The sequence below is a fragment of the Flavivirga aquatica genome (assembly GCF_001747085.1).
Lineage (GTDB): Bacteria > Bacteroidota > Bacteroidia > Flavobacteriales > Flavobacteriaceae > Algibacter_C > Algibacter_C aquatica.
The window spans coordinates 57,672-115,342 of sequence record NZ_MDJD01000048.1 but is presented as its reverse complement, the minus strand read 5'-3'; the positions used below and the strand labels follow the sequence as shown (position 1 = coordinate 115,342).

Below are 57,671 nucleotides of genomic sequence, written 5' to 3'. Positions count from 1 at the left end.
AAAATTAGCCATTAGAGAGATTTTAGACAAAAAGCCAGACCTTTGCGTTTCTGGAATAAATCATGGTTCTAATTCGTCAATAAATGTTATTTATTCTGGCACCATGAGTGCAGCAATTGAAGCTGGAATTGAAGGTATTCCTGCTATTGGGTTTTCTTTACTTGATTATGAATGGCATGCTAATTTTGAAAATTCAATACCTTTTATTAAAACTATCACAGAAAAAGCATTAAAGCATAATATACCTAATGATGTTGTTTTAAATGTTAATATACCAAATATATCAAAAGAAGACATAAAGGGTATTAAAGTCTGTAGACAAGCTAAAGCTAATTGGGTTGAAGAATTTGATAAACGAAAAACGCCACAAGGCAAAGACTACTACTGGCTTACTGGAAAATTTGTTAATTTAGATGGTGGAGAAGACACAGACGAATGGGCTCTTGAACACCATTACGTTTCTGTTGTACCTGTACAGTTTGACTTAACAGCTCATTTACATATTAAAACATTAAATACTTGGAACTTTAAATGATTAAAAAAGATATTTTTATAGGCATGTTTGTTGGCTTAATTGCTAATATTATTGGCTTATTTTTTGCTACTAGTTTACTAGGTCAAGGAGATGATTTTACAACAGTAATTAAAGCTGCATCTAATGAAGGTTTTTTAGGAAAACTAATTAGCTTAGGTGCTGTTTTAAATTTAGTAGCATTTTTTATTTTTATAAAAAAAAGACAAGATTATAGAGCAAGAGGCGTACTATTAATTACTGTTTTTATAGCTGTTTTTACATTTATATTTAAACTCTTCTAAACATAAAAATGAAATATTACATTATAGCAGGAGAAGCGTCCGGAGACTTACATGGCTCTAATTTAATGAAAGCATTGCAAAAAGTGGATATTAATGCAAATTTCAGATTTTGGGGCGGTGATCTTATGCAAGCTGTTGGAGGTACACTAGTAAAACACTATAAAGAGCGTGCTTTCATGGGATTCATTGAAGTTATTAAGAATCTTAGTAAGATCTTCAAAGATATTTCATCATGCAAAACAGATATTGAAACATTCAATCCTGATGCTATTATTTTTATTGACAACTCTGGTTTTAACTTACGTATTGCCAAATGGGCTAAACAAAAAGGGTTTAAAACTAATTACTACATCTCTCCACAAGTTTGGGCATCTAGAGCCAATAGAGTAAAAGCTATAAAGCATGATATTGATGCCATGTTTGTTATTTTGCCTTTTGTAAAGCCTTTTTATAAAGAACACGGCTATGATGTTACATTTGTTGGGCATCCTTTAATTGATGCTATTGCTGACAGGAAGCAAGTTGACGATTTTAAATTTAGAGAAACTCACAAACTGGGTTCTAATCCTATAATTGCATTATTACCTGGAAGCAGAAAACAAGAAATAAAAAAAATGCTTTCTGTTATGCTAAATCTATTAGAACATTACCCAAACTATCAGTTTGTAATTGCTGGTGCTCCTAGTCAAGATTATAGTTTTTATGAGCCTTTTATAAAATCTTATAATGTTAAATTTATCCCTAATAAAACATATGACTTACTAAGTATTTCTTCTGCTGCTTTAGTTACATCTGGAACTGCTACTTTAGAAACTGCTCTTTTCAAAGTACCTCAAGTGGTTTGTTATAAAGGTAGTAATATTTCATATCAAATTGCGAAACGCATCATAACCCTAAAATTTATTTCACTTGTAAACCTAGTTATGGATAGAGAGGTTGTTACCGAACTTATTCAAAGTGATTTCAATAAAAAAAGACTCAAAAAAGAACTTGACCATATTTTAAACCCTGAAACTCGTAAAAAACTATTTATAGATTACTATGAATTAGAAAAAGCTTTAGGAGGAAAAGGCGCAAGTGAAAAAACAGCAAGCCTAATTTATAAATCTACCCAACCTTAATTTTAAATGAAAAAAATACTTTTTGTAATTATTCTAATAGCTAGTTTTAATAGCTGTAAATCCTCAAAACATACTAGACGCAAAAGAGCAGCATCTTCTAAAATCATTACTAAAAAAAACAAAAAGGAAGCTACTGCTTATAAAAGTAAAACATCTAAAAAAGCAACTATTACAAAATCTAAAGCCAATACTATTGTAGATTACGCTGTACAATTTAAAGGTATTCGCTATAAATGGGGTGGCACGACAAAAGCTGGAATGGATTGTTCTGGTTTAGTTTATCAATCTTTTAAATCTCATGATATTATACTCCCTAGAACCTCTAGAGACATGGCTAAACGCGGCAATAAAATTTCTTTAAAAAATGCTAAAGTTGGAGACTTACTTTTTTTTAAAACACAAAACAGAAGAAATTCCATCAATCATGTTGGTCTTGTTGTAAAATCTAAATCTGGAAGCGTTCAATTTATACATGCTACATCAAGTAAAGGTGTTATTGTTTCTAATCTTTCGGAACGTTATTGGAATTCTGCATTTTCAGAAGCTCGTAGAATTTTATAGGATATTCTATCTTGCCTTAATATGCAGTTACTCAATTTTACAATAATTAAGCTAACACTTTGTTTAATTACAGGAATTACTATTGGTTATTTAACTAATATTTCACTAAACGTATCTTTTTGCCTAACTGCATCTTTACTTGCTATTTTATTTGTCATCTTTTTAATTGCAAGAAATCAATTTATTAAATCAAATTGGTTTGGAACTACGGCTTTTGGTTTAATGATTGCTATTGGTGTACTAACTATTAATCTTCATAATCAAAAAAACTTTTCAAGCCATTACACGCATCAGGTTTCAAAACAAAAAGACACTCCAAAAACCATTACTTTTAGAATTAGAGAGGTGTTAAAATCTGGTAATTTCTATGATAAATATATTATCGATGTTTTAAAAATAAATGACAAGGTATCTAAAGGAAAATCACTTTTAAATATTCAAAAAGATACGCTACAAAAAACTTTAAAAGTTGATGCTACTTTTATAAGTAAAACCGTATTTAAAAATTTAGCTTCTCCACTAAATCCAAATCAATTTGATTACAAAAGCTATTTAGACAAAAAATATATTTACCACCAACTCTTTATTAATAATCAATCATTATTAAATGGTAAATCTGATACTCATACTTTATTTGGTTTAGCTAGCACTATAAGGCAATATATCAATAAAAAACTAAAATTATATCGTTTTAAACCTAATGAACTAGCTATTATTAACGCACTTTTACTAGGGCAGAAACAAGATATTAGTAAAAAGGTTTATACAAGTTACACAAACGCTGGTGCTGTACACATTTTAGCTGTATCTGGTTTACATGTAGGTATTATTTTAATAATCTTAAGTTTAATTTTTAAGCCTATAGAAGGTTTAAAATATGGTAAATTTATTAAAACAACCTTACTTGTTGTCTTCTTATGGTGTTTTGCTTTGATTGCAGGGTTTTCACCATCTGTTACTCGTTCTGTTACTATGTTTAGCATTATAACTATAGCATTGAATCTTAAAAGGCCTACTAATATTTACAATACTTTAGCTATAAGCATGTTTGTTATATTACTTTTTAAACCTTTATTTTTATTTGATGTTGGTTTTCAATTAAGCTACTTGGCAGTTTTTGCTATTATAACTGTGGATCCCTTTTTATACAAAAAATGGAAACCAAAATATTGGATTACAGATAAACTCTGGCACACTTTTACAATAACTATTTCTGCGCAACTTGGAATTATTCCTATTAGTTTATTCTATTTTCATCAATTTCCAAGTTTGTTTTTTATCTCCAATCTCGTTATTATTCCTTTTTTAGGTATTATTTTAGGGCTAGGAATACTTATTATTCTTTTATCTATATTTAATATTCTACCTGAATTTATAGCCAATATATACGGAGGTATTATTAGCTTAATGAATGCTTTTGTTAACTGGGTTTCTAACCAAGAATTTTTCCTATTTAAAGATATTTCGTTTAGCCTAGTTCATGTTCTTGTTTCCTATTTATTAATTATTTCATTTTTCAGGCTTTTAATTAAAAGAAACTACTCAACTTTAAAACTTTTTTTAGTTGCAATACTAATTACTCAAATAGCTTTTGTTTTCAAAAATTACAGTAAGCATTCAAATGAATTTATTGTTTTTCATAAAAGTAGATATAGTCTTTTAGGAAACACATCCCATAATAAAATTACAGTTGCTAATGATTTTGATAGTTTAACTAAAGTTAAAGACAATATCATTAAAAATTATACTATTGAAAATCACATCACACATATTAAAGATGGTTTATTTCAATCTGTTTATCAAATTAACGATAAGAGACTCTTAGTTATTGATTCTTTAGGTATTTATAATATAAAATCATTCAAACCAGATTATGTTTTGTTAAGACAATCTCCAAAAATAAACTTGAATCGTTTAATAGACTCTATAAAACCAAAGTATATTATTGCAGATGGAAGCAATTACAAATCTTATATTGAACGATGGTTAACTATTTGTAAAAAAAGAAAGCTCCCTTTTCACCAAACTAGTAAAAAAGGAGCTTTTATTATTAAATATTAGTATGTAATATTTTATTTTTTTATGATGTTATTTGCTACTGCTAGCCATTTCTCAGCCCCTCCTCGAACAAAGCCCGTACTACCTAGACTATTTAAGTTCTTTTTACCTTCAGCCATGTTTTGTGGATTAGCAAAGAAAACTGTAGGATACCCTCTAACGTTAAACATCCTTTGTAATTCATAATTTTGAGTTTTAAGTTCTTGTGCTTGAGGTGTTCTTTTTGGGTAATCTAATTCTACCAAAACCACATTGTCTTTTGCCCATTTTTTAAAATCAGCAGTTTTAAAAACTTCATTTTGCAATTTAATACACCAACCACACCAATCTGAGCCTGTAAAGAATAACATTAATGGTTTCTCTTCTTTAGCTGCAATATCGAATGCTTCATCCATGTTTGTATGCCAAGTTAACCCTTGGGCAATACCATTTATTGATGTGAATACTGTAAATAGTAATATAAATAATATCTTTTTCATCTTTCGTTTTTATTTTTTAATCATCTAATATGCAACTCACTAATAACCATATTCATTGTTATAAACTTCATTATTATAGCTCATTTCATACTTCATTAAGTAGCAAAAGTTGTTCCGAACTTACAAAAAATGCTCCAAATTTGGAGCATTTTGAAATTATTTTAATTATTTTTTCGATTAACGTACACCGTGCATTAGCTTTTTTAAGATAGGATTTAGCAACATTGAAATAACACCTATACTTAGAGGTACGAGAGTAAAGATTAAGAAAAAAGTACTTAACGAATATTCTTCTGTTATTTTATCAATCATTCCTCCCATAGATCCAGCTGCTTTATTCCCTATAGCTATTGCTAAATACCAAATACCGAACATAAATCCAATCATTCTACCAGGAACTAACTTACTCAAATAAGATAAACCTACTGGAGAAATACATAATTCTCCCATAGTATGGAACAGGTAAGCCAATATTAAGAATATCATACTAACTGAGGCTGTTTTTGCTCCTTGAGGTATCCCTAGAGTTCCAAATACCAAAATTCCAAAACCTAACCCAAGTAGAACCATACCTATGCCATATTTCATAGCTACACTAGGGTTATACTTGCTTTCCCACCATTTAGAAAATAAAGGAGCTAGTGTTATTATAAAGAAAGAATTTAAAATCCCAAACCAAGAAGCTCCTACTTCGGTAGTTTCTTTGCTAAATTCATTGTTAATTTTATAAAAAACAACACACCATAAAAAGACAAATGTTATTCCAAGGACAATATTCGAATATGGTATTTTTGAATATGTTTTTTTAAATAACAGATACAGTACCCATGTTATAATAGCTAAAGGCACAACCGTAAGAGTTGTATCAATGATTTTAAAAATTAAAGCTGAATTTCCACTTAACGCACGTGCTGTATAGTCTCTAGCAAAAAGCGTCATAGATCCCAATGATTGCTCAAAAGCACCAAAGAAAAATACTGTAAATATTCCAAAAATTGAAACTGCTATTATTTTATCTCTTAACACTGCTTCATACCTAAGCATTCTAGAAATAATTAAAAACAAAAATAACACTAAACCTATTAAAACTGTAGCATTAGAACCATCCAATCCTCCTATGCTAAATGGCAATAAATTAATGTTTCCTATTTTTGACATTGGGTCATTAAATAAATATAAAACCCCACATAAAGATGATAAAACGATTAATACCTTATCCACTGAGGTAAATGGATTCAATTTTTCAGAGGTAGAAGATGTATCATGTTTTTTTGGACTTTCCTCATTAATATTTTGAGCTAATTCAACTTCATATATTATAGAAGGTCTTTCTCCTACTTTTCCAAATAAGTCTTTAGCTAACCAAAATTGTATTAAACCTCCCAACATAAAAATACCAGCAAGCCCAAATCCATAACTCCAGCCAATATTTTCAGCTAAATAACCACACAACATCATTCCAAAAAATGCTCCTGCATTTACGCCCATATAATAAATAGTATACGCGCCATCTTTTTTAGCCTCTTTACCTTTATACATTTCAGAAATCATTGAGGTCATATTTGGTTTAAAAAAACCTGTACCTATTATTAATAAGGCTAGACCTATATATAAAGATGCTGTTGTCTCAAATACCATTGACAAATGTCCTAGCATCATAATAAAACAACCTATAATTACTGCCCATTTATATCCTGTAATTTTATCTGCAACATACCCTCCTATTATTGGTGTTAAATATAAGAGAGAGGAATAAGTTCCTATTAAAGCTAGTGCATTTTCTCGTGACCATTCCCAACCAGGGTTATTACTTAAAAAAGGAGCCGTTAAAAATAAAACTAAAAGAATTTTCATTCCATAAAACGAAAATCGCTCCCACATTTCAGTAAAGAATATTACAAATAGTCCTGCTGGATGACCAATAACTTTGTCTTTAAATAGATTTTCAATATCTGTATTCATATAAAACTTATTAAATAATTTTAAAATATTAATGTACTTTACCCATTAGTCTTTTCATTAATGGAGAAAATATAAGAACAGCTATACCTGCTCCTATAGAATACTTAGCAATTAAACTAAACCCATCAATATAGATTTGAAGCGTATCTAAACCTCCAACATTTACATCGGTACTCTCTACGGCTAATTGCTTAGAAATGAACCCTACAATTTGAAATGCGTATGCTGATGATAAAAACCAAATACCCATCATAAAAGCTACAATTCGTTTTGGTGATAAATCTGTTATTTTAGATAATCCAACTGGAGACATAAATAACTCTCCTATAGAAATAATGAAATACATAACAAACAAATACGCCATTGGCACCATACCATTTTCATTTGCACTGCCCTCACTAATTGCTAATACATAAAAACTCAATCCAGCTAATATTAAGCCTAACCCAAACTTATAAGGTGTTCTAGGGTTTAAATTTTTCTTGGATAAATATGCCCATAATAAAGAAATTGGGATTGCCAAAATAATGATAAACATAGAATTCAAAGCATTTGTTTGACTTGCGTTTATGAATGTTAAATCTACATTTCTAGAAGCAAACAAAGTAATTACACTACCTGACAATTCATGAAAACCCCAAAACAGTGTCATAAAAAATGTAATTAACACTGCCATGAATAGTTTTTTACGTTCGTCAAGTGTTGCTATATACATTATGTATCCTAAATATAAAACAACAATAACACCTACTAATTTAAAGATTAACCCAACAATAGTTTCATCACCTAAAAATGATTCTCCTTTTGCTATGGCTTTATATGAAGATAAAACATAAGCTATTACTGGAGCAGATAAAACAGCTATTATTGGAACCAATGTTTTTTGTGGAATACCTAAAACTTTCTTTTCGTAAATATCTAAACTTGGAGGCAAGCCTTTATCTCCAAAAACATTCTTTTTAATACCGCTCCAAAAGAAAATTAACCCAGCTAACATTCCTATTCCAGCCAATCCAAATCCGTAATGCCACCCATAAGCTGAGGCTAACCAACCGCATAATAATGGTGCCACAAACCCTCCTATATTAATTCCCATATAAAAAATGGTAAATCCAGAATCTTTTCTGGTATCTCCATCTTTATATAAAGCACCGACAAATGTTGATATATTGGGCTTAAAAAAACCGTTACCGACAACTATAAGAGCTAAGGCTAAAAAGAAAGCAATGTCGTTTTGAATAGCTAAAACGAAATGCCCTAAAGACATTAAAATTCCTCCAAGAAAAATAGAACTGCGCATTCCTAGAATCTTATCGGATACTCTACCTCCTATAACTGTTGAAGCGTAAACTAAAGAACCATAGGATGCATAAACAACAGCAGTAGCTGTATCTTTCTCTACAAATGCTTTAAATATTTCTTGAACCATATAGAGCGTTAGTAACGCTCGCATTCCATAAAAACTAAAACGCTCCCATAATTCCGCAAAGAATAAATAAAATAATCCTTTTGGGTGCCCTAAAAGTTGAGGCTCTTTTGAATCTTTCAAAATAGTATTTGGCATAACTTTATTCTTTTATTTTCAATAGCTGATCATTACTTTTATTTATCACCTAGTGTTTCATTAATAAAACGAGTCATTTTTTTATAAAGATGCAACCTTGTATTCCCACCTTTAATCCCATGATTTTTATCTGGATAAATAGCCCAATCAAACTGTTTATCTGCTTGAATTAAAGCTTCTGCTAAACGCATAGTATTCTGTAAATGGACATTATCATCACTTGAACCATGTACCAAAAGAAAATCTCCTTTTAATTTATCTACATGATTTATTGGTGAGTTTTCATCATAACCACTTGCATTTTCTTGAGGTGTAGTCATATAACGTTCTGTATAAATAGAATCGTAAAAACGCCAGCTACTTACTGGTGCTACAGCTATTGCCATTTTAAAAATATCATTTCCTTTAAACAAACAATTACTACTCATAAAACCACCAAAACTCCAACCCCAAATTCCTATTTTAGCAGCATCAATATAAGACAGTTCTCCTAATTGTTTTGCAACTGCAATTTGATCTTCAACCTCATATTTTCCAAGTTCATTTTGTGTAACCTTTTTAAAATCAGATCCTTTAAAACCTGTACCTCGTCCGTCAACACAAGCAATAATATAACCTTGTTGCGCTAAATATTGATACCAATAATCGTTAGCATTATTCCATTTATTGGCTACTTGTTGAGATCCTGGACCAGAATATTGATACATTAATAACGGGTATTGCTTTGATGCATCAAAATTTGCTGGCTTAATTAACCACATGTTTAAATTGTTTCCATTTGCATTGATGGTACTAAACTCTTTTTTGGAGATTTTGAAGTTTGATAACGTTTTAGCTAATCTATCATTATCCTTTATACTTTTAATCAACTTTCCTGAAGAAGTAGCATTCAATGTATATCTAGGAGGTACGTTTGCACTTGAAAATGTATTTATAAAATAAGAAAAATCAGTACTAAAAGATGCGCTATTTGTTCCTTCATCTTTACTAAGTCTCGTTTTACTACGCCCATTTAACTTAATAGAATAGACATCTCTATTTATAGAACCATTTTCAACAGATTGGTAATAAATGGTATTGTTTTTTTTATTGTAACCATAATAACTAGTTACTTCCCAGTTTCCTTTTGTTACTTGATTAATAAGCTTTCCATTTTTATCATAATGATAAATATGATTATATCCATCTTTTTCGCTTGTCCAAATAAAACTATTGTCTTCTAAAAAGGTTAGACTACCTGTAACATTAATATAGGCTTTATCTTTCTCTGCTAAAGCCAAACTAGAAGTATTATTTTTCACATTTACCATCCATAAATCTAATTCATTTTGATGCCTATTTATATACTGCGCACTCAATACATCTGGATTATTAGTCCATTTTATACGTGGAATATAAAAATCTTTATACATTTTATTAACTTTAACTTCTTGTGTTTTCTCTGTTTCTAAATTATAAATATGAAGTGATACATTAGAATTAGCTTCACCTGCTTTAGGATATTTAAACGCCTTCTGTCTTGGGTATAAACTTTGACCATAAATATCCATTGAGAATTCAGGGACATTAATTTCATTAAAACGAATAAAAGCTATTTTGCTATTATCTGCATTCCATTCGAAAGCGCGTACAAAGGCAAATTCTTCTTCATAAACCCAATCTGTTATACCATTAATAACTTCATTTTTTTTACCATCAAAGGTTATTTGAATCGTTTTTTCTGAATTTAAATCTTTCACATATAAATTATTATTCTTTGCAAAAGCTACTTTATTACCATCAGGTGAAAATGTAGGTTCTTGTATTTTTTCTTCAGAAATTAATGTTAATGATTCATTATTTATATTATAAACATAATAGTTCCCTATTGTAGAACGACGGTAAATAGATTCTCTATTAGTCGCTAAGATAACTTTACGTTCATCATCACTAAAGGTATAACTTGTAAAGTAAGCAAGGGCGTCAAGGTTTGCAGAACTCACAAGGGTTTTAACCTTTTTTAAGGTTTTATAATCATAAATATCTACAGAAGTAGATCTTGTACTTCTATCAAAATTTAAAACAGAATATTGCTGACCATTAGCCATAGAATGCAATGCATCCAATCTTTCTGTTCTAAAAGTGCCTTTGCTCCATATATCTTCAAGAGTAATTTCTTGTGTTTGAGCGACTAAAGAAGTCATAAAAAAAAAGGAAACGTAAAAGGAGAATTTTAGGTATTTCATTAAAAACGATGTTTATTTCACAATGCGACGCCAAGTTTACTAAAAATTATGCAAAAAATAGCATTTATTAACACTTAAATAACTTCTATAAAAGTAAGATTTAATATTCACACCAAGAGTAGTATCTTTGTATTGTAAACAAATATTATATGAGTAAATCTATTGCTGGTTTTTCTAAACTATCTAAATCAAAAAAAATTGATTGGATTGTAGATACGTATTTTTCTAATGCTAACGATGCCAAACATGTTTTAAAACAGTATTGGAACACTAACGAAAAACTACAACAGCTTCATGATGAATTTATTGAAAATACGATAACAAACTACTATTTACCTCTTGGTGTTGCACCAAATTTTTTAATTAACGATAAGTTATATACTATTCCAATGGCTATCGAGGAAAGTTCGGTAGTTGCTGCAGCTAGTAAGTCTGCTAAATTTTGGTTAGATCGTGGCGGATTCAAAACAAAAGTTTTATCTACTACTAAAATTGGTCAGGTTCATTTTATATATAAAGGGGATTTTGAAAAGTTAAAACAATTTTTTAATAATGTAAAAGTTAAATTAATTCAAGAGTCTAGTCGTATTACTAAAAACATGGAAAACCGTGGTGGAGGTATCATTGATATTGAACTTCGTAATAAAACGGCAGATATAACTGATTACTACCAACTTCATGCATCGTTTGAAACGCTAGATGCTATGGGGGCTAATTTTATAAACTCATGTTTAGAGCAGTTTGCAAAAACCTTAAAAAATGAAGCATTAAAATTTGATTTGTTTTCTGAGATCGAAAAGCAAATTGAAATTATTATGAGCATATTATCTAACTATGTTCCTGACTGTTTGGTTCGTGCTGAAGTTAGTTGTAAGGTTGATGATTTAAGCGAAAACGACAGCATTTCTGGAGAAGCACTTGCAAATAAATTTGTACAGGCTGTTAATATTGCTAAAGTTGAACCTTATCGTGCGGTTACTCATAATAAAGGCATTATGAATGGTATTGATGCTGTTATTTTAGCTACTGGAAATGATTTTAGAGCTGTTGAAGCTGGAGTTCATGCCTATGCTTCTAGAAATGGACGTTATAGCAGTTTAACACATGCCAAAATTAAAGATGGTATTTTTACATTTTGGATGGAAATCCCTTTAGCCTTAGGAACTGTTGGAGGTCTCACTGGTTTACATCCGCTAGTAAAATTAGCCTTAGAGATGTTAGGCAAACCATCTGCAAAAGATCTTATGCAAATTGTAGCTGTTGCTGGATTAGCCCAAAATTTTGCTGCGTTACGTTCTCTTACAACTACAGGTATTCAGCAAGGACATATGAAAATGCACTTAAAAAATATATTAAATCAATTTGAAGCTAACGATTATGAAAAACAGGCTTTAACGGAGCATTTTAAAACCAATACAGTTACCCATAGCGCGGTAATAGAGGCGATTAACAAGTTAAGAGTTGCAAGTGAAGAATAACACATTTTATAGTAACGGGAAACTACTTATTTCTGGCGAATACGTAGTACTTGATGGTGCTAATGCTTTAGCTGTACCAACAAAACATGGTCAATCTTTAATTATTGAACCTATTGAACATTCAAATCTTATTTGGGAAAGTTTAGATGAAAAAGGAGCTGTTTGGTTTGAAAGTGAATTTCCTATTAAAGAGGTTTCATCATCGTTTACTCCTAGCAATGATATTTTAGATAGATTAATACAGATACTACATATTGCAAAACAATTAAATCCTCTCTTTCTTAGTAAGAATAGTGGGTGTAAGATAACCACTGCTTTAGATTTTCCAAAAAATTGGGGACTTGGAACCTCATCTACATTAATAAACAATATAGCGCAATGGGCAAATATTGATCCTTACAAACTCTTAGAAAACACTTTTGGAGGCAGTGGCTATGACATAGCATGTGCGCAACACCATACACCTATTACTTATAGAATTGAAAACAAAACCCCTATAACTAACAAAGTTCGTTTCAATCCTTTATTTAAAAACCATTTATACTTTATTCATTTAAACAAAAAACAAAATAGTCGTGATGGTATTAAACATTATCATGCTAATAAAGAAAACTCAAAATCTGCGATTCAAGATATTAATAGAATCACTTCTGAAATGATTATTTGTAATACTTTAGATCGTTTTGAAAAATTAATAAATCAGCATGAATCCATCATTTCTAAGATTACAAGACAAACTTCTGCAAAACATCTTTTATTTAAAGACTTTAAGGGGGCTATAAAAAGTCTTGGTGCATGGGGAGGTGATTTTATACTAGCCACTTCTAAAGAAAACCCAACCCAATATTTTAAAGATAAAGGTTTTACTACCGTTATCCCATATAAAGATATGGTACTCTAGCTCTCCACTCTAAACTGGTTTATAATTAAATAACTATACTAATCGATATACTTCATTTTCAAAGCATGCTTAGTCAATCCTGCTAGGTTTCTTACATTAAGTTTCGCTATTAAATTTTTTCGGCAACTTTCTATGGTGTGTTTGCTTAAAAATAACTTATCCGTTATTTCTTGAGTCGTAAATTCTTGTGCTATTAAAGTTATTACATCAATTTTGGTATTAATACCATTCTTTACATAGACAAGAATACGAACTCCAAACATTACTTAAATGTGATCGTTTATTACTTTACTTTTATAACTAAGTGATTATGAATGTATCTTTCAAAAAAGAAAGACGCCTTATATGTATTACAAATCTTTACTTATTAGAAATTTAAAATTTCATTCTCAGTAAAAACTATTAATATATAGAACTCTTGATTCTTTTCAGATCTTTAATCAATCTAACATGCAGGATTTTGGAAATAAAGGATCTGTAATCTTTCTTAAATAGAAAAACAAGAACTAAACCTAATGAAAAAAATTATTATCAGCACAGTAAAAAGTTTAACTACAAAACTTTTACAACTGTTAAGGGAATCTGTTTCTTCTCAAAAAAAACGAAAGAAAAAAAACCGATTAAAACGGACTAAAAAGAAAAAAAAATTGACACCACGTCTTACTCTTAAAAACAAGAAAGAAACAGAATTCTATAAAAAATACTTGGATCGCTTAGCAAAACTTAATGAAGAACTACCGTACTTAGAACAAAAGGCGCCACATAAAGGTAAAACCGTTAAAACACAAGCTATGATAAAAAAAACGCGTAAGAAGGTGCAAAAACAAGGAGCCTACAGTAGAATTGGTATCAATAAACCATACTAAGACCACAGTTTCACCCAACCAAACTCCTAATTTACTTAGCATAAGTGGAATACTAAAAAAATAAAAAGTATTCGAAATTACCTTTCTTACCAATTGTTACCTTAAACACACCATTCATTAATTACCATTCAAGAAAGAATATCGATATGTCTAGATTAGCATTTTTGTAACATAATATGAAGAATTAAAGGTTCAAAAAAACACAAGAAAACTTCAATTAGAAAGGTTATCTAAAATATAAGCATGGTAAAACAAAATACAAAAGACGTACAAGATGATCTTCTTCAAACCCTAGCCGAAGGATATCATGAAACATTTAATCAACTTATTGACCAATTAAAGGATCAACTTGCAGATAAATTAATTAATAAGATACAAGACATACAAAAAGACACAAAAAAACTAATAAAAAATCACCCTCTAAAACCTATAAGTAAGCAAGTAGAACTTTTAATGGACAAGCATCTGGGGCATAATATAGAAATTAACCTGAACACTTTTATTAAAGAAGTAATTGTAAATACACTTACTGCAGAAAAAATGCCCAATAAACTTGAACAAATGTACAAGAATGCTAAAGGGTTTATAGAGCAGCATTATACAACTTATAGTAAAGATGATATTAGAAAATTGTTACAACATGAATATTTAACAGAAGATTTATCTAAACAAGTAAGTCTCTTGATATCTAGAAATCTTGAAAATACAATAGATAACTACTACAATTCTGTTGTAAAAGAAAACACTCATAATATTACGAATATTAGGCAAAACACTTTAGCTAAGAATAACGATTTAAGTAAATTAAAACAGGTTCCCAAAAAAGCAATTAATTCATCAAAAAAAGTAAATACACAATTTACAAATAAACATAAAAGAAAAAAGAAATCACATTAAATATTTAGCTCCAATTTAATATACCCATTCTAGTAAGTTTAACTTCTTTTTAGTATGAACTTATCTTGATTTTTTCTATTTCCTAAAAAATGTCCAAAATTCGCCCATATTTTAGTTATTTTTCATGTGTAGCGCATGCTATGCCTTTTAAGAATAACTTTATCTGAACAAATTTTCACTCATTTTCGGTTAAATCCAAAAAGTCAAGATGAGTTCATTAAAAAAGGCCTAATAAGCATAATAAGTTTCTGTTTCTTTATTATACTAGTTATTCTTTAAAATTAACAGGATTTTTTAATGAAAATTATAGTAGTTTTACGACAAAAATTTTGCTTCTTTTATGAGAAAAGATCATTTATACTTACTCACTTTTATTACTATTTCTATTATTTTTTTAACTGTTGCTTCTTTTAGTGTTAAGCACTTTATTATGGAAAGCTCAGATCAACTAATTGCTATCCAACTCGAATCTAGCAAAAGAGAAGCAGATGGGATATCTCAATTAATAAGCACTCAATTATCTGGTGGAATACCTCTTGATTCTGCAAAGATAAACATACAATCTGCTATTGAAAAAACGCAAGAAATGACTTCTTTTTTATCTGTTATGGATTGGTCTGGTAAACAAATTTGCCATCCAGATATTACTCGAGTAGGCGAAATGGTTAACTCAAACCAAAATCTACTTGATGCTTTAAATGAAAAAGACAAGACAAATGAATTGTATGAGATATTAGTAAGTCAGAAAAAAGAAGGCAATTCTATTGAGCAATCTGAAATTATTTATCTATCTCCAGTTAAAGGGACAGATCTAATAGTAGGAGCTAATTTTAATCTAGATAAAATCACCGCACAGACTAGACTCCTTCAAAATAGATTTTATCGCATCCTTTTTTTAATGGGAGGGTTTATAGTAATCTCTTCTTTTTTTGCTGTAAGAATTTTGGGAAGCCTTTATGAAAAACAATTAGAATCAAAAAATAGTGCTTTAGAAAACGAATTATTTAGTTTATCAAAATTAAACAAAGACCTTATAGAACACCAGCAAAAAGTTATTGAAGAGAATAATAATGCGATTATAGAAGAAAAAACTAAGTCTGAAAAGAAAAGAATCCTTACTTATATTAGAAACGAGCTAGTTCCCATTTCTACAAATCAAATTGCCTATATCCAATCAGAAAATAGTATAACTTATATATTTAATGTTAATGGTAAAAAATCTACCACCAACTTGAGTTTAGATGAATTGTACAACACTACAGATCAATCAATATTCTTTAGGGCTAATAGGCAATATATAATAAGTATTACCGCTATCGAAAAAATAGTTAAATACGGAAACAGTCAGCTTAAAATTTTAATTACAGACAAACCAGATGTTCAAATAATTATTAGCAAAAACAAAGCTGCCGAGTTTAGGCAATGGCTAAGTATTTAATAAAACACATGCTATTTAACTGCTAACATATGCTATAATTTTTATAAGAATAAATAATTACTCCATTTTATAAATAACAGCTTAATACCATTTTAATTATAAAAGTAACAGCTGTTACCTTAAACCCACCAGTTATTACTAGTTAATAGGATACCTGCTTATTCTAGGTTTTATTTGTATATATCAATAATAAAACAAACAATACTTATGAATACATGCTCATTATTTAGTTTAAAAAAATTAAAAAAAAATTTAATTTTTATTAAAGAATTACCATCCGCATCTGCTCCTTAAAATTAAACTATAAATAGTTTTAACATTTTCGAATTTACATGTAAATAACATTGGTTTTAGATGTTTTTGAAAATAAATCTAATACAATAAAAACATATAATTATGAAAGAAATAATAAGAAGACTCCTTGTTTTTTTAAGAATAAAAAAAGGCACTCCAACCGAAAAAGAATTAGAAAAGAAAAAAGCTGGACTAGAATTAGAAAACAAAAGTTTAGATAGAAAAATTAAGAGCGCTAAAACAAGAGGAAAAAGGCTTTATAAAAGAATAGAAAAATTAGAAGCTAAAGCTGTTTCTAACAACAAAACTCGTTTAATTGGAGCTTTACAAGAAAGGCTTGAAACGCAACAAAACCTTATTACAAGTTATGAAGCTTTAAAAACAATAAAAACTGGTTTACTCACAAATATAAGATTAGATCTCAATGATTTAAAAACTAAAAAAAATCAGAAAAAACTAGATAAAACAATTAAAGACTATAAACACGCTAAAAAAGATTTTACTATAGAAAAACAAAAGATGGATTCTAAATATAAAGCGCTGCTAAACATTGCAAAAGTTCCAAATAAAAAACTTAAAGAAAAAAAGAGAAAAGGCGTTAAAGCTAGAAAACAACAATCGTCCTTTACCCAAAAAAGAATACATACAGCAAGAAGCTTGAGATGAGCCTTCTTTTTTAAAATCTATTTTAAAACATCAAAAGGTTCAACTTTAAGAGTTAAACCTTTTTAAACTTTACACAAAAACTAAATATTAAACCTCGAAGAATAGAGTTTTATTTTATTCCTAAATAATAAAAAAGAGACTCTTTTTTTCGTTTTGCTACAGGAATCATATCACGATTATTTATTTCTACATATACACCATCTTTTTTTTGCACATTTACTACACTATCCATATTTACAAGAAATGAATTATGGATTCTAAAAAAATTATTTTGAGCAAGTTTCTTTTCATAAGCTCCTAAATTTGTGCTAGAAACAACTTGCTTTCCTTTAGAGGTATGAAATATGGTGTATTTCCCTTCAGATTTAAGATATAAAATATCACTAACTTTAATAATTTTCACATCATTAGTAGATGGTATAGCTACTAAGTTTAACGGTTTACTTTTACCTCTAGTTAGGTTGTGTAACTCTTTTTGCTCCATTATTTTCTGTTCTGCTTTTTCAATAGCTCCCATTATTCCTAAAGGTTCCAATGGTTTCAAAATATAATCTATTGCCGAATTTCTATATGTTTTAAGATTACCTTCTGGTTCTGTTGATGTTAAAATCAATTCTTTATCCTGGATATTTAAAGAGGTCTTTTGCAAAATTTCGAAAGCATAATCTTTCCCAACTTTTAAACCCATAATTATAATATCGTAAGAACCTTCATTAATAATTTTCTTAGTTTCAATTGGAGTTGTACCTATTTCATTAATAACAATATTAGGACATTGTTCTGCTATTGCCTTTTCTATTCGTTGAGCTTCTATAAGGTTTTCTTCAATAATAATGGCTGTAATATGTTCTGTGTTCATATGTTTTAGGTTTTCTTGATTCTAAGTAGCTGCTAAGCAATTTCTATAAATATTATTCTTGTTTTTTGGCTTACATTTAGAGTATTAACCAAAATCTAACTCTCGTACGCCTTTAATATCTCGACGCTTATCGGTAGCTTTTCTTAATTTTTCTGAGAGTAACGTACCATTTTCTATACCTCTTAAAACATATAGTGGGTTTGTAGCGTCTGAGGTGATTAAAACAATATTAGACAACCCAAAAAGACGAAGTATAAGTGGCTGTTCTAATTTTATGTCCTTTACTCTATAAAGTTCTAATTGGTTTGTAGTTATTGATAAAATCCCTTTTCGTTCTATAATACGTTCATCTGTAATTTTAATACGATTGTATCTGGTATCTAAGTATTTCCATAATGCTAGAACTAAACCTAAACCGTAACCAACAATAAGTAAAGTGCAGCATAAGTAAAACATTAAGTTTATCCATTGGGATGGTGTGCCTTCCCATATTTTATTTTCTGTTTCCATATTGTTTTTTATTTAGGAATAGTAATTGGTTTTGATTGTAATAGGTAATTTTCTATTAAAAGTCCATGTGGATTTTTATTGGTTCTGGATACATTATGTAGCACAAATTTTGCTCTAAAGTCATTCACAGATTCTACTTTTTGATCTGTTCTAGATACTCTAAGCTTTCCAAATAACTGCGCTTGATAAGGCGTTACCTTTTCATTAATTTTAATAGAATCTATATCTATTTTTTGAGTTAAATTTTCTGTAACTATTTTGGCAAGGTGCCCATTTGCTTGTAACGTTTGGTATAGTTGTTTCCCAGATCGACCAGATAGGTATAAGGCTTTATTAATGCGTCTTTCGTAATTAAATTGATCTATTTCCCAAAGTGCTTTATGAAACATTTTAATATGATTCATAATTTCTGGTTTTCTATACACATCTACTTCACTTAGAGATACGCCTGTCATCATTGCTGCTTGACCATCTTTAGTTAATACAAAAGCTGTGTTTTTAATATTATTTGTTGTTATAAATGCCCAGACTAAACTACCTGTTGAAATTGATACAGATATGATTAAGCAATAAAGTAGAGAGCGTTTTGCTAAGGAAAAACTAGCAGGTATATTTTTTAATGATTGTAAATCCATTTTCTAATAGTTTTTTAAATAATTTGTTAAAATTTAAATGTCATTTTTAATAGGGTTGCCCAGATAAATTAGGGTAATAGTTGTCCTGTCCCTGTTTTTCAAGGGAATTATAAGACCTCTAAATGTTGAGGATTTTCCTAGTTTGTAAATCTGTAATTAAGCTGCTCTAACTGCGCAACCCTATTGTAAAATACTCATGTTTTTATAGACCATTTGTAAATGCTGTATGAGTACTTTTAAAAATGAAGTTTATTTATACATCCCAATCTACATTGTTGTCTGCTCCTGGTAAGAAAATATTAGCAATTAATGCTACTAAGCCAAAAATAGCTAATCCAATAATAAACCTAATAAAGTTTTTTTGTGCTTGTTCATTACCTTGCATATATTGAATAAATATTAAAAATCCACCACCTATAGAAAATATACCTACTACAGCATTAAGGATTGTTTTTATATTATCTCCCCATATTCCTAATTGATTTTCAACATCTGTTACTTGAGCAAAAGCTGGAGCTACATGAAGCAATACCAAAAGTACTGTGCATATTAATTTAGGCGTTTTAATTTTAGACTTTATCGATTTTACATCTAATGCTTTTAAATTTTTAATTGTTAAATTTTGCTTTTTAGTTTTCATAATTAAATTTGTTTCTAAGATTATTAATTTATTTAAAATGTATTCATTAAAATTTTAGTTTGTGTTTTTAAAAACACTTCCTATTTTGTTTTTATTAAAGAGATAATGGGTTGATTTACTTCTATACATTTAACACTTGTTGTGTATTTTATTAGTATACTTAACTCTCCTCTCTCTGGATATTTTTTCTGAATTTTTATATAAATTGCTGCTATTAGAATAAATGACAGCGACAGAAAAAACGAAGCAAATACGGTAAATAAAAAGAGTAAAAAACAAGCCGATATAACCACTATTGTTTTAAGATCGAAACCAGCTATAACAGGTTTTTTTTCTAATACCTTAGGTGTTTTATATTCCATAGTTTATTATTATTTATTATCGTTATTATTACGATTAGACCTTCTAGAGGACATCTTCTGATAAATTTCTCTCCCAGTCCAAAAAAGGTAGCCGTTACCATCATTATCTCCAGAACCATTTACTAAAAAGTTAGCATATTTAGGTACTTGAATTAAAAACAGAATCATAACCACTTGTAAAACCACAGAGTATAATGGTTGCGTAAACCCGCCATCTATAGGCGCTTGATGAATTAAAACAATAAGCGTTTGGAATATTCTTAATATAGGTATCCATAAAAGGACAGATAAAAACCCAAAGAACCAGTTTTTTAAAATTTCAAAATTAGATGGGATTAAAGACAATGGTAACACAAACACTCCTAAAATAAAGTAAATTGCTTTTAACAAAACCTGTCTTAATAAAATGTACCCTGTAACTACTAGTGCTACAAATTGTATTAGTAAATGAATAATTTCTAAAAACGTTGATAATTGTAATATATCGTATATACTTACAGTACCATTACCTCCTGTTGCAGCATCTTGAACATTAGATAATTGTGCATCTACTATATCTAAAAAATTATCCATGCTTGTTATGTTTACCGTTTGCATTGCAGCACTTTCTGTAATATCTGTGACTAGGTTTACAGGTTTTACTAAAAGCAATTCTACAAGAGGTTGGTATAAAACAATAGCAGCCAAAACCAAAATGGGTTTCACTAGTATAAAAGGATCCATATTCCCCGAGGGGTTCATAAAATAATTGATGACTTTAGTTCCTACCAAAATGATCATAATTATAGTTGCCAATAAGGAACAATAAGGGATTACATGATTTACAAATCCGCTTACTCCTCCAATACCGGAGCCTACTCCCTCGAAAATGGAGTCATTTATTTTGTCAATAGCATCTAATATATCCATAGTATTTTATTTTAAATTATTTTTGAAAAATTTTGGTAACTGTCATTTTCGCTTTTATTTCTTTTTCTATTTTTAGTATTTCATTTTTAATAGGTATAATTCTTAACAGCAGCTTTAAATAGGCTGTATATAAATGTCCTGTGCCGCCACTTACAAAAAAACCAGTACCTCCTACTAGCAAGTTTTCTTCGTTAATTTTTTGTAAATACTTCTGTTCTGTATCTAATGCGGCTTTGTATCTAGACAATCCATGACCAACACCAAAGGATGCTATTTTAAGGACGCTAATGTTTGAGTTTATATTTTCTATTTTTTTATTAAGATTTATAATTTGAGTTTGTACTGCTGCAATAATTATAAAGCTACTTTTAAAGTTTGCTTTAATTTCGCGTTTTGAATTATAGTTTTCTTCAGCCTCTTCTAACTCTTTTATTAATTTACCTTGAGCCTTTCTTAAACTTAACTCTGTGCCCAGTGCCGCAGTGATTACTGTTTTTTCTCCACCAACAACTACATCTGCGATACTCCAAGACATCGTTTGTGCAGATAAGTTTATAGTACAAAATAGCATGATTATAAAATTAATAGCTTTCATTTTCTAATGTTAAATTGATTACATTTTCTAGTGTTGTAAGTGTGAGTAGAATCCGCTCGCCTTCTGGAATAGGATTATCTACATTAAGATAATCTCTTATTTTTTTACTTTCCTTTTTTAGTTTAAGTTCAAACCTATATCGTATAATTTTTTTTCTAAAAACATCACTAGGATTAAGATCAAAAAGAGGATATTTTTTTGTAATGTAACCATAACTATTGTATCCTAACCCTTTACTAAAACTTCCTCCTTTTACAAAATTTATAAGGTTTTCTTTTTCTCTTAAAAGCACATCGTTAAATGTCAATAGCTCTTCTAATTGATCATTTATAAGCGAGGTAAACGATTTTGTACTCAATAAGCTAATTACTGCCTCTGCTCCTACTACGCCATTCTCTGTATTAATTTTCGTGTAAGCTCTTTGAGACAAAATATCTTTAAAACTCCCGTTTATAGTAAAATTAAACTGTGCATTTATGTTTGTTATTGCTATAAGAAACAATACGTATGATAAAATAAATTTCATAGTGGTTTTAATTAAAAATTCGATTATACAGTTTAGTTTTTTCAATATTATCTTCTACTACATCTAACACTCTATAGATTTCTGTTAACGATTTCATAGTGTTTTGCAATAGATTTAATTTCTCTCCATAAAGCACTTCTAAAGCCCTTTGATTTTTCAATCCTTTATTTATATTTTCTAACATAACATTAACTAAATTCAACATTTTATTATTGATCTTTTTCTTAGAATAACTTAAGAAAGAGAGCGATTTATTTCTATGTTCTAACTGCCTATACCTTTCTTTACAGTTTGAAATTTCTCTATTAATTTTGTTAACTACTATTGCGCCTTCTACCAAATACAAATGGCGCTTTGCTAAATCTTTTTTAAAAGCAATTATTTTCTTTCTGTTATTTTTATCTTCAGTACTTAACATTGAATATAAACTCCATGATAATACGGATCCTGTCATAGATCCTGGATCTACAAGTACAGGGAATTGTTGGGCTATGCTCTTTACAGAACAGAATAAAAAAAAGGCGATATAGAATAACTTAACTTTCATCTGTACTTATTTTTAGGTTAAAAAATATTTTCTCTTAATAGTTTGTTTTAAAGTGAATATGCAATTGTTTATTTGTTATTTATTTGATACTACAATGCGATATCTACCTTTTTTAACTTCCTATATAGTTTTAAAAAATCTTTATAATTAATTACAGTCAAACCAGCTAATGGGAGGAAAAGGGTTTTTCGGGCATCTCTATCGTTTTTAGAAAACTCTCTAAGGAGCTTATCACGTAATCTATACACTTCTTGCCTTTTGGATGACTTAATTTTTGTTTTACTTACATTTTGTAATGCCAGCAATAAGCCTTTCTCCATAGTTATAGCATTTAAATAATCTCTTTTGTCTTTCGTCATATATGGCAACCAAGATCTACTTGCCAATGTAGATGCTCCCAAACTTAAAACTGAAGACGTAGCTGCACTAGTAATAAATCCATTGCCTTTATCGTATTTATTTTTAGTGTACTGTAATAAACGTTGCTTGTTATGGGATTTTACGGCTCCTGATAATTCCTTATTTAAATCTATTAAAGTCCCATTTCTCAATGCCAAAATACCTGTTAAAGCTGCTAGCTTACTTCTTGTTTCTGTATCTGTGTTATTAATATGTATGTGTACATGAAAGAATTGACTAAACCCTAACTGAACTCCAAATACACTTAAGAATATTATGATATATATGTGCTTCATTTTTTTTAGTTTACTTTATAATTAATCGTGTATAAAAATTATCCTTTTCTGCTTTTAACTTTAAAGCTTCCAACTCTTTTAAAATTGTGTTGGTTATGTGTGCATATTTTTGTTTAATCTGTTCCTTTACACCAACATTAACCTTGTGTTTTGTAGGTATTGCTAAAAGTCCCATAACTTTTCTATGCGCATACTTTAAGTAATTATACCTGTTTTTACATTTTTGCTTTTTAAAAGGGTTTAGGTAACTACTACACATACTTTCATATTTACGGTATTGAATATTCACTGCGGTACTAACTCCTAAATACCTGGTTCTAGAAAGCTTTTCTAGCTCTGCTACTGTTGCTGTAGCTCCAAAAGCTACTGTTGTTTTTAAAGATTCCTCTTTCAACTTTTTTACACTTCTACTTTCTAATTCACGTATTGCAGCGCCCGGATCAAAATATGGTAATTGAGCTGAACAAAAATTAAAAGCAAAACCAATTACAAGAAATACTAGATACCTTTTCATAGCTAAATAACTTTTGGTTTTAACAAATCTTCTCTTGCTATATTAATGCTTGCAGATCTACCTCCATTTGTTTCGAAAATATCGATAGACAGTTTTTCTTTTTCGTTAAGCATAAACTTGTCAAATAGTAAGGTGACATTTTTTTGACCATTACCTATTATTTCAAAGTCTTCTGTACAGGTATGTATTGGATGAATTACACGCTCTTGGTATAAATAATCTTTAGATAAACGTTTGTTTAATTTGGTTCTAAACAGAATATTATCAATATCGAAATCGATAGCCGATTCGTTTTTAAGCTCTAAACGTAATCCTATTTTTTCTTTGATATAAAATATTCCAGTAACGCGTATTCTTATATCTCCAGATTTACCATTTTTAATGTGTATTTTGTTATTAAAGTTTTTATCTAGTTTTTCGCAAAGCGATAGCAATTCTGCCGATTTTTCTTCTTCTTTTTCAACTTCATTTTTTACTGCATCTGCAAACTCTACAGTTCTTTTAACTTTGTATGTTAAATTGTCTAAAAACCGTTTGTACGATAGTACTAGAGAGTAATACCCGCCATCTTCTGTAATTACAGTTAGGTTAGACACTTGACTTCTTACATCTACCAATTCCTCTCCAATATGTTTCAATTTTACCATTTGTTGGGTGGTATCTGCTACAAAATAAGGAGAGCCTACATCTAGATATTTAATTCTTTGATCAAATAAAAGGTGTGTTGTTTTTATATCAGATACTTGCAAGGTATCTTGCTTTTCTAACGGAATTAAGTGTTTTTGACTAATAGCTTTTTTGTTAATTATAAATGCTAGTGCGATGCTTAAAATGATTTGTTTTTTCATTGCTTATAAATTTTTAAAGTTTTTCTACAAATTCTGTTAATGCCAGTTCCATGTTTTTTTGTTTTTTATAGGTATCAAAAATGATTTTATTTTCATCTGCATTGGATGAGTAGCAGGCATAGCGTTCTGGGGACACGCTAACTTTGTAGACATTAGATAGGCTTCCTACTTTTACAAAGACTTCGCGTTTATCTGTTGAAAACAACTTTTCTAAATCCGATTCGCTAAAGGATAAGTACTGTGCAAACTTATCTTTGGTTGCCATTTTCTTTTTATGAGATAACAAGATCATGGTATCTGTATTATTTATCATTGCTGGTCCTGCGGGCGTATCTAAAATATCTTCCACATCTTGAGTTGCAATGGCTACTTCTCCATAAAATTTCCTTACTGTTTTATATAAGTACTTGATAAATTGTGCCATTTCTCCTTTAGAAATAGGCTTCCAACATTCGTCTATAAAAATGGATTTTTTTGCTTCAGGTATTTTTCTAATCTTGCTCATTACAACATCAATACAGAGCATAGTTACCAATGGAAATAAAATGGGATGATCTTTTATATTATCCATTTCAAAAACTATAAAACGCTCGTGTACAAGATCTATGGGTTTTTCTGAATTAAGAATCTTACTGTACTTACCATCATAAAAATCTCGTAATGAAAGTTGGAAGCTTATTTTATCAAAATATTTTTCCTCATTATCCATTACTTGGTTTTTATCTACAAACTCATAAAAAGAAGACATACATGGGTAGCTGTCGTTGTTCTTTGTAAATGTCTCATAATAAGCATCTAGATACAAGCCTATAATTTGCTTTTCTTCTCTTTTAAAAGGATCTTCTCCTTTCCATAAAAAGATAATTAGCGAGGTTAAGAATATTTTTTTATCGTTATTAACCTCATCAATATGATTAAAATGAAAGGGGTTAAACTCTAAAGGCACATCTGGATCGTAGGCATAGTATTGTCCTTTTACCAAGTTGCATAACTTTTTATAAGAGTTTCCTATATCAATCATAACAATATGGTGTCCTTGCTCGTAATACTGACTAGCAATATGATTGATAAGAAATGATTTTCCTGTTCCTGAAGGGCCAAATATTAAACGATTTCTATTTACAATTAATCCACGTTTTACAGGTTCTATCCATAAATCTAGTCTTACTGGCGCTTCGTTTTTACGATCTGTAAGCAAGATCCCTTCTTTGTTGCCTTGATAATAGCTTTCAAAATTTAGAAATATTGGTGTTTGTTCTGATATACCAATGAATTTATAGGTTTCGGGAATACCTACACAAGCTCCTGGTATATTAGAAAGAAAAAGATCTTTTAATGAATGTTTTATTTGATTTGGTACAATTGATAACTCTTTAAAAGCATTTTCTAACTGATTTTTACTGTTTTCTAACTTTTCTTCATTAATATCCCATAAAATGATATTAAAATGCTGGTATACAAATCGTAATTCATTCTCAATAACATTATTAACCAGTTGATCGATTTGATCGTAAGTCACTTCATTTTCTTTTGATAGAATTGCTAAACTTTTAAACTGATTAAGTTTTGTTTTTAATTTTGAAAATACTTTTTGTGAATTTTCTATAAATATGACTTGATTGTAGATATGATTACATTCCAAGCCTAAACAAATAGGTTGTATAAATGGGATTTGAAAATCTGTTTTTTGTGTAGAAAAATCGATGTTTTTCTTTGTAGTCTCTACACTTAATGGTAATTGATTATAAGAGCTAATGGCATACATTTCTCCAATTTTATTACCTACTTGTAATTGTTTATCAAAAAACAAATCGTTAAGAGATTCTTGCCCCTTTGGAGATAACGACATGTACTTTCCTAAAACTTCAATTATAGTATTAGAATTTAAAGCTTCTACTACAAAAAATTCTTCTTTAGTAAGAAACGATATGCTTGTGTTTACTACTTTAATAAAATCATTAACTTCACTCATGTATTTTTGATACAGTTTTGTGTTACCTGTTAAACTAATTTTACTTTTAGAATCTTTGGTTATAAACAAATAGCACTCATGACTTAATGTTGGTTTCTCATAAAAAAACTTATTATCACTTCTAGATAGCATTAAATCACCTTCTGTTACGGCTTCCTTTATTTTATCTACAAAAAAGTAATCTTGTTTTTGAATAATAGTATCCTCTGGAAGCGATCTAATAATTTTATCAAATAATTGATTTATTCTATTAATACTCACTTTATCTAAAGAATAGATTTGTGGCAATTGCAATTTATAGCCTACAGTAATATCTCCATTTTTAGAAATGAGCAAGTCATTCTCTACGGCATAAATGGGAAATGTTTTATTTAAAGAATCGCTTTTCATTTTATTTTGTATTTATATTAAACCATAAATGATATTTCTTTGCCATGAAAACTCTTCGTTTTTCAAAGATTTCATTACCTATTTCTTTAGAAGCTGAAAGAATAGCTATATCCTTTGCTTCATCTAATTGAATGGCACTATCTCCACCAAACGTGGCTGCTTGTGTACCTTTTTGATAAGCATAATCATATACATCCTTTGTTACCTTTGCTGGTATTTTTGGCCAAGTGCGATTGCCTAGGTGGATTCCTTCTACACCATCAAAATCAAATAGGCTAAATTTTAGTTTATAGAGTTTGTTACCTTGCTTGTAACTATTAATAGTTATAAGCAATCTATTGGCACCAAAAGACACCTTACCATATACAATAGCGCCTTTTGGTATTAACACAGGCGGGTTAGTTAGGCGCACTTCCTTTTTAGTTCTAATGGCTATTGTACTACCGTTTACAAGTATACCTTGGTCTACTGTTTCTGCTGGCACCAAACCTAATACATTGTCTTGTTTAGAGGCAGACCCTGCTCCATGGAAGTAACTTTTCTCTTTAAACTTCTTTCTTATATCTCCAGCTAATTTTTCGTTAACGCTAGTTTCTATTTCTGCAATTTTTTCTGGAGTTAATTGGCTAATATCAATACCTTCTTTTTCTCCTGTTGGGCTTTTTAAATAAGCTTGATTTAATTGACTGTAACTTTCTAATAACTTTTGAATATCATCCTCTTCTGTGTGACTTCCTTGCTGGTTGGTTTGAGGTATGGATTGTGCTAACAACTGTTCTTGTAGTTGCATAAGTTGTTTCAATTCATCATCTACAGGTTCTGGGGTGTATAATGTTTCTAATGTGTTGTTTTCTTCTCTAACATTCTTATTGTTTTCTAATGCATTACGTAATTCTTCTCCTGCTATTATTGAAGGTTCTTCAAAAGCTACTTGTTTTTTAACTTCTTCTATATTACCTAGTCCTTTTACAACATTGTTTTTCTCAATAGCTTCAATAGATTCTCCTTCGTAATGTTCTAATTTTGATTTTCTATTTATTTTTTGCTTGTCAACTTTTGGAGTACTAATAGATAGTTGATTTCTTCTTTGTTTAGAATCACTTGAAGAAAACACAAATACTTTTAATAATACGATTAGAAGTATTATACATACTGTTCCTACTATGGCAACTATTGTTTTTTTCTTTTTGTCCATAATTTATAAATTGTTATAAGTTTTATACTTTGTTTTTGAGTGTGCTTTTAGTATATTTTTCCAGATACTTAAAGGGTTTATTCTTTTATTTTTAACATGTATTTCGTAATGTAAATGAGGTCCTGTGGCTAAGCCTGTATCTCCTACAAACCCTATAATTTGCCCTTGTAATACTTTATCTCCTTTTTTTACTAAGCTTATCCATAAATGCGCGTAGCGTGTTTTTACATAACCTAAATGACTAATGGTAATGTAATTGCCATACCCTTTTTGATAATTTGATTGTTCTACAATACCCGAAGCTGTGGCTAATACTGGAGATCCTTTGGGCGCTACTAAGTCGACCCCCGAATGTAATCTCCTTTTTTTTTTAAAATGGGATGTTTTCTATATCCAAAAACAGATGAAAGCGTTTGAAAATCTTGACTTGCTAAAGGCACATGTAAGGGCACATTTTTAAAACTAATTACTGTTTCTTTTTCTAATTCCTGAGCCTTGCTTACTAAGCTAAAAACAAGACATATTATTAATAATATGATCGTTGACATTTTCATTTTCGTTCTGTTTTTAAGGGTTTCGTTTATTTATTATCTGCTAGGTTATCTTCCTCTTCATATAAATCGCCTTCTATTTTAGCGAGTTCATTGTCTATCAAAATATCTATCTCCGCTACAATTCTATTAAAGTTACCATCTAGTAATTCGCTAATATCTCGATCTTCGTCAATGGTAAAAGGAATGGGATCATTGACTTGATCTCGACGTTTATCTACTTTAATTTTACCTCTAAATATTTTTCGATTAATTTCTTCTCCAAAATTATCTGCCACTACACCTACAAACTCCCCTTGAGATAATTGCGAAATGGTTGCTACTGGTATGGCATATTCTAAGTTTTCGTTAATACTGTACGATGTACTACTTGTATCTACAGAGATATTTTTTAGTTTTTGTTTCTTTTTACCAAATATCTCTTGAAGTTTCGATGCTGTTTCACTTCTTACAGACCCGCTAAAAATGTTTCCCACAATGTTAAAAATGGTTGCAGCTACCTCATTACCATAATCTCTTTTTAATTGCTCTAAATCTTGCATGCCTATGGTTGTAGAAATTTTATTAGATCTGGCTGTAGCAATTAAATTATCTAAGCCCATAAAATACATGGTTGGTAACTCATCTATAATTACAGAGCAAGGTTGGCGTCCTTGTTTATTCACTTCTTTTAATAATTGTGTTGATATAAGCCCCAAAGCAGGTGAGTTTGTACTTTGCGTAGCTGGCGAATTAGCTAGTACCAGTATACTTGGTTTTTCTGGATCGTTAATACTTAAGGATACATTTAGTTCTGGAAATACATTATTACCCATTACCCAAAAGAGTTCTTTTGTTGCTAGTTGCGATAAAGGTATTCTTGCAGAGGCTGTTTGTCCAGATAATTGCTCGTAAGCTTCCTTTTCTAGAGCATCTGCAAAAGGCGTCATAAAAAATTTAAGTTCTGGGTAAGATCCTAATATTTTAAATACTTTTTCGTCTGGACATGATGCCAATGCTATAGCATGTGGTAATGTGCAATACTTTCCGTTTTCATAAATTTTAAGAAAATAGATACAAGAAGCAAAATATGATATTGCAGATTGTGCAAAAAAGTCTTTTTTAGTAATCCATTCTTTATTTAAATTATATAGTACTGTCTGTGCGGCTTCAATAGCATCTGCTGCCTTACGAATAAGATCTGGACTTAGTGGATTTACAAAATTAGATTTTTGAATATCGTCTAGTGAAATAACATTAAACGTTGGTTCTATTTTATAAAGGTTCTTATAATACTGGTAAAAGGCATAGGTTTCTTTGGCTAACGATGGAAACTTAAAATCGTATACCAACATTGTAAATTGTTTCTTAATGTGCTGCCTAATGTATTCCTCTATAACAGAATACGATTTACCAGAACCAGGAGTTCCTAAAACCATAGTGGCTCTAAAAGGATTTACCACATTAACATAACCGTTATCTGTTTTAAAATTAACAGAGTGGGCATTTTCCATTACAGTATGCTCTTGTTTAAATATTAGGTTTTTTTCATTAAACTCATCTTTATTCCCAAAAAAGCTAAAGTGTCTTCTTATCATAAACAGAGCCCATGTATAAGCAATAAGTGATACAAGTGTTAGTATAAGATGGGGTATTAGTGTAAATGGAAGTTCTGCGCTTGTAATAAATAATATAACACCTATAGTAAGCCCTGCGTAATAATAAATAGTTTGCTTGTCTGCTTCTGGGTTTTTCTTTACATGAAAACCAAAAGAGGCAAATGAGAAAACACTAAGTACCATACATCTATTAAAAAGAGAATTCTCAAAAATGGGCGCATTTTTATATACTTTAGTAATTACTCTATTTAAAGATTTACTTGATAACCCATTATTGGTAAAATCTTCCAAATGGTATGCATAAATATCGATACCCAAAATGCATAAGCATAATAGCATGGTAATTAACACGATCATATCTATAGAGAGTTTGCCATCTTTCATCTTAATTCAATTTTTATGAGTTTTATTTATTCTTAATTAAAGTGTGGAGTTTTTATCTTTTAACTTATCTATGAATTGCATAGCTACTTGCTGCTGCTAATTGCTTTAAAAACTGCTTAATTTTTATCCAATATGTTGTTTTTAATAAAGTGATTGCTTTCATGTTTTTTGTTTTTCGTTTATTCTTAACTTCTGATGCAAAGTACGCTTAAACAAAGGCTTTAACTCAAAACAATACATGTGAGAGGGAATAAAATAGGGGTGAAAAAGAAGATTTTCGGCTGAATGATATGAGGTATTTTAATAAAAAACCTCAACAATTAAATCTGGTAGAGATACATGTTGTATTAAACCCATATTTAGGTCTATTTTATATGTTTTAAATGATACTTTTTAACAAAAAAAAGACCGCCTTTATAATTTAAGATTTGACTTTTTACTTGCTTTTTTTACTTGTTGGTAGTGTTCTATTTTAAACTAAAAATTAATAATAGCAAATGCATATTATTTTTAATAAATGGCTTAAAGCGTTAATTTTTAAAAACTCATTTAATTTACTCACTTGTATTTTTATGAAATAAGAAACTATCTCTAATAAATTTTGATTTATAATAAAGGGAAGATAAACTTGCGTGATATATTTTTAGCATAATATTAATTGAAGATCTTAAATAATGGTAAAGTCATAATTTATGATTTACACCATTACATATTACTAGCTTGTCTACTAAGGAATGTGTTTTATAAAAAAAGATTTTTTACTTAAAATACTTAGCTGAAAACAAAAAGAGGATGCTGGGTTTACCAAACATCCTCTTGTTCTATATTAATAATTATTTAACTTAGTAGTTGCCTTGATGCGCTTCTGGATAATCTACTATTTTGACTTTGTCGTGAGTTTCCACGGCTTCTTTGAGACATTGAGGGCACAGCTGCTAATTGATCTATGCTAGTTTTTTTTTCTACTTTTTCCAATTTTTCATTTTTCACATAGTCATTTATACATTTTTCAAATTCTAATTTACATTGTTTCATAAATGCTTCTTTAGTATCTTTTAAAGAAGTACTTTCTTTAAGTTTTTCTTCTAATATACCTGTTAGCGTATCTACATCTATTACTCTATTAAATTCTTCTTCTATTCTTTTATCTTTACATCCAGATATTTCAAAAATAGAAGCATCATCATAATCTTTTTGAAACTTTGCATCATAATCTTGAATAAATTTTAAATACTCTTTATCAAAATTATATAATGTATTCTTTACATCTATTTCGCTTCTAGAAAGATTACTACCTAATTTTTTTTCTAAATACTCTTTTTTAATCCCTTTTAGCTTCTCGATATCAATATTATATTTTCCATCTTCTATTTCTAATCCATTTTTCCCGTCTTCTTTACAAAACAGTTTTGCTACACTTTCTAGAAGTTCTGGACTAGCATTATTTAATTTTTCGAAACCTTGATCCGTATAATTTGAAAGCGAAGGAGAATATGCTCTATCTCCAGATACTTTTAAGGGATTATCTGGATGACTATCGGCATTTTCAAGCAGTGCACAATTGGTAAAGGCATTAGCTACTTCTATAGATTCATTATTCCATAACTCTTTTAATTCTTCAGAAAATGAACTCGTAATTTTATCCTGCAAAGCCAACCTTAAAATAAAAGGATCCATATCTAAATCCGGATCATTAGCAACTAACATATTTTCCATAATCTTAGTCTTTATAGGTGTAACGCAATCTCCTAAACATGTAGCTATAGAAGCCAAATGATCTTTATTTTTTATATCTGTAAGGTTTTCATCTTCAATATTAAATTGATCTAGCATATTTTTTAATGAAGCATCAAAATACTTTTGATTCTCTCCTTCACTTTTTGGATACCTCTCTAAAAGTTGTATTACAACTTCTTTGGCTGGCAACATTTTTCTATGAAATCTATGCTGCTGCTCATCTGGTTCATCACTTATACGCCCCGTTTTATAACTATTACCTTCACTTAATGTATTATCTAAATTTTCTATAAACGCTTTCATTTTATTTAAGCTTTCATCTTCATATAGTTTCTCTAAAGTTTTCTCATACTCTAATAACTCTAAGGGCAAACCTAAGGTTCTGTGTAATTGATTGGTTACACCACGAGACATACCATCATATCGTATGTTAACTGCTCCACTTTCTATTCTAGTAAACATACCTTCCTGCATATTATCAAGATTAAGCTGAGGATTATTTGAAATATTAAGGTACCTAAGGTTATTTAAATTACTTATTTCTGCTGGAATTTGAGTAACTTGAGTATTACCAGACACATCAAGATCTCTAAGGTTATTTAACTGCCCTATCTCGCTTGGTAGTTGAGCAAGATTTGGATTATTGGAAACATTTAATGTTGTAAGGCTATTTAATCGTTGTATATCTGGTGGTAAACTAGTAAGACTCCCATTATTGGTTGCAGATAAATGGGTAAGGCTATTTAAGTTACCTATTTCTGGCGGTAATTGTGTAATACGATTATTATTGGATATGTCTAACCTTGTAAGGTTATTTAGCTGCCCTATTTCGGGTGGTAATTGATTAAGATTATTAAAGTATAAATTAAGATTTGTAAGATTATTTAATTGCCCTATTTCTGGTGGTAATTGATTTATACTATTTTCTGATAAATTAAGACTTGTAAGATTATTTAAGTTAGCTATTTCTGCTGGCAATTGATTTATGTTGTTCTCCGTCAAGTTAAGAACTCTAAGATTATTTAAATTGGTTATTACTATTGGTAACTGGTTATTAAAGCTATTAGTTCCTAAATTAAGATTTGTAAGGTTATTTAAATTTCCTATTTCTGCTGGCAATTGGCTAAGATTATTTCTAGATAGATTAAGAGTTCTAAGATTGTTTAGTATTCCTATTTCTTTTGGTAATTCATTTATGCTTGTATTAGATAAATCAAGATCTTGTAGATTACCATATCGCTTATTAATAGAAACTATTAACTTTTTAAAGTTCTTTTGACTTAATTCTGACAAATCTATACCGCTTAAAGAGATTGCTTGTGTATTTTTTTCTGGGTATCTTCTTTTAATGTCGTTAAAAATTTTCTTGAAACTCATAATATTATTTTGTTTTAATTGTTAAACTTGCTCGACATCTTTTTATTTATTGAACTCATCTTGATTTTTTCTATTTCCTAAAAAAGGTTCAAGATGAATTCATTTTAACAAAATGAGACTGTCGAAATAATTATAAAACAATAATAACTACACTATTTACATATACAGAATACCAAGTAACAAGCGGTAATTTTGAATTAATATATGGGAATTATAAAGCTTAGAGCCTTGATTTAATAGAAATATAATTGACTAGAAATCCAGTAAGATTACGTCTATAAATAGCTAATACGACTTAAAATATTTGCTTAAAACAACAAGAGGATGCTTGATTTATCAAACACCCTCTTGTTAACCCTCTATATAATAAACACTTAAGCAAGTTGCCTTGATGCTCTTCTGGACAATCTACTATTTTGACTTTGTTGTGAGTTTCTAGGTTTTTTTTGAGACATTGTAGGTACTGCTGCTAATTGATCTATACTAAGTTTTTTTCTTTCTTTTTTCAAGCGCTCTTCTTTCATATAATCATCCATACATTTTTCAAAATCTGTTTTACATTGTTTCATAAATGCATCTTTGGTCTCTTTTAAAGAATCGCTTTTTTTAAATTTTTCTTCTAATTTACTTTTAAGCGCATCTACATCTGTTACTTTACTAAATTCATTTTGTATATCTTCACTATCCGAGTAAGCTACTTCAAAAATAGACCTATCATTGTTTTCGTTTCCAAACTGCTCATCGTACTTCATATAAAACGCTTCAAACTCTTTTTCAAACTCATACAATTTATTCTTCACTTCTATTTCCCTTCTAGACAAATTACTACCTAATTCTTTTTCTAAATACTCTTTTTTAATCGCTTCTAGCTTCTCGGTATCAATCTTATATTTTCCATCGTTTTTTTCTAATCTATTTTCCCCATCTTCTTTACAAAAAAGTTTTGCTACGTTTTCTAGTAGCTCTGGATTCGCTTTTTCTTTTATGTTTTTAAAACCTAGATCCGTATAACTTGAGAGCGAAGGGGAATACGCCCTATCTCCAGATACTTTTAAGGGATTCTCTGGGTTTTTATCAGCATTTTCAAGCAGTGCACAATTGGTAAAGGCATTAGCAACTTCAATAGTTTCCTTATCCCATATCTCATTTAATTCTTTAGAAAATGAACTCGCAATTTTATCTTGTAAAGCCATCCTTAAAATAAAAGGTTCTACATTTAAATCAAGATCATTAGCAACTAACATGTTTTTTACAATACGATCCTTTATAGGTGTAAGGCAATCTCCTAAACATACAGCTAAAGAAGCTAAATGAGCTTTATTATTTATATTCTCAAATCTTACATCTTTAATATCAAATTGATCTAGCATATTTTTTAATGAAGCATCAAAATACTTTTGATGCTCTCCTTCACTTTTTGGATACCTCTCTAAAAGTTGTATTAAAACTTCTTTGGCTGGCAATATTTTTTTATTATACCTTTCCAACTCTTCATCTGGGGCAGTTTTTAGACTCCCCGTTGTATAACTATTATCTTCACTTAATCCATCATCTAAATTGCCTATAAATTCCATCATTTTATGTAAACGATCACCTGTATACAGCTTTTGTAAAGTTTTCTCATATTCTAATAAATCCCGATTTATGCCTAAGGTTTCGTTTAATAAATTAGTTACCTCTCTAGACGTATTATGGTATTGTATATTAACCTCACTTCTTTGTATTCTAGCAAGCATACCTTGATCCATATTATTAACACTAAGCTGAGGATTATTTGAAATATCAAAATACCTAAGGCTATTTAAGTTGTTTATTTCTATTGGAATTTGAGTAACTTGAGGATTTCCAGACATGTTAAAATTTATAAGACTATTTAACTGCCCTATCTCTCTTGGTAGTTGAGTAAGATTCTGATTATTTGAAATATTAAGATACCTTAGGTTATTCAAATTACTTATTTCTCCTGGAATTTGAGTAACTTGAGAATTTCCAGACGCTTCAAGAGTTATAAGATTATTTAACTGCCCTATCTCCCTTGGTAATTGAGTAAGATTTTGATTATTTGAAATATTAAGATGCCTAAGTTGATTTAATCGTTGTATATCTGTTGGCAGGCTAGTAAGGGATCTATTGTTGTTTGCGTATAAATAAGTTAGATTATTAAGATTACCTATTTCTGGTGGTAATTCTTGCATTTCGCTATTGTTAGATATATTTAAATTTTCAAGGTTATTTAATTGCCCTATTTCTGCGGGTAATTGTTCTAGATCATTTAAATGCAAATTAAGGTCTGTAATATTGTTTAACCTTCCTATTTCTACAGGTAATTGTTTAAGATTATTCTCTGCTAAATTAAGGACTCTAAGATTATTTAATTGCCCTATTTCTGCGGGTAATTGATTAAGGTTATTCTCTGCTAAATTAAGGGTGTTAAGGTTATTTAGTTGCCCTATTTCTGCAGGTAATTGATTTATAGTGTTTTTTGCTAAATTAAGGGTTCTAAGATTATTTAAGTTAATAACTGCTGGTGGAAATTGATCATGAAAATCGTTACTTTCTAAATTAAGAGCTGTAAGGAGATTTAGTCTTCTTATTGTAGATGGTAATTGGCTAAGGTTATTTCCAGATAAATTAAGAGTTCTAAGATTGTTTAATCTTCCTATTTCTTTTGGTAATTCATTTATATTGGTATTCGATAAATCAAGACCTTGTAGATTACGATATCTTCTATTAAGAGATGTTATAAGCTTTTTATAATTCTTTGGACTTAATCCTGATAAATCTACATCTCTTAAAGAAATGGTTTCTGTATTTCTCTCTGGGTATCTTCTTTTAATGTCATTAAAAACTTGCTTGAAACTCATAATATTATTTTGTTTTAATTGTTAAACTTGCTCGACATCTTTGAATTCATTTTAACAAAATGAGACTGTCGAAATAATTATAAAACAATAATAACCACACTTTTTACATATACATAACACCAAGCAATAGCTGGTTACTTTCAATTAATATATGGGAATTATAAAAGTTTAAACCCGTAATTTAATATAAGGATTCAAGAATCCTATTCTAATTTAAGAACGTCTATTATTTAAAAGAAAAAAAGTACTTACTATGACTATAAAAATTATTTTAAGCAATTATGTAAATGAAGTACAAAAATACCTGTAAAGCCAAAAACAAAGTTTCCATCTCTTGTATTGAAGTTATTTGAAGTTTGTGTAATAAAAGCGTTTTCCTCCACACTTCTTGTATTAGTCATTTGAAATTGTAGCATAACATCGCTTAATTCCCAATTAACTCCCAAAGAAAAAGCATTATAAGTATCTCTAGATTTTATAGAGTTAAACACATTGTAATATTCTGACACAATCGAAACATGACCTCCAATTTTATATCGACCTCCAATACCTAATGCAAAATGATTACTTGGGTCTTCCTCAAAAACCGAAGATGCTCTATGAATAAAAGTAGGTGAAACCTGAACAGAAAATTGAGGAGTTACTTTTTTAGATACTAAAAGTTGACTGGTAAAGGCTAACTTATCTTCAAATGCACCTGATGCATGTATATCTCCAATAGAAGGTTTTTTACTTTGATAGGCGCCATTCTGGAAAAATGTAATACCAAAAGGAAATCCTTTTTTCTGTTGTCTAACTATTTTATATTTCAAAAAAGTATCGAATATACCATCTAAAGTAGTAATACCTGTTCCAAAAGTTAATCTATCATTGATCCCATACTCCAAGGAAAAACGCGTATTCATCTTATCTGCTACAAAACTTTGACTTTCCTTGTCTGGAATATTCCAAAAACGACTTCTTGCCCCTATTTCTAATACGCCCTTTTTTAAAGTTTCGGTAGAATGTCCTATAGAAATTCTGGACGATTTAAATATTGCTATTTCATATTCAGGAGCTCCATCATAGGATTTGTTTAATTCATCTAATAAACTCTGTGCCTTTATACAACCTCCTGCAAACATTAGAGTGAAAAAAAGAAAGTACTTATTATGAGTCATAAGGTTGATATTTAAATTGAAATTGTACCGCGATTGTTTTCGAAATATTAGGTGCTAAAATAGATGGAATTTTAATTTCAAAATCTTTAACCGTTAATTCAAAATCTCCACTTAAAATATATGTGTTTTCTATATGTTCTATTTTAACTTTAATTTCTATCTCTTTTGTTATTTCTCTAATGGTTAGTTTCCCTTTTATCATTTTAGTTTGAACACTTGTATTAGTTGCATCAAAATCAACTATTGTTCCTTCAAAAGTAGCTTTAGGATATAAATCAGACTCTATATAACTTTCATTAAAATGTTCCTGCATTAAAGCTTTTTTAAAAACAAAAGCATTCATAAGCATACTAATTGCAATTTCATTATTAGAAAAATCAATAACACTTAACACTTGGTTATTTTTAGCTTCTATATTTTCTACACTAGTATAAGAAAAAAAGGTAACTTGCCCTTGGCTGGTAATATATTTATTTGGTAACCCTGTATCATTATTAATGAGTGTTGCTATCAAATAGACTAATGGTATTATTAGTTTATTCATCATGTATAAGCTAAACAAGAACACGTTTTTAGTTTATTGTGCCTTCCTTATTTTATTAGTTTGTTAATACGTTGTTTTTCTTAAATGTAAATCTCATTATCTCTATAATACTCTTTTAACTATAATATTGCAATTAATAACAAGTAACATATAACTTTCATAAAAAGTGCGAATTTAAACCAAACTTATCCAAACAGAGAAAACATACGTATACATAAGGTAATGCTCCTCCTTTATCAGGTGAACAAAAGGTAAACAATTACATTTTATCGATAGACAATAGGTAGACAAAAAAAAGAAAACACCTCTTAATATAGACTTTAGCAAAGCATACCTATTGATTTAATATGCTTTATAAAATTAGTATTAAAAATGATTACCTAAATTTGTTCTCTTGCTATTATTAATAATTAATCTTACCCAATTCAGCCTTATAAAAACCAATATGACTGTCTTGAGAAAATTTAAAATCTTTTGGATGTTACCTATTAAATTCAATAAAGACAATTTTACATGTCTTATCTATATAGTAATTTTATCATGCGTTCATTATTCATTTGCTTCAACTGACAAAGAAATAGATAGTTTAAAAAAACAATTGACACATCATGATAAGGATGATATATTAAAAGTTGATCTACTTAATGAAACAGGATACGAATATTGGATTGTTAACCCAAACCAGTCTATATTATACGGAAAAAGAGCACTCAAATTATCAAAAAAACTTAATTATGAAAAAGGAATTGCCTTTGCAAATAGGGTCATTGGTGTAGCTTTTTGGGCACAAGGGCATCAAGATGAAGCATTACAGTATTTAATAGCATCTCAAAATACCTATAAAAAAATTAAAGACACCGAGGGTGTAACCAATACGATTCTTAACATCGGTATGGTTTACGCAGATTTAGAGCAGTATGATAAATCTCTTAATTATTACAATAAGGCTGTCCAAAAATTTATGTCTCTAGAACTTACGGGCAGAGTAGCTACCACTTTTACAAAAATGGGTACTATTTTTATAAATCAAGATAGAATCGAGGAAGCAAAAAAATATCTAAATAATGCTTTGGAAATCCATACAAAAAACAACTTTATGTATGGAATTGCAGAAGCACACAACCGTCTTGGATTACTTTATATTAAGAAAAACCAAAGAACTCAGGCCTATTATCATATCCATAGGTCTATGCTACTAGGGGAACAAATATTAGATATTGATGGCTTAACAAGTAATTATATTTTATTAGGAAAAATACAAAGGCTTGATAATGATTTAGAATTGGCAGAGAAGAACTTAAATAAAGGATTAAAAAAAGCAAAAAACAATCACTTAAAAAAACAAGAATTAGCCGCTTATAAAGAATTAAAAGAATTAAGAAAACAACAAAATGAGCCTGAAAAAGCATTGGTATTTTCAGACCTATACATAAAACTAAAAGATTCCATATTTAATATGGAAAAATCAAAACAGATTGCCTATCTCGAGTTTGAGAACCAGCTTCAAAAAAAAGAAAAAGAAGTGCAACTACTTAAAACAAAAGAAAAAATTGATAAACTAATTAATTACATACTTATTATAGGAATAATTATCATACTTCTTATTATTTATATTGTCTTTAAATCTTTTAAAAAAGATAAAGAATTATTACAAAAAGATCAACAGTTACTAATTTCCAACAATGCCCTATCAAAAAAAGCTTTAGAAAATTCACAACTAAAGCAAAAACAATTAAAACGTCAATTAAATTTCAAAAACAAAGAACTCACTTCTTATGCTCTTAATTTTGTGAAAAAAAATGAAATTTCGCAACAATTACTAGAAAAGCTAACCTCAATTAAAAATGTCCATGCAGAAGAAAGAGATCTCCTTATAAATGAAACCATTGAGATTATTAAACGAAACCTTTCTACAGATAAGGATTGGGAAGACTTTAAAATGATTTTTGAAAAAGTTCATACCAATTTCTATTCAAAACTTATAGCAAAGCATCCTGATTTAAAAAATAATGATCTCAAAATCTGCTCCTTAACCCGACTAAATCTTAATATTAAAGAAACTGCTAATATTTTAGGAATCTCTCCAGAAAGTGTAAAAACAGCACGATATCGCCTTCGTAAAAAGCTTGAACTAAAGCCTAAGCAAGAAATTATTACGTATTTAATTGATATTGAAAATTCGTGATTGAACTATTATGCTCTATACATATAGTTAGCATTCTAAAAAAAGACAGTCTCATTTTTGTTTTCTCTTTCCTTTTTAACACTATAACTCAGATACTATTGAAACGAGGGTAATATCTACCCTTATAACTTGAACGAGTGTAATATTTTACTATATTTACTCTCGTTTAATTTATAGATGTAATCATTACTCTTGAAAAATGACCAAATTTAACAGAACCATACCGTATAATAATTTACCTCCATTACCACCAAAGAAGGATCTAGAAACTACAAAAGTATTACGCAAAACTATTGATGCGAGTAGAGCTTTGGCTCAACTTAATGGGATGCTTACCAATTTGCCGAATCCTACATTGTTTTTAGATACCATACACTTACAAGAGGCTAAAGCTAGTTCTGAAATAGAAAATATTATTACTACTAATGATGATTTGTATAAAACTATAGTCGCTGATAAAAAGTTTGATAATCCTGCAACTAAAGAGGTTATAAGCTATAAAGAAGCACTTTGGGATGGTTTACGCGACATTGAAAAACGTCCTTTTATAACTACTAATTTATGTGTAGACATCGTACAAAGCATAAAAAAGAATACTGCAAGTATAAGAACAACTCCAGGAACTGCTCTTAAAAATGCAAAAGGAGATACTATTTATACACCACCAACTGGAGAAGACACTATACGAGAAAAACTAGCCAATCTTGAAACTTTTATTAATGGAGAAGATACTATTGATCCACTGATTAAAATGGCATTAATGCATTATCAATTTGAAGCCATTCATCCCTTTAGTGATGGTAATGGTAGAACTGGTCGTATTTTATTATTACTTTATTTAAAGATTGAAAACCTTTTAGATACGCCTGCTATTTATTTGAGTGAATACATTATTAAAAATAAAGCAGATTACTATGTGAAATTACGGAATGTTACAGAAAATGAAGATTGGGAAGCATGGGTAGTTTATATGCTTGAAATGATAGAGTTTACTGCAAATAAAGGTTTAAAGCGTCTAAAAGATGTAACAACGCTTATGAAGATTATGGCTGATGAAGTAAAAGCTACAATACCCAAAGTGTATTCTAAAGAACTTATAGAAATCTTATTTAGATTGCCTTATACAAAACGTCAATTTTTAATTGATGCGGGACTAGGAACTCCAAAAACTGTTGGTAATTATCTCATGGAATTAGAACATGCTGGTTTTTTAACTTCTGAAAAAGTAGGTAAAGAAAAATTATACTTAAACCATCGTTTAATGGCTGTTTTAGAAAAAAATTAGTGAATTTATTTTACGAGGCAAATGACGTTGGTGCTAGTAATTATCGATGTTATCCCCGCCCCGCTAGTTCCCAAAACTAGTGGCGTAAAGTAACTAAAAAATTAACTTTCTAAAAATAGAAAAACTCATACATTTCTCTAAAAGCTTTTCTGTTTTTTTCTTACTCGGTACGCCACTAGGAAATCCTAGCGGTAGCACATACTAGCGGCATCAGGGAGCCATTTTTTATAAGCAACTTGTAAAACAAAAATTAAAACCATATTCACTAATATATTCTTCTCCGTCCTTTGTAAATATATATCATCAAAAAAACAGATCTATTATCAGATCTACTGTATTGTCTTCTTCAAAATACATTAATAAATAACTCACTAATAACCTCTATACAAAACCTATAATACATAAGCCTCTGGGTTTGAAGTTCAACAATATCTAAATAAAGTCCCCTTTTCAAAAAAAAGAAGCTGGCACTTTAATTTTATATCTCAAATTAGATGAAAAAACAAAAAGGTTCTGCTACTTGAGCCTCTTAAAAACCTAATTTATTGAAAGTCCTATTAACAAGAATTAAATATAGGTTTATCGTCATTGAATACCAATATATCTGATTAAAGTAGTCATATCTTCAAAGATTGAAAAACCTCCGTTAAAAACAAATAATGCCCTACTAATAAAAGAGGTTTATTCTTTCATTTTTTATATTTTTATCAAGTATTACATCAATAAACAATATTGAATTACGGATTACCACAATGAGATTAAAGGAGTAGACACTAATTTAGTCTTGTTTAAAAATTTTAAAAACAAAAATCTATTGAAGAACAAAACTACGACTACCTTATTAGCATTATTTCTAGGCATTTTTGGAATACACCGATTCTATCTAAACCAAATTTTTCTTGGTATTTTATATCTTTTATTGTCTTGGACCTGTTTTTCAATATTCATAGGAATTATAGATGCTTTAATATTTGTATGCATGTCCGAAGAAAAATTCAATAATAAATATAACTCTATAAAAACAGGAACAAAATTAAATTGTTCAGGATGTGGACTAGAACTAACTTTTATGAGTACTCCTAGTTTTGGAGGAGGCAAATTAAAAGAAGGTGGGAGAGTTTGTCGAGATTGCTTTAAAAAAATCGTAAAAATTAATGCTAGCTTTGGCATGAAGTCAAAAGTTAAATATAATGTTAATGACGTAAAAAAACTCCTTGATCCAAAGCATAATAATAGTAACAGTATAGAAAATAGTATTATTGAAGTTTCTGAAACGTTATTTAATATTACTATAGACAAAGAACAAGACAACCACGATATCCCATATTGGAGCCACGTATATGTGTATTCTTACAACGATTTAAACTATGCCAATAAGGATCAAAAAAAATTCTATTTTAAATTTAAAGATCATTTTCTAAAAGGTGAAAATATTCCAATCGACGGAAATACCAATTATGCCTTTATATTATACTTTGATTTACTCAAAGAATATGAGAAACATAATGATATCCAATTATTAGAACAACAATTTAAACAACTAGGAGAATGCTGTCCTAAAACAAAATCATACGCTTTAGACGCTTTAAGAAATCTTTTACGAGACAAAGGAGATCCCGAATCGTTAGAAAAAGCAATTGAATTACAGGATGATAGATATCAATATGAGTATGGTTTTTCAGACTATGATCCTGATGCTTATAAACTTGGACGATTATATAAAGAAAAATTAGATCTCAATAAGCAACAGGTCTCATGGCTTAATAAGTTTTATAACCCATCTAATGTATTTTTATCGATTGAAGGATGTTGTATTGCTACCATAAACTATTATCTATTAATTTTAAAAGAACTTTCCAAACAGTTAAAAAAGAACCATACAACACTAGCCAAAGAAATTAAGTTGTTAAAAGAACAAGTGTTACTTCATTATAAGGAAGAAAGTCAATACCAATGGGGCTCTTATGAATTAGGTTATTATAGCTCAGAGATTGAAAATAATTTATATCTAAATATCTTCAAAAAAGCCGAAAATGAGGTAAGGAATTTATTTGGTCACAAACGAAAAATTTCTGCCGAATTTCCTTATCAATATGCCGAAACTGCTTTTGAAGACAAAATAGGTATCGCTCTAGTACAGATTATGGAAGAAATGAAATTACAAATCTCATCTCCAGATCATCAAACACAAATAGAACTAAATGCACAAAATGTAAATCGTTGGAAAACATTTTTCAATCAATTAAAAATCAAACTAATAGAAGGTAATCAAAAAGAATTTATACTTGGTATTACAGACTTGGAGAAAGTCAATCAAAAAAACCCGAATATAGAACATATTTTTTATGAAGCTTCTAAAGCCATTGCAAAGCAGAATCAAATTGTAGCACTACAATATTATGCCAAGTATATATATTATGATCTGAAATCAAAAAAGATTGATAACAAGCCTATTAATAAAACATTACAAAAATTACTTTTTAAAACAGACGAGCAATTATCAAGTTTTAGAGAAATCATTAGTCAATTGATTCTTAATAAGGATATAAAATTAACCTTAAATCAAATTACCAAAATCTATGAACCAAAACGTAAAAAAATCGTTTTGGATATTCAAGCAATTAAAAAAGTAGAAGCAAAGCATAGCGATACGGTGGAGCTATTAAATCAATATCTCATTAATGATGAAACGACATCCAATATCGAAGTTTACGACACAAAAAATGAAAAAACAACAACCATAAAAGAATTCGACACAAAAAAAGATGCTTCAATTTTCATACAAGCTTTAGTTCTTTCAGAAATGCAGAAAGAAGTATTGTTTAAAATTGCAAAAAATGATTTTTCTGTTTCCATGGGTCAAATAGAAATATTAGCTATGGAAAAAGGCATGTTTAAAAATCAACTTATTGACAGTATCAACGATAGTTGTGCTGAATTTCTAGATGGTGAAGCTTTAATCGAAGAAGAAGATAACAGCTATATCATCGAAGAATCTTATTATAACGAATTATTAAAATAAACCAGTTTTTAATTATGTCTTTAAAAATTAAATCTAAAGAAGCAACCGCAATCATTAATTCATTATCAGGAGGTGTTGTCCCTAAAATTGGAGTACAACATATTACTGTAGGACGTGATCTAGAAGTAGAAGCATTTACAACAGCATTAGAAGATGTTAAAAACGGACATAGTATCGTTAAATTCTGGATCGGAGATTTTGGTTCTGGAAAATCATTTATGTTACATCTATTGAATACAGTAGCAACCAAACAAAAATTTGTAGTGGCCAATGCAGATTTTACTCCAGAAAACAGGTTGTATTCTAATAGTGGAAAAGCATTAGCGCTTTATTCCGCAATCATGAATAACGTAGCAATTCAAACAAAACCAGAAGGCGGAGCTTTACCATCCCTATTAGATAAATGGATAGAACAAGTAGTCGCTAAAACTGCACAATTACATGATATTCCACTTACCGAAATAAGACATGAAGCGCATTTCGACTTAATTCAAAAAAATATTATGACTACAGTAAATGAAGTTACCGATACAGGTGGCTTTGATTTTGGACTAGTTATCATTAAATATTACGAAGGATATATTAAAAATGATGAATTATTAAGAAGAAATGCCCTAAAATGGCTAAAAGGAGAATATCGAACGAAAACAGAAGCAAGACAAGATTTAGGCATTCGGGAAATCATCAATGACCTAAATTACTACGATATGCTTAAGAACTTCTGTAAACTATTTGTTAGTATGGGATACAGTGGTTTTATGATCAATCTAGATGAAGCGATTAACCTCTATAAGATATCTACATCTACCATGCGTGAAAAGAATTATGAAAAGATACTTACTATTTTCAATGATTGTTTTCAAGGTAAAGTTTCTAATCTATTTATCAATTTTGCAGGAACAAAAGAGTTTTTAGAAAATGAACGAAGAGGCTTATTTAGTTATAATGCGCTAAAAACACGTTTGAAAACCAATAAATTCGAAACTGCTCAACTTAGAGATTTTACACAGCCCGTTTTAAAATTAATGCCTTTAAATCATAACGAAATATTCGTATTACTTAAAAAATTAAAAGAAATATTCGACTTTAATTTCCAGACCAGTATTGATATCACAGACGCAGATACACAAGCATATATGGAAGAAATGTTTAATAAACCTGGCGCAGACGAATTTTTAACACCACGAGAAGTAATACGTGATTTCTTGAACATTCTTAGCTTACTACGCCAAAACCCTGATGCTGATAAAAGTAGTATGATCTCTAATATAGAGATTAAAGATGAAAGACCAGAAATCTTAACACTTGATTCTATAGAAGAACTATAATGGCTTATCAACTTCTTTCAGAACCCATACGAAAATACATTAGGGATAAAAGATGGGAATCGTTGCGACCAATTCAAGCAGCAGCGATTACCAAAATAATGCAGACAGACCTTAATTATATTCTGGCATCACGTACGGCATCGGGTAAAACAGAAGCTGCTTTTTTGCCTATTCTGTCTAAAACTAATTTTTCAGAATCAGGGGTACAAGTTCTGTACATTTCACCATTAATAGCTCTAATTAACGATCAGTTTTTACGTGTCGAAGATCTATGCAAGAATTTAGAAATTCCAGTAACCAAATGGCATGGAGAAGCAAGCAGAGGAGATAAAAACAAGCTCATTAAAAACCCTGAAGGCATTGTACTCATTACGCCAGAATCTCTGGAAGCTATGTTTGCTAACAAACCTTATAACGCTAAAAAACTATTTGGGAATCTAAAATACATTGTAATCGATGAAATCCATTCATTTATAGGCGTAGATCGTGGTATTCATTTAATGTCTATTCTACATCGTTTACAAGAACAGAATAAAAAAAAGATCATTGTCTTAGGGTTGTCTGCTACCATAGGGAGTGAAAATTATATCGAAGCAAAGAAAATTACAGGAGCTCCAGAACATACTAAGATTTTGGTAGATAAAGCAAAAAAAGATACGATCGCAAGGTTTACATATTTTGAAAATAAAACAGCAGAACTATCTCTTGATCTTCTGAAAAAACTTTACATACATACGAAAGATTATAAAGTATTGATTTTTCCTAATAGCAGGGGAAAAACAGAAGAAATAGCAGTGAAGCTGCGTAAGATTTCTGATCGTATTGGTGGTCACCCCTATTACTATTCACATCATTCTTCTGTAGATAAAGAAATACGAGAACATGTAGAAGCATTTGCTAAAAATAACAGACGGTTTAATTTCTGTATTGCGTGTACCTCTACCTTAGAATTAGGAATCGATATCGACACTGTAGACAAAATTGTACAAATCGATGCTACCTTTTCTGTAGCTTCTCTAGTACAACGTATTGGTAGAAGTGGACGAAGAGAAAGAGGTCAAAGCATAGTGGATATGTATACTACAGACCCCTGGAGTTTATTACAGTCTCTAGCATGCTGGAATTTATATAAAAAAGGATTTTTAGAACCTGTAAGAATTGCAGAGAAACCTTATGATCTGCTATTCCATCAGATGCTTTCTATTGCCAAACAATTGCTCGGATGTCCTATAATTACTTTTATAGAACGCTTGCATTGCAATCCTGCATTCAAGCATATTGAAAGAACAAATATAGAAAAGTTAGTTTCAGAATCGATAACATTCGAATATCTCGAAGAAGTACAACGAGAGATTATTCTAGGAGTCGAAGGTGAAAAAATTGTAAATACCAGAGATTTTTATGGCGTTTTTAAAACAGAACCCAATCTCAAAGTGATTCACGGAAGTAATAAAATTGGAGAGATTCCTTTTTCTCCACAGATTCTGGTAGGTGAAAATATACTATTAGCTGCCAAGATTTGGAAAATCAATGATGTTGATCTCAAAGCAGCTACTCTTAAAGTAAATCCTGCAAAAGACGGAAGAGCTCCCAAGTTTTATGGCGGTGGTGGAAACATTCACTCCAGAATACGAGAAGAAATGCTAGAAATCTTAGTCTCTAATGAATCTTATGAAGAGCTAGATGAATCCTGCAATATCGAATTACATACATTAAGAAATGAATTCTCGGGATTTATTCTTAAAGAAAAGTATGATAGACCCTATATCATTAAAAAAGACAAGCTGATCATTTATACTTTTTCAGGCTCTAAAATCAATAAGAGTCTTCAGTTTTTATGTGCTCTTACAGGCATATCTACTGAGTATTACGATAGCGATAGTACACTGGAGTTAGGAATTCTAATAACTCAATTTGAAGCCCTGAAAACTACAATAATAACCAAATACCAAAGTATTGATACAGAATTGAAGAAAGCCATTACGCTTAACGAAGCCTTACTAGAATTCTCAAAATTTGGTAGTTACTTACCCATTAACTTTCAAGTGGAAATTCTAAAAGAACGCTATTTTGATTTTGAAGGAGCTTTATTGTTTTTGGATCGGGTGAGGTTGATGGAAAGTAAGTCAACTACAAAAAATAATTTTTAAGACAAAAAGATTATGCACATTAATAAAGTTGTTATTCAAAATTTTAGGCTGTTAAAAAATAGCACTTTAGAATTAGAAAAAGAAAAAAAGAAAGATTTGTCCTTATTGATAGGACGTAATAATAGTGGAAAAACATCCTTTATTGTTTTATTTGAAAAATTTCTAAAAAATAAATCAAGCAATTTTTCTTTTGACGACTTTTCGTTGGATTTAAGAAAAAAATTACTCGATTTTAATGACGAGACAAATGAGTTTGATTTATCTATTAAATTAATTATAGAGATATCGTATACTAAAGAAGATTCTTTAGAAAACATCTCAGATTTGATACTAGATTTAGATCCGTCAATGAATATTGTTAAAGTTTTATTCGAATGTATTGTAGACAAAAAGTTTTTATTAGAAGAATTAACTAAAATTAAGGATGGGAAAGAACAGTTTGTCAAAAAGAACATTTCTTCTTTTTTAAATGTTAATACTTATGTCTTTAGTGAAGATTCTGATTTACAAAAAGAAAATAGGAATAACCTCATAAAGAAAGATAACAAAACAATTGATAGATTAATTAATTTTCAAGTAATCCATGCTAGAAGAGAAGTTACAAGTTCAGAATCAGGTCAAGGAGCTAAAAAAGTTCTTTCTAATTTAACAACAACTTATTTCAATAGAGAGAATAAGACATTACCTGATCAATTAGATGTCATAAACTCATCCATAATCGATATGGATAGAACATTAAATGATAATTATTCTACATATTTTAATGATTTTCTAAATAATGCTAAGGAATTTTTAGATCTAGATGATTTAAAAGTTATTTCAGATTTACAATCAAAAGAAATACTATCGAATCATTCAAGAGTTGTATATGGATCTGATCAAGATAATTTGCCCGAACATCTTAATGGTTTAGGATACATGAATATTCTTTATCTCCTTCTAAATCTGGAAATTAAAAAACATTATTTTTTGGAACATAAAAAAGAAATCAATCTTTTGTTTATAGAAGAACCTGAAGCACATACTCATCCTCAAATGCAGTATATATTTATAGATAAAGTCAAAAATGTCCTTAGTGGTATTAAAAATTTACAAACTTTTATTTCTACACATTCTGCACATATTGTAAAGAATTCTAATTTTGAAGATATACGGTATTTCAAAAGAGACAAAACTCATAAAAACATTGAAATAAAGAACTTCTATTCAGATTTAAAAAAGAAATATCATGACGATGATCCAGATAAAGACAAAGCTGAAAAAGCGCATTTTAAATTCTTGAATCAATATTTATCAATAGCATCATCAGAACTATTTTTTGCAGAAAAAATAATTTTTATTGAAGGAACAACTGAAAAATTATTGCTTCCATATTTCATAGACGAATACGATAAAATTAATAAGGAAACCCCTGATTATATTAAATTATCGTCTCAAAATATCTCAATTATAGAGGTTGGGGCTAATGCGAAAGCATTTCGCCATTTTTTGGAATTTTTAGATATAAAAACGTTGATCATTACAGATATTGATACAACCAAAAAAACGATAAAGCCATCCGAGGAGGATAAAGAGAAAATCTCATATCCTTCAAGTAGTGTAGCAGAAGGAAGCCATACTAGTAATTATACATTAAAATATTACCTTAAAGCTCCTGAATATATAAATAAAGAAGAGTTCAAGATTTGGTTTGATAAGCTGAAAAAAGACAACTTACAAGATGATTCGTCTATTATAAAAGTATCTTATCAAATAGATGAAAATGGCTATCATGCTAGAAGCTTTGAAGATGCGTTTATTGCGACAAATATAGATGTAATCAAAGAAAATAAAGAAGCGTTGGAAGGGTTGCAAAAAATTGAACAACTTGATGTGCTTTCAAACTTTTATGATTTAACAGAACAGATATTAAAACCAAAAGGGAAATCAGAATTTGCTTCATCTATATTGTGGTTAGCTCTATCGGAAGATGTTGAATGGAATATTCCGCTATATATAAAACAAGGTCTAGCATGGATAGCAAAAAAATAACTCCCTTAGAAAAAATAGTAACCTGTATTAAAGCTAACGAAAATTTTGTTCTTCAAGGTGGTGCTGGAAGTGGAAAAACAGAAACGCTTAAACAAACTTTAGAATTTATTTCCAAAGAGTATCCAAATAAGAAGATAGCGTGCATTACACATACTAATCTGGCTGTAGCCGAGATAATCTCCAGAGTAGGTGATCAACACACCATTTGTACAATTCATTCTTTTTTAAATTCTCTAATTAAAGATTATAAGAAGAATATACATCAAGTGTTGTTTAATATTTTTATTTTAAAAAAGGTAGAAAGAAAATCTCTTGATTTCTATGAAAATGATGAAAAACAACAAAAAATAGAAGAACACAAAAATTACAAAAAAAAATACGAAAAGTACCAAGGGAGTTTATTTTCAATAAAAAAAGAATCTATAGAAAAAGTAATAGGAAAACGAGAGTATGATAAATCTCCTGAGGAGTATAATACTCAGCTTAATGATAAAATAGAAAAACTTAATTTAGAAATTAAACAATCCATTGCAGAACAAAATTTTAATGGAATTAAATATAATGAAACTCGATTTGACAGTTTTAAGGAGCTTAGTTTTGGACATGATAGTTTACTTGTAATAGCGTCACTTCTTTTCGAGTCATATGATTTGTTATCCCGAATTACTCAAGATAAATATGACTTCATTTTTATTGATGAATACCAAGATACAAATGAGAAAATCATAGATGTTTTTTTGAATGAAATACCTGCTAAGAACAAAACCATTATAGGTCTATTTGGTGATTCTATGCAAGGTATTTATGACGATGGTATAGGGGATGTCAAAAAACAGATTAAAGATAAAAAGTTAAAAAAAATTGAAAAAGAGGACAACTATAGATGTTCTGATCAGGTTGTTATTTTTATCAATAAATTAAGGGATGATAGTTTAGAGCAACAAATAGCTTTTAAAAGAAAAGACAATGGAGAATTAGAGACTATAGATGACCGAAAAGGTATCGTTAAATTGTATTATGCTATCTATGATGAAATAAAACCACATAGTAAAAGTAGTTATGGGGATAAGAGTAGGTATACAGATACACTTATTAAATTAATTAAAAGTGTGGAAAATTTAACATATAAAGATTTAAACATATATTCAAAAAAACTGATGCTTACAAATAAATCAATTTCTATAGATGTTGGGTTTAATAACTTATATGACGTATTCAATGCTAGATATTCTGATGTTAAAGAAGAAATTGAAAAAGATTTAATAAGGTTGCAATTCATGGATCTCTTAGAGTTATGCAAAGCATATGAGAAAAAGAATTATAATTATGTTTTGACAGAACTTAAAAAATCAAATTTTGCACTTGTACATATTGATGATAAATTAAAAGTAAAAAAAGGTTTAGATAGTGTTATTAACTCAGACAAAAGTGCATTTGAAGTTCTAGAATATGCTTTTAAAATCAAAATGTTAAAAAAATCAGATTCTTATTCAAGATATATTGAAAGGAAAGACAATTTATTGGATCAATTAAAGAACGATATTGATTATCAAGATTTCAAAAAAATAAAGGCTGAGGGTCAAAATACATTTGCAAAAATGTCTAAAGTAAAAAGTGACCTTGAAGAAGAGAAATTTAATGAGCTAAATAATCTAAATAAAAAAGAAACATTCTATGAAAACTTATTTTCTGATAAGATAAAATTCAAAGAAGTTTATAAATATTATGGATATTTAAATGAAGAAACAGATTACATAACTATGCATAAAACAAAAGGCAGTGGTATAGAAAATGTTTTAATAGTGCTGGATGAATATTTTTGGTCTAAATACGATTTTAAATCAATATTTGATGCTACAATGGAAGATAATGACAAAAAACTAAAAACTCAGAAACTATTTTATGTAGCATGCTCTAGAGCAATTAAAAATCTAATTTGCATAAAGTTAATTTCAGAAGATGAAGAAAACAATCTAATAAGAATGTTTGAGTCTTTTGAAAAAGTTAACTTGTAGTTTTGTGAAATATAATTGAAATTAATAAATAGTTCCATCAATGAAACTCCTCCACACCGCAGACTGGCATTTAGGACACCGCTTACACGAGCATTCTCAACAAGAAGAACAGCAACTATTTTTAGAATGGCTAACGACTCAAATTGATACCTTACAAATAGATATCTTATTAATTTCTGGAGATATTTATGATACTGGAGTGCCCTCTACAGTCAGTCAAAAAATGTATTATGACTTTTTGATTAATTTACAAAAAACCAATTGCAGCCACGTGGTGATCACAGGAGGAAATCATGATGCACCAGGAACAATTAATGCACCAAAAGCTTTATTGCAAGCATTATCTATACATGTAGTAGGTAAAGCTACAGAAGATATCGCAGATGAGGTTTTTGAACTTACCGTAAGAGAAGAACAAGTTATCGTTGCTGCTGTTCCTTATTTACGAGATCAAGATATTCGTCGTGCTGTGGCAGGAGAAACCTTTGACCAGATTACAGATCGTTATAAAACCGCTTTGGTAAACCATTATACAGAAGCTGCAACCTATTGCAAAACGCTACAAAAAGAAAACACGCCTATTATTGCGATGGGGCATTTATTTGCGATTGGTGGGTCAACATCAGACAGTGAACAAAACATCTATGTGGGTACGTTAGGACATATTGGAGCAGAAGATTTTCCTGAAACTTTTGATTATGTAGCCTTAGGGCATTTACACCGCCCACAGATTGTTGGTGAATACAATCATATTCGATATTCTGGATCTCCCAACATTCTTAGTTTTAGTGAAATTGGCTATGATAAAAAAATAGTTGTATTAGAAACTCAAAAAGATACGATTAAACAGATCGAAGAAGTGACCATACCAGAATTTAGAAAAGTACTACGGGTTAAAGGCACTGTAGAAGCCTGCATACAAAAATTACAAGAAATCGATACAAGCACAGCCATACTAACAACCTGGATTGAAATTGTATTAGACACCACTTCTGGTATGCCCGTTGATAACTCAGAAATTGCTAAAGTAGCAGAAACTCTGAATCTAGAAGTTCTAAAGGTAACCGTGAAAAATGAACGTACTATAAAAGGTTTAGAACAACTTATAGATTATTCGCAATCTGTTAAAGAACTATCGCCCGTAGAAGTCTTCAAAAAGAAATGTGAAGAACAAGAAGTAGACCTAGCAGAACACCCAGAACTTCTGGATGCTTTCCAAGAAATTATACAAATCGTTAAAGCACACTAAGCATAGCTCATGAAAATATTAAAAATTGAGTTGCAGAATATCAACTCCTTAAAATCGGAAACTCCAATTATCATCGATTTTGAAGATGAAAAATTTCAAGATGTAGGCTTATATGCGATTACAGGAGCTACTGGCGCAGGTAAAACAACCATTCTAGATGCGATTACCATTGCATTATATCAAAATGTCCCAAGGTTTAATAGATCGAATATTAAAGCAGGGTTAATTGATGTTGTAAGTTATGGCGCTGCAGATGCTTTATCACGCGTTACATTCACCAATAAAAATATTAGATATGAAGCACAATGGAGTATTCGGTTAACAGGAAAAAGTGGCAAAAAACTAAGTAAACCTGATGAAAATGTTCGTTTAAAAAACCTGGATTCAGAAAAAATAATTGCAGAAAAGAAAACAGAATTTAAAGTCGCTATAGAGAACATCACCCAACTCACCTATCATCAGTTTTTAAGATCTGTAATGTTAGCACAAGGTGAATTTGCAGCCTTCCTTTCTGCAAATGCTTCAGAAAAAGGAAAGCTATTAGAACAAATTACAGGAGAAGACATCTATAAAAAAATTGGAGAAGCTATTGGTGCAAGAAAAACACAGGAAACCAAAACACTAGATACTATAAAGTCTAAAATTAATAATGATGACCTCTTATCTGATACGCAACGAACAGCATTACAAAAAGAGCAGAAAGATATAGCCGTTGAAGTTTCAGCATTAACACCAAAAGGTTTGCAATTAGAAAGAATTCTTAACTGGTATATTAAAGAGGGCGCCTTACAAAAAGAAAAAGTACAATTAGAAACAAGTTTCGAATCGTTAGAAAAAAATAAAGAAACTCAAAAATCAAGTCTCCAGTTATTAAAATTGCACGAAAAAGCCAAACCTTTTAAGGATCTGATAATCGCAATAAAATGCTCAGAAAAAGCAATACAAGAAAAAAGTGTTCAAGACACGCAATTAAAAAAAGATCAAGAACGACTTACCGATCAACTTAAAATTGCTAAAACTAAAGACCAGCAATCCAAAGAAATACTAATCCAAAAAGAGAAAGCGCAAAGCGAATGGTTACCAAAACTAGAAAATGTAACCAAATTAGATGCTAATATTCATACCGCAACCCAGCAAAAAAAGGTTTTAAAAGAAACGCTACAGAAACGTGTGGAAGTTATAACAACGCTGAAAAAATCGATAGCACAAAAGCATAAAGATTCCAAACAGTTAAAAGAAAAAACTAGTATTCTAGAAGACTATCTTACCACTCATAAAAACATTTTACTGCTAGAAAAAGAACTTACAGATTGGAATGCACAGTTAACACTCCGAAAAGATAAAAGAGAACAGTTGCAAACATTATCCAAAAGCAACAATGAGAAAGAACATGCCCTAGAGAAACTAAAACAAACAATAGCACAGAAAACAGAAAAACTAGAAGTCGAAAATAGACGTATCGACACCTTATCAAAAAAAATAAAAACAATTGGGAAAGCCATTTTAGAAAATGATCTTACAACAGCACTTTCTAAACAAGAACAGCTAAAGAAGCAACAAGAAGTGCTTACAAACGCTAACCGAATAGCCAAACAGTATCAGGTTGATACTAAAACAAAAAACAACTTAGAGCAGACAATAAAGGGCTTAAAAGACGCAAACAAATCATTTTATACAGACTTAGATAGTCTAAAACCTAAGATAGAGCAATCAAAACAAGCAGTAGACGATGCAGAAAAAATTCTAAACCTAGAATGTACTGTTAAATCGTTTGAAGAACAACGAAAAAACCTTGTAAAAGAGGCGCCTTGCCCTTTATGCGGAAGTGAAGAACATCCATATATAACGAAGTACAAAACTATTGAATTATCCCAGAGCCAAAAAACAGTAGCAGATAGAAAAGCAGCGTTTGTAAGCCTTCAAGACAAAGCCCAGCAATTAGAAATCAAAATTGCAGAAACCGAGACATCATTAAAAAACAACACGTCACAATTAGAAGACATAACGGTTAAACTTCATACACATCGAAATGATTTTGGAATATTATCAACCAATGTCGTGATTGAAAACCTAGAATCTTTGGAGACTTCCCTCATAGAAATGAATCTGCAATTAAAGTCTATAGGACATAAAATCACCGAGGCACAGAAATTACAAAAACAAAAAGACGCAAGCTCTAAAACATTAATTGATGAAAAAGAAAAAGTAGTTGCACTACAACAAGACATCGTCGCTTTTCAAGAAAAACTAAAGCATAACACAAAAGAACTTCAAAATAAAAAAATAGAGCAAGAAAAAATTACAAAAGCTCTTTTGGTTACAGAAAGAAATCTTCAAGAAAATTTAGCAGTATATCAACTACAACTCCCTTCGATAGAAGAAACTGTAGGTTTTGTCAAAAACTTAAAAGCTCAAATCAATACATATAAAGAAAAAGAAAAACAGTTAGAACAGCACAAAAGTGAGTTGTCTCAATTAAATACCATCATACAAAGTGAATCGAAACAACAGGATGACAAGGTTAAAGAAAATGACCAACAACAAAAAGATATGACTCAACTAGATGCTCGATTACAACAAGATATTAATCATAGAAAAACAATATTGCCAATAGAAGTTACTACAGAATATAAAAGAAAAGAACTCCAAAATGCTATAGAAAAAGCCAAAGAAGACGTTGAGAAATCAATTATATTATTACAAAACATACAACAACTAAAAGCTGCTTCAAAAAAAGAACAAGAATTAATAAAAAAGGACATTGAAATTCTAAAAAACAAAATAGCAGCGGATACTATACAGTTCGAAAGCGAAATAGACGCCACAGATTTCAATTCAATACGTGATGTTGAACATGTTTTATTAAGCGATGAAGACGCTACCAAATATCAAGCTATCCTTAGAAAATTAGAAGACATCGAATTAAAGTTAAAAACTCAAAAAGAACAATGGGGTGCTTCTTACATCAAACAGCAACAGAATAAAAATTTTGAAACACCTCTAGAAGAAGCTACAAAAGAAAAGCAAGAATTAGAGCAAACCAAAAATGAACTTCTCAAAAAAACAGGCAGCATTAATCAAAAAATAGCATTGGATGATCAAATTAGAGCCCGCAACAAAACCGTTATCGCTGAAATTACTACACAGGAAAAAATAGTATATAAATGGAAAACGCTTTTGGAACTTATTGGAGGCTCCAAAGATGCTTTTAACACCTATGTACAGCGACTTACGTTACAAAACCTTATCCATTTGGCAAACATCCACCTGTATAAACTTAATAAACGGTATTCATTGAAGATGAAAGAAGACTATAGACAGGGAGAAGAATTAAACTTTAGGTTGGTAGATCATTATCAAGCAGAAGAAACCAGATTTGTAGATACTTCGAGTGGAGGAGAAAAATTTTTAATTAGCCTTTCTTTAGCCTTAGGATTATCAGATTTAGCAAGTCATAATGTAGCTATCGGGTCGCTATTTATTGATGAAGGATTTGGTACCTTAGATAATAATACACTAGAAACGGTAATAGCCACTCTAGAAACCCTACAAGCACAAGGGAAAATGATAGGAATAATATCTCACGTAGAAAATCTAAAAGAACGTATATCTACCCAGATTCAAGTATTTAAAAAGAATAATGGTGTTAGTGAAGTCATGATTATTTA

Annotated in this window: 45 protein-coding genes and 1 pseudogene (2 of these 46 cut by a window edge); 20 read left to right on the top strand and 26 right to left on the bottom strand. The window is 29.7% G+C overall.

Going from position 1 to position 57,671, the window contains the following annotated elements; translation table 11 throughout:
- The 5 genes in view from surE to A8C32_RS13015 are tightly spaced (at most 21 nt apart) and all read left to right on the top strand, a layout consistent with a single transcriptional unit that may run on beyond the window.
- On the top strand, positions 1-535 hold the 3' portion of the coding sequence (gene surE, locus A8C32_RS13035) for a 5'/3'-nucleotidase SurE (RefSeq protein ID WP_069830872.1). It extends 239 nt beyond the left edge of the window; only the last 535 of its 774 coding nucleotides appear in the window; the start codon falls outside the window, past its left edge; it ends in the stop codon at positions 533-535.
- Complete coding sequence (locus A8C32_RS13030; protein WP_069830871.1) at positions 532-816, top strand: hypothetical protein; 285 nt, start codon at positions 532-534, stop codon at positions 814-816. Before surE ends, A8C32_RS13030 begins: the two co-directional genes overlap by 4 nt.
- Before the next feature lie 8 nt (positions 817-824).
- Positions 825-1,937 (top strand): lipid-A-disaccharide synthase, encoded by a 1,113-nt coding sequence (lpxB, locus tag A8C32_RS13025; RefSeq protein WP_069830870.1) that lies wholly within the window; start codon positions 825-827, stop codon positions 1,935-1,937.
- A gap of 6 nt (positions 1,938-1,943) precedes the next feature.
- Positions 1,944-2,498, top strand: coding sequence for a C40 family peptidase (locus A8C32_RS13020; RefSeq protein ID WP_069830869.1), 555 nt, complete (start codon positions 1,944-1,946; stop codon positions 2,496-2,498).
- A 21-nt stretch (positions 2,499-2,519) separates the two neighbouring features.
- Positions 2,520-4,559: a ComEC/Rec2 family competence protein gene (locus A8C32_RS13015; protein ID WP_069830868.1), complete on the top strand. Its 2,040-nt coding sequence runs from the start codon at positions 2,520-2,522 to the stop codon at positions 4,557-4,559.
- Between the two features lie 11 nt (positions 4,560-4,570).
- On the opposite strand, the gene A8C32_RS13010 is transcribed toward A8C32_RS13015, so the two are convergent.
- From A8C32_RS13010 to A8C32_RS12995, 4 genes are all read right to left on the bottom strand, one after another.
- Positions 4,571-5,035: a thioredoxin family protein gene (locus tag A8C32_RS13010; RefSeq protein ID WP_069830867.1), complete on the bottom strand. Its 465-nt coding sequence runs from the start codon at positions 5,033-5,035 to the stop codon at positions 4,571-4,573.
- A 177-nt stretch (positions 5,036-5,212) separates the two neighbouring features.
- A complete protein-coding gene (locus A8C32_RS13005) occupies positions 5,213-6,997 on the bottom strand; it encodes a peptide MFS transporter (protein WP_069830866.1) in 1,785 nt (594 codons plus the stop codon).
- Between the two features lie 28 nt (positions 6,998-7,025).
- Positions 7,026-8,561: a peptide MFS transporter gene (locus A8C32_RS13000; protein ID WP_069830865.1), complete on the bottom strand. Its 1,536-nt coding sequence runs from the start codon at positions 8,559-8,561 to the stop codon at positions 7,026-7,028.
- 38 nt (positions 8,562-8,599) lie between these two features.
- Entirely contained in the window at positions 8,600-10,786 is a 2,187-nt protein-coding gene (locus A8C32_RS12995) for a S9 family peptidase (protein ID WP_069830864.1), read from the bottom strand.
- A 149-nt stretch (positions 10,787-10,935) separates the two neighbouring features.
- Between A8C32_RS12995 and A8C32_RS12990 the strand changes: the two genes are divergently transcribed.
- Together A8C32_RS12990 and A8C32_RS12985 are read left to right on the top strand one after the other, a co-directional pair.
- Complete coding sequence (locus A8C32_RS12990) at positions 10,936-12,264, top strand: hydroxymethylglutaryl-CoA reductase, degradative (protein ID WP_069830863.1); 1,329 nt, start codon at positions 10,936-10,938, stop codon at positions 12,262-12,264.
- On the top strand, positions 12,254-13,165 hold the full coding sequence (locus A8C32_RS12985) for a GYDIA family GHMP kinase (protein ID WP_069830862.1): 912 nt from the start codon (positions 12,254-12,256) through the stop codon (positions 13,163-13,165). The genes A8C32_RS12990 and A8C32_RS12985 overlap by 11 nt, the downstream gene beginning before the upstream one ends.
- 38 nt (positions 13,166-13,203) lie before the next feature.
- Here A8C32_RS12985 and A8C32_RS12980 read toward each other — a convergent pair whose 3' ends face one another.
- Positions 13,204-13,428, bottom strand: coding sequence for a response regulator transcription factor (locus tag A8C32_RS12980; RefSeq protein WP_069830861.1), 225 nt, complete (start codon positions 13,426-13,428; stop codon positions 13,204-13,206).
- Positions 13,429-13,680: 252 nt separating this feature from the next.
- Between A8C32_RS12980 and A8C32_RS12975 the strand changes: the two genes are divergently transcribed.
- From A8C32_RS12975 to A8C32_RS12960, 4 genes are all read left to right on the top strand, one after another.
- Positions 13,681-14,031: a hypothetical protein gene (locus A8C32_RS12975; RefSeq protein ID WP_069830860.1), complete on the top strand. Its 351-nt coding sequence runs from the start codon at positions 13,681-13,683 to the stop codon at positions 14,029-14,031.
- A gap of 243 nt (positions 14,032-14,274) precedes the next feature.
- Positions 14,275-14,928: a hypothetical protein gene (locus A8C32_RS12970; protein ID WP_069830859.1), complete on the top strand. Its 654-nt coding sequence runs from the start codon at positions 14,275-14,277 to the stop codon at positions 14,926-14,928.
- 340 nt (positions 14,929-15,268) lie between these two features.
- A complete protein-coding gene (locus tag A8C32_RS12965) occupies positions 15,269-16,366 on the top strand; it encodes a LytR/AlgR family response regulator transcription factor (RefSeq protein WP_069830858.1) in 1,098 nt (365 codons plus the stop codon).
- Positions 16,367-16,762: 396 nt separating this feature from the next.
- Positions 16,763-17,326 (top strand): hypothetical protein, encoded by a 564-nt coding sequence (locus A8C32_RS12960; RefSeq protein ID WP_069830857.1) that lies wholly within the window; start codon positions 16,763-16,765, stop codon positions 17,324-17,326.
- A 109-nt stretch (positions 17,327-17,435) separates the two neighbouring features.
- Here the strand turns inward: A8C32_RS12960 and A8C32_RS12955 are convergent, their stop codons facing one another.
- The 21 genes and pseudogenes from A8C32_RS12955 to A8C32_RS12860 all read right to left on the bottom strand — a co-directional run bounded on the left by A8C32_RS12955 (position 17,436) and on the right by A8C32_RS12860 (position 38,741).
- Positions 17,436-18,185, bottom strand: coding sequence for a LytR/AlgR family response regulator transcription factor (locus A8C32_RS12955; RefSeq protein WP_069830856.1), 750 nt, complete (start codon positions 18,183-18,185; stop codon positions 17,436-17,438).
- A gap of 84 nt (positions 18,186-18,269) precedes the next feature.
- Positions 18,270-18,695, bottom strand: a complete 426-nt coding sequence (locus A8C32_RS12950) for a PH domain-containing protein (protein WP_069830855.1) — start codon at positions 18,693-18,695, stop codon at positions 18,270-18,272.
- 8 nt (positions 18,696-18,703) lie between these two features.
- Positions 18,704-19,330 (bottom strand): hypothetical protein, encoded by a 627-nt coding sequence (locus A8C32_RS12945; RefSeq protein ID WP_069830854.1) that lies wholly within the window; start codon positions 19,328-19,330, stop codon positions 18,704-18,706.
- A 253-nt stretch (positions 19,331-19,583) separates the two neighbouring features.
- The gene (locus tag A8C32_RS12940) at positions 19,584-19,970 is read right to left on the bottom strand and encodes a hypothetical protein (RefSeq protein WP_069830853.1); all 387 of its coding nucleotides are present in this window, start codon (positions 19,968-19,970) and stop codon (positions 19,584-19,586) included.
- A gap of 80 nt (positions 19,971-20,050) precedes the next feature.
- Complete coding sequence (locus A8C32_RS12935; RefSeq protein ID WP_069830852.1) at positions 20,051-20,332, bottom strand: hypothetical protein; 282 nt, start codon at positions 20,330-20,332, stop codon at positions 20,051-20,053.
- A gap of 9 nt (positions 20,333-20,341) precedes the next feature.
- On the bottom strand, positions 20,342-21,241 hold the full coding sequence (locus A8C32_RS12930) for a hypothetical protein (protein WP_069830851.1): 900 nt from the start codon (positions 21,239-21,241) through the stop codon (positions 20,342-20,344).
- A gap of 16 nt (positions 21,242-21,257) precedes the next feature.
- On the bottom strand, positions 21,258-21,836 hold the full coding sequence (locus tag A8C32_RS12925; RefSeq protein WP_069830850.1) for a hypothetical protein: 579 nt from the start codon (positions 21,834-21,836) through the stop codon (positions 21,258-21,260).
- Positions 21,823-22,362 (bottom strand): hypothetical protein, encoded by a 540-nt coding sequence (locus A8C32_RS12920; protein WP_123803425.1) that lies wholly within the window; start codon positions 22,360-22,362, stop codon positions 21,823-21,825. The genes A8C32_RS12925 and A8C32_RS12920 overlap by 14 nt, the downstream gene beginning before the upstream one ends.
- Before the next feature lie 7 nt (positions 22,363-22,369).
- Entirely contained in the window at positions 22,370-22,909 is a 540-nt protein-coding gene (locus tag A8C32_RS12915; protein ID WP_069830848.1) for a hypothetical protein, read from the bottom strand.
- An 89-nt stretch (positions 22,910-22,998) separates the two neighbouring features.
- Positions 22,999-23,604 carry a hypothetical protein gene (locus tag A8C32_RS12910; RefSeq protein WP_069830847.1) on the bottom strand — a complete coding sequence of 202 codons (606 nt, stop codon included), beginning with the start codon at positions 23,602-23,604 and terminating at the stop codon, positions 22,999-23,001.
- Between the two features lie 10 nt (positions 23,605-23,614).
- Positions 23,615-24,118 (bottom strand): hypothetical protein, encoded by a 504-nt coding sequence (locus tag A8C32_RS12905; RefSeq protein WP_069830846.1) that lies wholly within the window; start codon positions 24,116-24,118, stop codon positions 23,615-23,617.
- Positions 24,119-24,120: 2 nt separating this feature from the next.
- Entirely contained in the window at positions 24,121-24,966 is an 846-nt protein-coding gene (locus tag A8C32_RS12900) for a DUF4138 domain-containing protein (RefSeq protein WP_069830845.1), read from the bottom strand.
- A gap of 13 nt (positions 24,967-24,979) precedes the next feature.
- Positions 24,980-27,328, bottom strand: coding sequence for a TraG family conjugative transposon ATPase (locus tag A8C32_RS12895; protein WP_069830844.1), 2,349 nt, complete (start codon positions 27,326-27,328; stop codon positions 24,980-24,982).
- Position 27,329: 1 nt separating this feature from the next.
- Positions 27,330-28,523 (bottom strand): conjugative transposon protein TraM, encoded by a 1,194-nt coding sequence (traM, locus tag A8C32_RS12890; protein WP_069830843.1) that lies wholly within the window; start codon positions 28,521-28,523, stop codon positions 27,330-27,332.
- A gap of 3 nt (positions 28,524-28,526) precedes the next feature.
- Positions 28,527-28,820: pseudogene (locus A8C32_RS21505) on the bottom strand (M23 family metallopeptidase); the annotation flags it as partial.
- Positions 28,821-28,858: 38 nt separating this feature from the next.
- On the bottom strand, positions 28,859-29,077 hold the full coding sequence (locus A8C32_RS12885) for a hypothetical protein (protein WP_069830842.1): 219 nt from the start codon (positions 29,075-29,077) through the stop codon (positions 28,859-28,861).
- Between the two features lie 26 nt (positions 29,078-29,103).
- On the bottom strand, positions 29,104-31,056 hold the full coding sequence (locus tag A8C32_RS12880; protein WP_069830841.1) for a TraM recognition domain-containing protein: 1,953 nt from the start codon (positions 31,054-31,056) through the stop codon (positions 29,104-29,106).
- 837 nt (positions 31,057-31,893) lie between these two features.
- On the bottom strand, positions 31,894-34,170 hold the full coding sequence (locus A8C32_RS12875) for a leucine-rich repeat domain-containing protein (RefSeq protein ID WP_069830840.1): 2,277 nt from the start codon (positions 34,168-34,170) through the stop codon (positions 31,894-31,896).
- A 374-nt stretch (positions 34,171-34,544) separates the two neighbouring features.
- Entirely contained in the window at positions 34,545-37,034 is a 2,490-nt protein-coding gene (locus A8C32_RS12870; protein ID WP_069830839.1) for a leucine-rich repeat domain-containing protein, read from the bottom strand.
- A gap of 266 nt (positions 37,035-37,300) precedes the next feature.
- Positions 37,301-38,194 (bottom strand): DUF5777 family beta-barrel protein, encoded by an 894-nt coding sequence (locus A8C32_RS12865; protein WP_069830838.1) that lies wholly within the window; start codon positions 38,192-38,194, stop codon positions 37,301-37,303.
- Positions 38,184-38,741 carry a YceI family protein gene (locus A8C32_RS12860; protein ID WP_349267249.1) on the bottom strand — a complete coding sequence of 186 codons (558 nt, stop codon included), beginning with the start codon at positions 38,739-38,741 and terminating at the stop codon, positions 38,184-38,186. The genes A8C32_RS12865 and A8C32_RS12860 overlap by 11 nt, the downstream gene beginning before the upstream one ends.
- A 475-nt stretch (positions 38,742-39,216) precedes the next feature.
- On the opposite strand from A8C32_RS12860, the gene A8C32_RS12855 reads away from it, so the two are divergent.
- The 9 genes from A8C32_RS12855 to A8C32_RS12815 all read left to right on the top strand — a co-directional run.
- The gene (locus A8C32_RS12855) at positions 39,217-40,923 is read left to right on the top strand and encodes a tetratricopeptide repeat protein (protein ID WP_069830836.1); all 1,707 of its coding nucleotides are present in this window, start codon (positions 39,217-39,219) and stop codon (positions 40,921-40,923) included.
- A 199-nt stretch (positions 40,924-41,122) separates the two neighbouring features.
- A complete protein-coding gene (locus tag A8C32_RS12850; RefSeq protein ID WP_069830835.1) occupies positions 41,123-42,208 on the top strand; it encodes a Fic family protein in 1,086 nt (361 codons plus the stop codon).
- Positions 42,209-43,022: 814 nt separating this feature from the next.
- Positions 43,023-45,230 carry a tellurite resistance TerB C-terminal domain-containing protein gene (locus A8C32_RS12845; RefSeq protein ID WP_093455657.1) on the top strand — a complete coding sequence of 736 codons (2,208 nt, stop codon included), beginning with the start codon at positions 43,023-43,025 and terminating at the stop codon, positions 45,228-45,230.
- 14 nt (positions 45,231-45,244) lie between these two features.
- Entirely contained in the window at positions 45,245-46,558 is a 1,314-nt protein-coding gene (locus A8C32_RS12840) for an ATP-binding protein (RefSeq protein ID WP_069830833.1), read from the top strand.
- Complete coding sequence (locus tag A8C32_RS12835) at positions 46,558-48,708, top strand: DEAD/DEAH box helicase (protein WP_069830832.1); 2,151 nt, start codon at positions 46,558-46,560, stop codon at positions 48,706-48,708. Before A8C32_RS12840 ends, A8C32_RS12835 begins: the two co-directional genes overlap by 1 nt.
- Before the next feature lie 12 nt (positions 48,709-48,720).
- On the top strand, positions 48,721-50,739 hold the full coding sequence (locus tag A8C32_RS12830) for an ATP-dependent nuclease (protein ID WP_069830831.1): 2,019 nt from the start codon (positions 48,721-48,723) through the stop codon (positions 50,737-50,739).
- Positions 50,721-52,754, top strand: a complete 2,034-nt coding sequence (locus A8C32_RS12825; RefSeq protein ID WP_069830830.1) for a UvrD-helicase domain-containing protein — start codon at positions 50,721-50,723, stop codon at positions 52,752-52,754. Before A8C32_RS12830 ends, A8C32_RS12825 begins: the two co-directional genes overlap by 19 nt.
- A 40-nt stretch (positions 52,755-52,794) precedes the next feature.
- Positions 52,795-54,003 carry an exonuclease SbcCD subunit D C-terminal domain-containing protein gene (locus A8C32_RS12820; RefSeq protein WP_069830829.1) on the top strand — a complete coding sequence of 403 codons (1,209 nt, stop codon included), beginning with the start codon at positions 52,795-52,797 and terminating at the stop codon, positions 54,001-54,003.
- Positions 54,004-54,012: 9 nt separating this feature from the next.
- Positions 54,013-57,671, top strand: partial view of an AAA family ATPase gene (locus A8C32_RS12815; protein ID WP_069830828.1) — the 5' portion only. The gene runs 1 nt beyond the window's last position; the window shows 3,659 of its 3,660 coding nt (coding positions 1-3,659); it begins with the start codon at positions 54,013-54,015; its stop codon straddles the right edge of the window (only 2 of its three bases are visible, at positions 57,670-57,671).

What these genes read in the sequence shown, in the direction of transcription:
- A8C32_RS12895 (WP_069830844.1), bottom strand. Translation starts at nt 27,328, where the DNA reads ATGAAAAGCGATTCTTTAAATAAAACATTTCCCATTTATGCCGTAGAG.
- A8C32_RS13005 (WP_069830866.1), bottom strand. Translation starts at nt 6,997, where the DNA reads ATGAATACAGATATTGAAAATCTATTTAAAGACAAAGTTATTGGTCAT.
- A8C32_RS12860 (WP_349267249.1), bottom strand. Translation starts at nt 38,741, where the DNA reads ATGATGAATAAACTAATAATACCATTAGTCTATTTGATAGCAACACTC.
- A8C32_RS12965 (WP_069830858.1), top strand. Translation starts at nt 15,269, where the DNA reads ATGAGAAAAGATCATTTATACTTACTCACTTTTATTACTATTTCTATT.
- A8C32_RS12940 (WP_069830853.1), bottom strand. Translation starts at nt 19,970, where the DNA reads ATGAAAACTAAAAAGCAAAATTTAACAATTAAAAATTTAAAAGCATTA.
- A8C32_RS12835 (WP_069830832.1), top strand. Translation starts at nt 46,558, where the DNA reads ATGGCTTATCAACTTCTTTCAGAACCCATACGAAAATACATTAGGGAT.
- A8C32_RS12920 (WP_123803425.1), bottom strand. Translation starts at nt 22,362, where the DNA reads ATGAAATTTATTTTATCATACGTATTGTTTCTTATAGCAATAACAAAC.
- A8C32_RS12880 (WP_069830841.1), bottom strand. Translation starts at nt 31,056, where the DNA reads ATGAAAGATGGCAAACTCTCTATAGATATGATCGTGTTAATTACCATG.
- A8C32_RS12930 (WP_069830851.1), bottom strand. Translation starts at nt 21,241, where the DNA reads ATGGATATATTAGATGCTATTGACAAAATAAATGACTCCATTTTCGAG.
- A8C32_RS12855 (WP_069830836.1), top strand. Translation starts at nt 39,217, where the DNA reads ATGTTACCTATTAAATTCAATAAAGACAATTTTACATGTCTTATCTAT.
- A8C32_RS12825 (WP_069830830.1), top strand. Translation starts at nt 50,721, where the DNA reads ATGGATAGCAAAAAAATAACTCCCTTAGAAAAAATAGTAACCTGTATT.
- A8C32_RS12905 (WP_069830846.1), bottom strand. Translation starts at nt 24,118, where the DNA reads ATGAAAAGGTATCTAGTATTTCTTGTAATTGGTTTTGCTTTTAATTTT.
- A8C32_RS13020 (WP_069830869.1), top strand. Translation starts at nt 1,944, where the DNA reads ATGAAAAAAATACTTTTTGTAATTATTCTAATAGCTAGTTTTAATAGC.
- A8C32_RS12840 (WP_069830833.1), top strand. Translation starts at nt 45,245, where the DNA reads ATGTCTTTAAAAATTAAATCTAAAGAAGCAACCGCAATCATTAATTCA.
- A8C32_RS13015 (WP_069830868.1), top strand. Translation starts at nt 2,520, where the DNA reads ATGCAGTTACTCAATTTTACAATAATTAAGCTAACACTTTGTTTAATT.
- A8C32_RS12820 (WP_069830829.1), top strand. Translation starts at nt 52,795, where the DNA reads ATGAAACTCCTCCACACCGCAGACTGGCATTTAGGACACCGCTTACAC.
- A8C32_RS12995 (WP_069830864.1), bottom strand. Translation starts at nt 10,786, where the DNA reads ATGAAATACCTAAAATTCTCCTTTTACGTTTCCTTTTTTTTTATGACT.
- A8C32_RS12900 (WP_069830845.1), bottom strand. Translation starts at nt 24,966, where the DNA reads ATGAAAAAACAAATCATTTTAAGCATCGCACTAGCATTTATAATTAAC.
- A8C32_RS12875 (WP_069830840.1), bottom strand. Translation starts at nt 34,170, where the DNA reads ATGAGTTTCAAGAAAATTTTTAACGACATTAAAAGAAGATACCCAGAA.
- A8C32_RS12980 (WP_069830861.1), bottom strand. Translation starts at nt 13,428, where the DNA reads ATGTTTGGAGTTCGTATTCTTGTCTATGTAAAGAATGGTATTAATACC.
- A8C32_RS12830 (WP_069830831.1), top strand. Translation starts at nt 48,721, where the DNA reads ATGCACATTAATAAAGTTGTTATTCAAAATTTTAGGCTGTTAAAAAAT.
- A8C32_RS12990 (WP_069830863.1), top strand. Translation starts at nt 10,936, where the DNA reads ATGAGTAAATCTATTGCTGGTTTTTCTAAACTATCTAAATCAAAAAAA.
- A8C32_RS12945 (WP_069830854.1), bottom strand. Translation starts at nt 19,330, where the DNA reads ATGGATTTACAATCATTAAAAAATATACCTGCTAGTTTTTCCTTAGCA.
- traM (WP_069830843.1), bottom strand. Translation starts at nt 28,523, where the DNA reads ATGGACAAAAAGAAAAAAACAATAGTTGCCATAGTAGGAACAGTATGT.
- A8C32_RS12960 (WP_069830857.1), top strand. Translation starts at nt 16,763, where the DNA reads ATGAAAGAAATAATAAGAAGACTCCTTGTTTTTTTAAGAATAAAAAAA.
- A8C32_RS12885 (WP_069830842.1), bottom strand. Translation starts at nt 29,077, where the DNA reads ATGAAAATGTCAACGATCATATTATTAATAATATGTCTTGTTTTTAGC.
- A8C32_RS13010 (WP_069830867.1), bottom strand. Translation starts at nt 5,035, where the DNA reads ATGAAAAAGATATTATTTATATTACTATTTACAGTATTCACATCAATA.
- A8C32_RS12925 (WP_069830850.1), bottom strand. Translation starts at nt 21,836, where the DNA reads ATGAAAGCTATTAATTTTATAATCATGCTATTTTGTACTATAAACTTA.
- A8C32_RS12975 (WP_069830860.1), top strand. Translation starts at nt 13,681, where the DNA reads ATGAAAAAAATTATTATCAGCACAGTAAAAAGTTTAACTACAAAACTT.
- A8C32_RS12915 (WP_069830848.1), bottom strand. Translation starts at nt 22,909, where the DNA reads ATGAAAGTTAAGTTATTCTATATCGCCTTTTTTTTATTCTGTTCTGTA.
- A8C32_RS12950 (WP_069830855.1), bottom strand. Translation starts at nt 18,695, where the DNA reads ATGGAAACAGAAAATAAAATATGGGAAGGCACACCATCCCAATGGATA.
- A8C32_RS12870 (WP_069830839.1), bottom strand. Translation starts at nt 37,034, where the DNA reads ATGAGTTTCAAGCAAGTTTTTAATGACATTAAAAGAAGATACCCAGAG.
- A8C32_RS12910 (WP_069830847.1), bottom strand. Translation starts at nt 23,604, where the DNA reads ATGAAGCACATATATATCATAATATTCTTAAGTGTATTTGGAGTTCAG.
- A8C32_RS13000 (WP_069830865.1), bottom strand. Translation starts at nt 8,561, where the DNA reads ATGCCAAATACTATTTTGAAAGATTCAAAAGAGCCTCAACTTTTAGGG.
- lpxB (WP_069830870.1), top strand. Translation starts at nt 825, where the DNA reads ATGAAATATTACATTATAGCAGGAGAAGCGTCCGGAGACTTACATGGC.
- A8C32_RS12955 (WP_069830856.1), bottom strand. Translation starts at nt 18,185, where the DNA reads ATGAACACAGAACATATTACAGCCATTATTATTGAAGAAAACCTTATA.
- A8C32_RS12935 (WP_069830852.1), bottom strand. Translation starts at nt 20,332, where the DNA reads ATGGAATATAAAACACCTAAGGTATTAGAAAAAAAACCTGTTATAGCT.
- A8C32_RS12970 (WP_069830859.1), top strand. Translation starts at nt 14,275, where the DNA reads ATGGTAAAACAAAATACAAAAGACGTACAAGATGATCTTCTTCAAACC.
- A8C32_RS12850 (WP_069830835.1), top strand. Translation starts at nt 41,123, where the DNA reads ATGACCAAATTTAACAGAACCATACCGTATAATAATTTACCTCCATTA.
- A8C32_RS13030 (WP_069830871.1), top strand. Translation starts at nt 532, where the DNA reads ATGATTAAAAAAGATATTTTTATAGGCATGTTTGTTGGCTTAATTGCT.
- A8C32_RS12865 (WP_069830838.1), bottom strand. Translation starts at nt 38,194, where the DNA reads ATGACTCATAATAAGTACTTTCTTTTTTTCACTCTAATGTTTGCAGGA.